The sequence below is a fragment of the Arthrobacter sp. NPDC090010 genome (genome assembly GCF_044748305.1).
Lineage (GTDB): Bacteria > Actinomycetota > Actinomycetes > Actinomycetales > Micrococcaceae > Arthrobacter_E.
This window is the reverse complement of record NZ_JBIVFT010000004.1, coordinates 114,025-171,695: the sequence shown is the minus strand read 5'-3', so window position 1 is coordinate 171,695 and position 57,671 is coordinate 114,025. Positions and strand designations below refer to the sequence as shown.

Genomic DNA, 57,671 nt, shown 5'->3' with positions numbered 1-57,671 from the left:
GCCGGGTGCGCCGCGTACTACGCTGGAGGGCATGGCTGATCGTGTAGTGCAGGGAGAAGGGCGAGTGGTCCTGGCGGCCACCCCGATCGGGAACCTGGGAGACGCATCGCCTCGCCTGTGCGAACTTCTGGAGAGCGCCGATGTGGTGGCGGCCGAGGACACCAGGCGCCTGCACCGCTTGGTTCAGGGATTGGGCCTCACCATCACCGGGCGGGTCATCAGCTATCACGAACACAATGAGCGCGAGCGGGCCGAGGAACTGCTGGAGCTGGTCCAGGAGGGGCAGACGATCCTGGTGGTCTCGGACGCGGGCATGCCGGCCGTCTCGGACCCGGGCTTCCGGCTCGTGTCCGCCGCCGTCGACGCCGGGGTGCTGGTCACCGCCGTCCCGGGTCCGTCCGCCGTTCTCACGGCTTTGGCGCTTTCCGGGCTCCCGACCGACCGGTTCACCTTCGAGGGATTCCTGCCGCGCAAGGCGGGGGAGCGGCTCTCCTCGCTACGGGACCTGTCCGCCGAGCGGCGCACCATGGTGTTTTTCGAGGCACCTCACCGCTTGGCGACCATGCTCGCTGCGCTTAGCGAGGTCTTCGGCGCGAACCGCCCGGCGGCCGTCTGCCGGGAGCTGACGAAGACCTATGAGGAAGTGATCCGCGGTGGTCTGGGCGAGCTCGTGGCCTGGGCCGAATCGGGTGAGGTCCGCGGGGAGATCGCTGTCGTGGTCGGGGGCGCGGGCGAGCCCGAGGCGAGCCGCCCCGAGGACCATGTCGACGCCGTGTCCGCCCTGACCGCGGGTGGCATGCGCCTGAAGGAGGCGGTCGCCGTCGTCGCCGAGACCCAGGGTTTGAGCAAGCGGGAGCTGTACCAGGCGGTCCTGTCCGCGCGGAGCTGACCCCTTTCCGGCTCGCGAGATGCCAGTTGAGCACAGTCCGGAGCCTGAGCACTGTGCTCAACTGGCATCTCGCGAGGAAGGGTGGCTGACGGCTCCGGGGTGCGTTGGGCATTTGCACAGTGAAACCGGGGATCGCTAGTGCACCTCTGCGTAGACGTGCGTCACAGTGCGGCGATAGCTTGGCAGGGAAGGGTCTTCTGGAAGGCCCGTTGGACCCCCGTACCCCAAGCACGAAGGAGTCACCCATGACTTCCGCGATCACCGCAGAGCGCGAGGCAGAGCTGCTCGCCAAGGTTCCCACCGGCCTGTTCATCAATGGCGAGTGGCGGGCCGCTTCGACCGGCAAGACGTTCGACGTCGAGGACCCGGCCACGGGCAAGGTGCTGCTGAGCATCGCCGACGGCACGAGCGAAGACGCCATGGCCGCCCTCGACGCCGCCGACGCCGTGCAGGCCGAGTGGGCTCGCACCGCTCCCCGTGAGCGTGCTGAGATCCTGCGCCGCGCCTTCGATCTGGTCACGGCCCGCGCCGATGACTTCGCGCTCCTCATGACCCTCGAGATGGGCAAGCCGCTCGCCGAGGCACGCGGAGAGGTCACCTACGGCGCCGAGTTCCTGCGCTGGTTCTCCGAGGAAACCGTGCGCGACTACGGCCGCTACCTCACCACTCCCGAGGGCAAGAACAAGATCCTCGTGCAGCGTAAGCCGGTCGGCCCCTGCCTGCTGATCACCCCCTGGAACTTCCCGCTGGCCATGGCCACCCGCAAGATCGCCCCGGCCATCGCCGCCGGCTGTACCATGGTGATCAAGCCCGCCAAGTTCACCCCGCTGACCACCCAGCTCTTCGTGGCGACCCTGGTCGAGGCCGGTGTCCCGGCCGGCGTCGTCAATGTCGTCTCCTCCTCCAGCGCCTCCTCCATCTCCGGCCCGATCATGAAGGACTCCCGCCTGCGCAAGGTCTCCTTCACCGGTTCCACCGCCGTGGGCAAGCGCCTGATCGCGGACGCCGCCAACAACGTGCTCCGCACCTCCATGGAACTCGGTGGCAACGCCCCGTTCCTGGTGTTCGAGGATGCCGATCTGGACAAGGCCGTGGAAGGCGCCATGGCGGCCAAGATGCGGAACATGGGCGAGGCCTGCACTGCGGCCAACCGCTTCCTGGTCCACGAGTCCGTGGCCGAGGAGTTCACCGCGAAGTTCTCCGCCGCCATGGCCGCCCTGAACACGGGCCGCGGCACCGAGACGGAGACCAACGTCGGCCCGCTGATCGACTCCGGCGCCCGTGACGACGTTCACGCGCTGGTCACCGCCGCTGTCGAGGCCGGCGCGACCGTGGCCACCGGTGGTGCCCCGGTCGAGGGTGAAGGCTACTTCTACGCTCCGACCGTGCTCAGCAACGTCCCGAACGACGCCGACATCCTCCTCAACGAGATCTTCGGCCCGGTCGCACCGGTCACCACTTTCTCCTCCGAGGAGCAGGCCATCAAGCTGGCGAACGCGAGCGAGTACGGCCTGGCGTCCTACGTCTACACCCGCGACTACGCCCGCATGTTCCGCGTGGCCGAGCAGATCGAGTTCGGCATGGTCGGCTTCAACGCCGGTGTCATCTCCAACGCCGCGGCCCCGTTCGGTGGCGTGAAGCAGTCCGGTCTGGGCCGCGAAGGCGGCGCCGAAGGCATCGCCGAGTACACCACGACGCAGTACATCGGCATCGCCGACCCGTACGCTGTCTGATCTGCGTTATCTGATCCGCGCTGTCTGACCCGCGCCGCCGGATCCCGGCGGTTCGAGCCGGGATTCCCCGGCTGACCCGAAGGGCCCCACTGCTGCCAGTGGGGCCCTTCGGGCTTGACGGACCGGACCGGTGGGCCTCAGCGTCGTCGTGAGCGGAACAACGACGGCGGCAGCCAGCGTGCGGCGAAGCGGGCGCCGGGACGCGCCTGCCCGCGCAGCTCCCGGTCCACGACGGCCAGCTGCTCGGCGGAGTGCCGAGCCTGCTCGCCGTCGTCGTCCGCCGTGTCGTCCGATGCACCGTAGCGGGTCAGCTCGTAGTCCCTGACCAACTCGGCGACGGCCGTCCGCCCGCCTGTGCTGAAGGGTTCCGCCAGCCGGGAACCGAAGGCGCGCGGAGTGTCCGGAGCCCGGGCGGCCGCTCCGTAGTCGGCGGCCGTGGCCAGCAACTCCTCCATCGCACCGATCCGGACCGCGCCCGGTGGCTGGGCCGCCGTGAGCCGCCGCCGTCGTTGCACGGTTCTCAGGATCCGCGGGGAGACCGCCAGAAGAATCAGCACGAGCCCTGCTCCGGCCCAGAATCCGATCTCCGGCCAATCGATGTCCTCTCCCCAGGCGGACGGCCGGACCGGGGCAGCCTGCGCACTGGGGGATGCCGTCGGCGAGGCGCTCGCGGTGGGCGCTGTGGCACTGGAGGTGGCACGCGGCCTCAGCTCGTCAGGCGTATCCAGCGCGGACCCGGCGGAGCTGGGATCGAAGGCGTAGTCCGGGACCACGCCGCGCGAGGGGGTCGGCTCGAACGGGACCCAGCCCGCACCCACGAGGTAGATCTCGGGCCAGGCATGCGCGTCCTCGGCCGAGACCGTGTACTCGCGCAGGGAGGGCCGGGCCGGATTGCCGTCACGGACCGCACCCGTGGGATGGCCGGGGGCGTATCCGACCGCCACCCGGCTGGGAAGCCCCAGCACCCGGGCCATCACGGCCATGGCTGTGGCGTAGTGGATGCAGTACCCGCTCTTCGCGGTCAGGAACTGGGCGAGGACGTTCATCCCCGTGCCGTCGTAGCCGTGATCCGCAGGGGCCGTCAGGGAGTAACTGAAATCGGCGCTCCTCAAGTACTTCTGGAGTGCCAGGGCCTTGTCGAATTCGGTCGAGGCCGAGCCGGCGACCTTCTGAGCCGTGTCCCGGATGATGGCCGGGACGTTTCCCGGCAGCTCCTGGAACCGGACCGGGACGCTCGGCCCCTCCGGATACAGGGCGCGCAGGCTTTCGGCGGTCCAGTTCGGGACGACCGAATGGGCGACGTACACCTCTCCTGCGCTGGTGCCGTCAGCGCGGTTCTTGATCGAGAGAGTGTCCGGATCGAAGCCCCAGTTGCCTTTGGCGCCGACCACGCTGACGGTGTCTTCGGGAACGGGCAGGTACGGACTGCTGAAATCGCGGGTGGTGACCTCGGTCAACGCCATCTCCGAGCGGGGGCCGAAGAAGGCGGCGGCGGTGGGGGACTGGAGCTGCAGGATGTCGTCCTGGAGCGACTTGTCGCGGTTCTCCGGACCCCAACGGTCCCCGCTGAAGGAGTCGATGGTGGTCAGCCGGAGATACGGTGCCGACTTCGCCGTCGTGAAGTAGCTGATCGCGGTTCCGTTGCCTCCCTGCCGCAGATTCGAGTTGAGTGTCAGGAGCGGGTTGAGGCCGTTGCTGCGGCCGAGGGAACCGAGACGCGAACCCTGTGGGAAGAGCCCCTCGGTGAAGCCCGGGATCGCAGTGGGGATCACCAGAGCGACGACGACGGCGGCCGCGCCGAGGATCACGGCCCGTCCCGGGCCGCGGGCGGCGATGCGGAAGGCGGGCCCCGGACCGGATGCCTCGGCGAGCCGGTCGGCGGTGCGCTGAGCCCGGCGGGTCCCGGCGAGTGTCATGGCGAAGAAGAACGCGGAGCCGGCGAACGGCCAGAGACCGACACTGGTGTAACTGAGGAGGGCCGGGACCAGCAGTACCGCCAGGAGCGGCAGGGCGACGGCCATGGGCGCCCGGGCGCGCACCGCCAGCCAGTCGGCGAGCAACGCCAGAAGGCCCAGGATGGACGCGCTGAGGAATGTGATCCCCGGCCGGGCATTGGCCGGGACGACCTCGTGCTGGAGAGTGTCCACCGCCTGCGCCATCAGCTCCCAGAACAGCCCCCAGCTCCGGGCGGTCGGGATGATTCCGAGGAACGTGGTCCCGGAGAAGAAGAACAGCAGCAGGGTCGCGCCCAGGGCCGCCAGACCGAGCAGGAAGGACGCCCACGGGCCGGAACTGATGAAGCGGCCGGCCGCTGTGGCGACCGTGACCGCCAGAAGGCAGCAGAGCACGGGCAGATACCAGGACCAACCGAAAAGCACCGATGACAGGCTGGCGGCCGCCGACGCGAGGGCGAGGCTCGAACTGACACCGACCGGAAGCCAGGCCATTGCGAGCCGCCCCCGCACATCGACGACCCTGCCCGCAGCCTCACTCACGGGTCCTCCTGGAAGAGGATGCGGACAGCGCCGTGACTCCCGGGGAGGTGCGTTCCAGGTGCCCCACGGGGGAGTCCGGACGGGCCCAGAGGACACTCCAGCCTCCGGCTTCCAGCATTTCCCGGACCGCCTGTGACGGAGCGGACGGCCAGCACGAGAGGACCGTGCCCCTGCCTTGGTGAACGCCGGTCTCCCAGGACGACTCCAGCCCCGGCCCGGAGAGCAGCACTGCCGCGAGTTCGCGGGCATCCGCCTCCAGTACCTTGCCGGTGAACACCGTCACCTGGCCGGCGGACGGTCCGGGATGAAGTCTCTCGCCGGCGTCGTCCAGTTCCACTGCCGCGAGGGGCCCGGGAAGCAGCTCACGGGCTTCCGGCGCCGCGAGCAGTTCCAGATGGGGATGGGGTGCGCTGCGTGAGTGGAGGAAGGCGGGGGATCCCGTGTGGTCCAGGACCCGCAATTCGTGGCCCTGTGAACTGAGTGCGGTGGCCAAGGAGAGGAAGGTCCTCACCTGCCACTCGAAAGTCACCGTGGTGTTCAGTCTCGAGGCGGCCGGGGGGACGGGGAACGGCGCCAGCTCGCCACCGCTGTGACAGCTCCTGCGACGGTCCAGGATCAAGGTGATCCTGGGGAGGGCGCCACCTTCCTCCTGCCGGACCATCAGTTCGCCGCGCCGGGCCGTCGATGGCCAGTGCACCCTTCGGAGGGCGTCACCCTGGCGATACTCCCGGACGGTCACGTCGTTCTCGCTGGCGCTTGCGAACCAGGTGGCTGAGCGGCTGGCTCCGGCGCCCGAGCCGCTCAGCCCCCGGAGCCGGTGGAGCAGCTCGGGGTCCGGTTCGGACAGCGCGGGCGCGACGGTCAGCTCCGTGCCGGGATCCACGCGATGCCTCTGCCAGGCGAGATTGAACGGGTCGCGGAACTCCGCGCTCACCCCGCCCAGCGTGAAAAGTCCGCGGTGTGGCGGACTCAGGACGTACTCGTAGCTGGAGACCGGTCCGCCGCGTGCGGCACGGGACGGGTAGTGGAACCGCGGTGCGCCGCCAAGCTCCGGCGGCAAGGCTTCCAGCATGGTCGATTCGGCGGACGATGCGGTCGAGTGTGCGAGCCGGGACAAGCTCCCCGCCCGTTCCGAGGCGATCTGCTCCACGTGCAGACGCACGGTGGTGCTGCCACCCTCACGGGCCGGGGCGGGGGTGGCATCCCTTGTCACGGTGAAGCGCGGATGACGGCTCCGGACGCCGACGACGGCGATCAGCGGAAGTGCGAGCAGGAAGACGGACAGGGTGAGCAGATCGCGTCGGCCCAGCAGCCAGGCTCCGCCGAGGCACAGGAGCCCGACCACGATGAACCCGAGACCGCGACGGGTCAGATATCGTGCAGGATTCAGACGCCCTGCGTTCACGGCACACCGGCCCGGTGATTCCAGGAGCCTGAGTCTTCCGGGCCGAGCTGAGCACGGCGCGCGGCCGACCGTCCGGAGGCCGGATCGGCAGGGAGTCGCTGCAATATCTCGGCGAGAATCGTGGCGGCGTCGCGCCCGCCCAGGGCCGCCCTGCGGTCGACCAGAAGACGGTGGGCGAGCACGCTCTCGGCGACCGCGACGACGTCGTCGGGCAGCACGTGATCCCGGCCGTCCAGCGCGGCGCGGGCCTTTGCCGCGCGCAGCACGTGCAGCAACGCGCGGGGGCTGGCCCCCAGATTGATCTCGGGATGCTCCCGGGTGCTGCGGCCGAGGTCCACGACGTACTCCCGCACCGGATCCGAGACGAAGACGCCGTGGACGGTCGCGATCATGCGGCGCAGCCGGGCCGTGTCCGTGACGGGCTCCAGCCGCTCCAGCGGCGAACGGTTCTGATGGCTGGAGAGCATGTCCAGTTCGGCGGCCCGATCCGGGTAGCCCATGGAGATCCGTGCCATGAACCGGTCCCGCTGGGCCTCGGGCAGGGGGAATGTCCCCTCCATCTCCACCGGGTTCTGCGTCGCGAGCACCATGAACGGCTCGCCCAGGGGATAGACGCGTCCGTCCACGCTCACCTGGCTCTCCTCCATGCACTCCAGGAGAGCCGACTGCGTCTTGGCGGAGGCCCGGTTGATCTCGTCGCCGATCACCAGATGGGCGAAGACCGGCCCGGGCCGGAACTCGAAGGACCCTGTTCCCTGGTTGTACATCGACACTCCGGTCACATCGGAGGGCAGGAGGTCCGGGGTGAACTGTATCCGCGAGACGGTGCCGTGCACGGCACGGGCAAGGGTTTTGGCCAGCATGGTCTTGCCGACGCCGGGGACGTCCTCCAGGAGCAGGTGCCCCTGTGCCAGAAGCACTGTCAGGGCGATCCCGGCGGTCTCCTCCTTGCCGTCGATCACGCTGTTGACGGCTGCGAGGATGGCTCTTGCCGTGACCGCGAAGTCCTCCAGGGGCAGCGGGCTCTCCTGCCCGGTCGCCGGCGCGGCCCCATTCGCTCCCGTACCTGTCACGTCATGACCTCCCACGCTTGACTGCGAGCCCCCAAACAGCGGCCGACGTCGTATGACGCAGCTCACTTTCACCTCAGCCTACTCACTGCTGTGCGCTCGTCATAGGGTGGATGCATGTGTGCTTCCGAGACTCCGTCCGCCTACCTTTCCGACGACGTCGACGGCGGTCCCACCGGGGGTGACGGTCAGGCGCGTTCGTCGAAGGACGAGTCCGGGCGCAAGCGCAAGCTCGAATATCCGCCGGCTCCGGAGCCTCTGGCCGTTCCGGTCATGGACAACCACACCCATCTGAATTTCCGGGACGGTCTGGTGGAGGTCTCCGTCAAGGACGCTCTGGACGCGGCTGCTGCCGTGGGAGTGCAGGGTGCGGTGCAGGTGGCTTGCGATCTGGAGTCCGCCCGGTTCACGGTCCGGGCGCTCGACGAGGATTCTCGCCTCCTCGGGGCCCTCGCCATCCATCCGAATGATGCTCCGCTGTATGCCGGGCGAGGAGAACTGGAAAGCGCGCTGGCCGAGATCGAGACCCTGGCCGCCCATCCGCGGGTCCGTGGAATCGGGGAGACCGGGCTGGACTATTTCCGCACCACCGGCGAGGAGGAGCAGAAGATCCAGCAGTACTCGTTCCGGCGTCACATCGACATCGCCCGGCGGCTGGGCCTGACCCTGCAGATCCATGACCGGGATGCCCATGATGACGTGGTACGGATTCTCTTGGAGGACGAGCAGCCGCCTCGGGTGGTGTTCCACTGCTTCTCCGGGGACGAGACCCTGGCCGCCATCTGCAACGAGCACGGCTGGTTCATGTCCTTCGCCGGGCCGGTGAGCTTCAAGGCCAACGACCATCTGCGGGCGGCCCTTCGGCTGGCGCGCCGGGACCTCATCCTGGTGGAGACCGACTCACCGTTCCTGACACCTCATCCCTTCCGGGGGAGGCCGAATGCGAGCTACATGATCCCGTACACCATGCGTGCCATGGCGGCCGCCGTGGATGTGGACCTCGACACATTGTGCGCCGCCGTCGCCCAGAACACGGTCGACGCCTACGGCAGCTGGGACTGATCCGCGATTCCCCGCGCTTCGGCGGCTGATCGGTGGCTGAACAGGGGAGACGGCCTGGATCGCGTCGTCGCCGCGCTGAATCAAGCGGGGAGAACGTCCGGTTTCCTTATCATGACCGTTCTTTTCCGGCGAATTTCAGGGCTTGGCTGATTTATAACGCTTCGGTTACAGTGGATGCCAGATAGCCGGGGTCGGGGAAGGCCTGCGGACGAAAACACTTCGTTGTGAACCATGGCGAGGAATGCGTTGCTGATGCACGCCCGCCATCAGGTCAAGCCTTTCGAGGCCCCGTTCCCCGTGCCCGGACGCACAAGTAGTTTGGGTAGTAGTGAACAGAATCTTCGCAACCGACGGCAAGTTCAGTCCCGTCAAGGTCGGTGTTCAGATTGCGGTCGTCCTGGCACTCGTCGGAGGTCTCCTGGCCTTCGTGGTGAACAACAAGACCGTGAAGATCAACCTCGACGGCCGTGTGAGCTCCGTCCAGACCTTCGGCGGAGACGTCGCACAGGTTGTGAAGAGCGCAAACATCGACGTCGCGTCCAAGGACCAGGTGATTCCCTCCCTGGAGAGCTCCGTTCAGGACGGCACCGAAGTCCGTATCAACCGCGCCAAGGCCGTGGATGTCACGCTGGACGGCTCCGCCCGTCAGGTCGACACGCATGAGAGCACCGTCGGTGGTCTCATCAAGCAGCTCGGCGTGAAGGACAGCTCGCGGGTCTCCCTGCCGGCCGATGCGACCCTGGACGTCCAGGGCACCACGCTGAACATCTCCACCCCGAAGCCTGTCACCCTGATCGTGCGCGGCAAGGGCAGCAAGCTGACCACCACCGCCGCCACCGTCGCGGATGTGCTGAAGGAAGCCAAGGTCACGCTCGGCAAGAACGACGTGTCCGCCCTTCCGGCCACCGCTCCGATCACCCCGAACATGACCATCAAGGTCAGCAACGTGGACAAGAGCCGGACCGCCGTGGTCAAGGACAGCATCCCCTTCGACGTCGTGAAGACGAATGCGCCCGATCTTGACAAGGGCACCGAGAAGGTCACCAAGGAAGGCGTGGCCGGCAGCGTCGAGAAGACGTACCGCCTCGTGATCGTGGACGGCAAGGAAGCCACGCGCACGCTGGTCACCAGCAAGGTCGTGGCTGAGCCTGTGGACCAGGAGGTCAAGGTGGGAACCAAGGAGGCTCCGGCCCCCACCCCCACTCCGGCAGCAGCGTCCGGCGGATCCAACACCGGTGCAGCAGCCCCCGCCGCGGTCAATTCAGGCATGTGGGACCGCATCGCTCAGTGCGAGTCCACCGGCAACTGGTCCATCAACACGGGCAACGGCTACTACGGTGGCCTGCAGTTCGACATCCAGACCTGGCTCGGTGCCGGTGGCGGCGCCTACGCCCCGAACGCCAGCCTGGCCACCCGCGAGCAGCAGATCGACATCGCCAACCGGGTCTACGCCGAGCGCGGCCTGTCCCCGTGGGGTTGTGGCTGGGCCGCCGGATAGGCAGCACAGAACTCTGACGACGACGGCGGCCGGCACCTCCCCACGGAGGCGCCGGCCGCCGTCGTCGTGCTGTGTGGAAGGCGAGATGGATTGCAGGCCGCCGCACCGGTCTCCCTGAGTCCGCTGCCGAGGGTGTGCTCCGTGAGTCCGCTACTGAGGCTGGTTTTACCTGGGCCCAGCTGGCCGAGTCCGCTACCGGGGGCGTGAGTCAGCTACCCCGGATAGCTGATTCACGCCCCGGATAGCGGACTCGGCGGTGTGGTTCGCCGAGTCCGCTACCGGCGTCGGTTTCTGGGCCGAGCCCGCTAGGCGCGTGCCATTTCGCGCACTGAACGAGCGAGGTGGCACGTAACCAGCGAGTTCGCGCCCCGGCGAGGCCAGGGGCCAGGCCCACTGGGGCGGAATCCACCGGGAGCGGACTCGGTAGGATTGGACGGTGACTGACGCAGCAGAGAGCCCCGAAACCGGACCCGCACCCAAGCCTTTGCTCGGGGCGGCGGACATCCGGCGCCTGGCGGGGGAGCTCGGCGTCCGTCCCACCAAGACCCTGGGCCAGAACTTCGTGATCGACGGCAACACCATCCGCAGGATCGTCGGCGCCGCTGAACTCGACCCCACCGAGACCGTGCTGGAAGTAGGCCCGGGGCTCGGCAGCCTTACGCTCGGCCTCCTGGACGCCGCCGCACACGTCGTCGCAGTCGAGATCGACCCGGTGCTCGCAGGCAAGCTCCCCAACACCGTGGAGGAATTCCGGCCCGGCGCAAGCGGACGATTCACCCTGATCAACCAGGACGCCCTCAAAGTCACCGAGCTGCCGCATCAGCCGACGGCGCTCGTGGCCAATCTGCCGTACAACGTCGCGGTTCCCGTGGTGCTCCACCTGCTGGAGCATTTCCCGTCCCTGCGTCACGGCCTGGTGATGGTCCAGGACGAGGTGGCCGACCGTCTTGCCGCCTCCCCGGGTTCCAAGATCTACGGCGTGCCGTCCGTCAAGGCCGCCTGGTACGGCACCATGCGCAAGGCGGGTGTGATCGGCATGAACGTCTTCTGGCCCGCCCCCAAGATCCATTCCGGGCTCGTGGCCTTCGAACGCCAGGAACAGCCGGAGACGCGAGCCAGCCGCGAAGAGGTCTTCACCGTCATCGATGCGGCTTTCGCCCAGCGCCGCAAGACACTTCGCGCCGCGCTGTCCTCCTGGGCGGGGAACGGGGCGGAGGCGGAGCGGCTGCTCCGTCTTGCCAACGTGGATCCGAGCGCCCGCGGTGAGGTCCTGGACATCGCCGCGTACATCAGGATCGCCGAAGCCCGGATCCCGATGCAGGCATGAGCACGGTGCCGCGGTCGGTCCTCGCCTCCGCCCCGGGGAAGATCAACGTCTCTCTTCACGTGGGACCGCTCCGCGAGGACGGTTATCACTCGCTGGCGAGCGTCTTCCTTGCGGTGTCCCTGCGCGAGGAGGTCCGGGCGTCCCTCCTGGAGGAACCCGGCATCGAGGTGGCCCTCGCGCCGGAGAGCGCGCTGGACGTGGATCCGGAGACCATCCCGTTGGACGGGAGGAATCTGGTCCATCAGGCCGCCGCCCTGCTGGCCTCGCACTGCGGGCTGGAACCGGCCGTGCGTCTGGAGATCGTCAAGCGGGTCCCGGTGGCCGGTGGCATGGCGGGCGGTTCCGCCGATGCGGCCGCGGCGCTGGTGGCCTGCAACGCCCTCTGGGAATGCGGCCTGAGCCGGGAGGAGCTGGCCACTCTGGGTGCCCGGCTCGGGGCGGACGTGCCGTTCTGCCTGCTCGGCGGTGCGGCGGTGGGTCTGGGGGTCGGCGACCGGCTCACCACGGCCCTGGTGCACGGTGAACTCCACTGGGTGGTGGTCCCCGCCGCGTTCGGCCTGTCCACCCCGGAGGTGTTCCGCCGCCTGGACACCCTCCGTGAGGCCGAGGGTTTCGACGCCCCGGAGCCGGACTCCGTGGATGCGGCGATCCTGGCCGCGCTGCGCACCCCGGACAGTCACGTGCTCTCCACGCTCATGGTCAATGATCTGCAACGGGCCGCCCTCGACCTGGCCCCCGGGCTGCGCGACGTGCTCGGGCTGGGGGAGTCGCTGGGCGCCCTCGCGGGGATCGTGTCCGGCTCCGGCCCCACGGTCGCGTTCCTCTGTGAGGATACGACGGCGGCCCGGGCCCTCGCGGACGGCTTCAGTCACCGCGGTCTGGACTCGTTCGTGCTCACCGCCCCCTCTCCGGGCGCCTACGTGCACTAGGCCTCCGTGCAGCAGGCCTGCGTGCATCAGGTCTACGGGCACTGAGCCTCGGCGCCGGGCCCGTCCGGGTCCCAGCCCTTCCAGAGCCGGGCGTAGGCGCCACCGAGGTCCAGCAGCTGCCGATGGGTGCCCTCTTCGACCACACGTCCGCCCTCCATCACGAGAATCCGGTCGGCCTCCCGTGCCTGGGAGAGACGGTGAGCGATCGTGATCGAGGACCGGCCGTCCAGCACGCGGCGGGCCGCGTGATCGAGCAGCCGCGCCGCATCGCTTCCGGCCTCGGCGGTCGCCTCGTCGAGGATGACGACCTCGGGGTCCAGCAGCAGGACGCGGGCCAGCGCGAGCTGCTGGCCGTGCGCGGGCGGCAGGGGACGGCCCCCGCCGCCCACCGTGGTGCCGAGACCTTGGGGGAGCGCCGCGATCCAGGTCTGGGCGCCGACGGCTTCCACCGCACGGAGCACATCGCTCTCCGTGGCGCCGGGCCTGGCCAGGAGGAGGTTCTCGGTGATGGTGCCGGTGAAGAGATGGCTCTCCTGCGAGAGCAGCGCGAGGCGGCGCTGGGGCAGTTCCAGGTCCGCGACGTCGGTGCCGTGGAACGTGACCGCGCCGGCCCGGGCGGGGCGGAGCCCGGTGAGGACGGAGGCGAGCGTGGACTTCCCGGAGCCGCTGGCCCCGACGATCGCAAGCTTCCGTCCCTGCTCCAGGCGCAGGCCGACGTCGTGCAGGACATCGGGCCCGCCGGAGTAGCCGGCCGAGAGCCCTTCCGCGGCCAGCAGAGTGGTCCGAGTGGCGCTCTGCGTCCCGGCCACGTTCTTCCGAGGGGCCGTGGGTTCAGCGGGGAGCGGGCCTCCGGGTTCCTTGCCGCCGATCCCCACCAGCCGGGCCAGCCCGGCCCCGGCGCGCTGGATGTCGTCGAAGACCCCCAGAACCGTGTTGAGGGGATCGAAGAGCGCCGCGAAGAACAGGGCCGCCGTGGTGGCCGCGCCCACCGTGGCCAGCCCCGCATGGACCAGGAGGAACGCGGTCAGCAGGATCGCGCCCAGACCGGTGAACTCGGCCAGGTTGAGGCGGCCGTAGAAGCGCGTGGCCGTGCGGGTCGCCTCGAATTCGCAGTCCATGGACTCCAACGAGGCTTCGGTGATGCGCCGGTGCTGCCGGCGGCCGAGGCGGAGCGTCCGGAGGGTGGGAAGCATGGTGAACCCGGTGAGAAGAGCCGCCGCGCGTCGGCCGTCGGCCGCGCGGCCCGCGGCGTAGACAGGGCCGGAGGCTCGCAGATACCAGCGGAGCGTGTGGATCTGGAGGGGCACGGCGGCCAGTCCCGCGACCGCGAACCTCCAGTCCAGCGCGGCCAGCCCGGCCAGGGTGGACAGGATGGCCAGCGCGGCGCCCACGAAGCTGCCGACGGCGCCCGTGGCGGCGTCGGTGACCAGCTCGGCGTCGCCCGAGACCCGCGAGACCAGGTCGCCCGTGCCGCCGGTCTCCACCGCGTCGATCGGCAGTTCCGAGGCCGCCGCGACCACGTCCTCCCTCAGCCGGGCCACGGCGGGAAGGATCAGACGGGCCAGGAGGACGGCTGAGGCCCAGCCGGCGACGGCCGCTCCCACCGCGGCCGCCCCCAGCAGCAGCACGGGTGCCCAGAGCCGGGTGAGGGGTCCATGCTCGGAGACGATCTGCGCGATCCAGCCGATGGCCACGGGGCCGGCCAGTCCGAACACGCTGTCGAGGATCATGACGGCCAGGGTGAGGCTCGTCAGGCGTGCCCGGCCGCGCAGCAGCGACCGGAGCCGGGCGCGGACCTCGGAGGGAGCTGCGACGGGCAGCAGGACGGGCGTCACCGGGCCACCGCTTCCCGGTAGGCGGCGTCGGATGCCAGGAGGTCACCATGGGTGCCTTCCCGGAGGGCGCCGTCGTGCAGGAACAGCACGTGCTCGCAGCGCGAGAGCCAGGCCGGACTGGTGGTGACCACCATGGTGGTATGTCCCGCCCGGAGCCATCGTACGCGCTCGGCGATGCCGTCCTCGGTGACCGGGTCCACGGCGGTGGTGGGGTCGTGAAGCACGAGTGCGGGGGACTCCGCCGCGAGCGCCCGGGCGAGGACGAGACGCTGCCGTTGCCCGCCGGAAAGCCGTTCACCGCGGTCCCCGACGGGCGATGCCGCTCCCTGGGGCACCACGTCCAGGAGCTGGTCGACGGCGGCGGCGCGGGAGGCCCGGCGGATGGCCTGCGGATCGAGGGTCAGCGCGCCGAGGTTCTCCCCGATGGTGCCGGGCAGCAGGGCCGCCTCATGCAGGGCGACCAGCAGGCCGTGGCCTCCTGCACCCGGCTCGCGGTCCCGGACGTCCACGCCGTCCAGGAGGACCGCTCCGTCACCGGCTTCCTCCTCCCGGGCGAGCAGGCCCGTCAGGCTTGTGGCCGTGATCGCGGATCCGCAGACGACGCCGGTGAAGCTCCCGGGCTCCAGGCGCACGTCCAGCAATGGCCCGCCCACCGGGTGAAGCCCGCGCAGGTCCAGCACGCCGGGCCCGGCCGGAGTGCCGGGGAGCCCGGGCGTGTCCCGCCCGGACGTTCCGGGTGCGAGGGTCAGGATCTCCTGGATGCGGGCTGCCGAGGCCAGAGCCCGGGCCTGGGCGGCATGCGCGGCGGACAGGACACCCAGCGGCCCCGCCAGGAACTGTGCCAGGCCCAGCGCGGAGATCAGGGCGCCCAGGCTGAGCTGCCCCTCGAGCGCCAGCATCCCTCCCAGCCCGGCGACCACCGAGAGGTAGAGGCCGGTGAAGAGTGCATGGAGTGAGGTGGGGAGGGCCCCGGCCGAGGCGGCGGAGAGCGCGGCCGTGGAGGCCTCCTGGCTCAGCCCTCGGTAGCGTGCGACGGCGGCACGCTGGGCTCCGATGCCCCTGAGCACCCGGAGCCCACGCACGATGTCCTCGGCGAAGCCGGTGGCCTGAGCCTGCCGGTCCTGTTCGACGGCGCTGCGGCGGCCCAGGAGGCGGGTCGCCAGCCTCTGGACGGCGAGCAGCGCGAGGGTGCCGAGGAGGATGACCGCTGCGAGCACGGGGGAGTAGCCGAACAGGAAGACCGAGGCCGCGATGAGCGCCACCACCGCTGCGATGGTGGAGGCGACGACGCCGGCGAAGGCGCCGACGCGGTTGGCGTCGCTGGAGGCACGGGTCAGCAGATCCCCCGGCTGGAAGCCGTCGCCGCAGGCTCCCCGGTGTGCGGAGCCGAGGACGATGCGCCCGGCGAGGGACAGCCGTGCCTGATGCGCGGCGTGCTGCTTGGACCGCATGCTCGCACGGGCCCCGAAGCGATAGGAGAAGGAGAGGAACACGAAGTCCGCCGCGAGCACGCCGAGCCAGAGGGCGATGGACAGGGGTGTTCCCGTGGGTCCGATCGCCTGGCTGATCGTGGCGCCGATGATCACGGGGACAAGGGCCTCGCCCAGCTGGTGGGTGCTGTACAGAACGGCCGCAGCGGCCAGGTCCCGGGGCCGGGAGAGAACGGTGCGCCAGAGCAAGGCCGCGCGGGAGGTCGCGGGGGGAGCCGACGGCGAGGAGGCCTGGGGAGACGAGCGCTCCGGGGCGGTCTGCAATCCGGGGTAAGAAACCACCCATCAAGGTTAGGATCACCTAAGATATGACGTAAAGACATTACTGAGTCAACATATGGCTCTTATCCGCCACCTCTTCCGGGTGGCGGCCCGCCCAGGGAAGAAGAGGGATGCCATGCGCTCCGAGACGTCGCCCAGCGCGATCGCTCTGGCGCGCTTCGAGATGTTCCGGGGCCAGGCCTTTGAGCGCCATGTCCATGAGGAGCAGCATCAACTGGCCTGGGCCAGCACCGGCGTGCTGATGGTCGATGTCGATGACCGGTGCTGGGTCCTGCCGCCCAATCTGGCCCTCTGGATCCCGGCCGGCACCTGGCATGTGACGCTGGCCCTGCGGGAGAGTGTCCTGGAAGGCGTTTACCTCGATCCCGGCTCGTTCCGGCTGTCCTGGGACGAGCCGGTGGTCCTGTCCGTCTCCGCCCTCGCCCGGGACCTGATCCAGTATCTGGCGGGGGAGCTGGACCCCTCCGCCCGTTCGCGGGCCGAGGCGGTCCTGGCGGACGTCCTCACCCCGGTCCGCCTGTCCAGCATCGAGCTTTCGCTGCCGCAGGATCCGCGGGCGCGCGAGGTGGCCGACCTCCTGCTGGCGGACCCGGGTGAGCACCGCAGTCTGGAACAGCTCGCCGTCGTCGTGCGGTCCAGTCCCCGCACCCTGCTGCGCGTCTTCCTCGCGGAGACCGGGATGACGTTCACCCAGTGGCGCACTCATGTGCGGCTCCAGGCCGCGATCGCTCACCTGGCAGAAGGGCATTCGGTGTCCCGGGTCGCCGGGCTGGTCGGTTATGCGACGGCGAGCGCGTTCGTCTCGGCCTTCCGCCGCGTGACCGGGCACACGCCCGCGGCGTACTTCAGCCGGATGGAGGCCGGGGTTTAGGGATCGGTCGGGGCTGTGGCCTCCCCTGGACGGCCTCGCTGGCGGTTGGGAGACATAACTTGACGGCTGACGTCCTTGTTAGGGTATCGAAGCTTTGTCTAATGTGATTAGGTAAGGCTTGCCATACTGATGCTGGCAAGTGTGTTCGTTCGTGAATCCTGACCGAGGAGCCAGATGGGTCATCCCCAGCCCGCCTGCCGCCACCATGACGCCGGTCCCCGGCGCGAGGCAAGGGAGTGAGCGCCCCCGCGCTGATCACCTCCCACCCCCTGAAGTCGCCCGAACCGGAACCGGTGCGGGCCAGTGTGATCGCCGCGCGCGTCGTCGGCCTCCTCGTGTGCGTGGGCGTCCTGATCCTGGTGGTCCTCACCAGTATTTCGGTCGGAGCCAAACCCATCCCTCTTCCAGACGTGGTCAACGCCCTCTTCGCGGGACAGGGCACCGCTGATGGAGTGGTGATCCTGGACCTCAGGGTGCCCCGGACACTCCTCGGCCTCGCGGTCGGTGCCGCGCTCGCCGTGGCCGGGGTGCTGATGCAGGCGCTGACCCGCAACCCCTTGGCCGACCCCGGAATCCTGGGCGTCAACATCGGCGCCTCGGTGGCGGTCGTCCTGGCCATTTGGCTCCTGAATCTCGGCTCCCTCAGCTCGTATGTGTGGTTCGCCTTCGTGGGTGCCGCTGCCGCCTCGGTGCTGGTCTACCTGCTGGGCTCCGCGGGCCGTGAAGGCGCGACGCCGGTCCGGCTGGCCCTGGCCGGCACCGCCATCAGCGCCGTGCTCGGCTCGGTGGTCTCCTTCGTGACCATCCTGAACCCGCAGGTCTTCGACCAGTTCCGCTTCTGGGGCGTCGGGGCGCTCGCCGGGGTGCAGCCGGAGATCTTCGGGCAGGTGCTCCCGTTCCTCCTCTTCGGGGTGCTGCTGGCCCTCGGGCTGTCCGGTGCCCTGAACGCCCTGGCCCTGGGCGATGACATGGCGCGTGCGCTCGGCAGCCGGATCGGCCTGACCCGCGTCCTCGGCGCCCTGGCCGTGACCCTCCTGTGCGGCGCCGCCACGGCGGCGGTGGGACCGATCGGATTCATCGGCCTGACCGTCCCGCACATGGCACGGCTCATCACCGGCCCGGACCATCGCTGGCTCATGCCCTACTCCCTGGTGCTCGGCCCCATCCTCCTGCTGGGCGCCGACATCCTGGGGCGTGTGGTCGCGCGGCCGGGTGAGATCCAGGCCGGCATCATCACCGCCGTGGTGGGAGCGCCCGTCTTCATCGCCCTGGTGCGGCGCCGGAGGATCGCAGAACTGTGAACAGCACCCGCACCACTCTGGACCGGCCGGTCGTCTCCGGCAGCGTGCTCCGCACCCGGGGGGACCGTCTCTCGCTCCGCTGGCAGCCACGCGCCGGCGTCGTCTGCGTCCTTCTGGCCCTCGCTGCCGCCGCGGTGGCGATCCTCGGCCTGACCACCGGCGACTACCCGGTGTCCCTGCCCTCCGTCCTGGCAACGCTCTCCGGGCAGGGTTCGGGAACGGACGCCTTCATCGTGGGGACGCTGCGTCTGCCCCGGGTCCTCTCCGCCCTGCTCATCGGAGCGGCGCTCGGCATGAGCGGCGCCGTGTTCCAGAGCCTCTCACGCAATCCGCTCGGCAGCCCGGACATCATCGGGTTCACCAGTGGGGCGGCGGTCGGCGCCGTGACGGAGATCCTCGTCTTCCGCGGCTCGCAGACCGCCATCGCCTTCGCCGCGATCGGTGGCGGACTCATCACGGCCGCCGTCGTCTACCTTCTCTCGGTCCGGCGCGGAAAGGTGGCCGGATACCGGCTCATCCTGATCGGCATCGGGGCCGGGGCCGTCCTGGAGTCGGTGACGGCCTACCTGCTGACGCGCGCCACCCTCTACGATGCCCAGAACGCCCAGATCTGGCTGATCGGCAGCCTCAACGCCGTCAGCTGGGAGGTTGTGGGGCCACTGGCCGGAGCGCTGCTCATCCTCACTCCCGTGGTGCTGTTCCTGGGCCGGGACCTCGGCTGGATGGAGTTGGGCGACGGCTCGGCGAAGGGGCTCGGCGTGCCCGTGGAACGCACGCGGCTCCTGCTGGTCATCACCGCCACGGCACTGTGCGCGGCGGCCACCGCCGCGGCGGGACCCATCGGCTTCGTGGCGCTGGCCGCCCCGCAGCTGTGCCGGAGGCTGGTCCGCGCCCCTGGAGCGCTCATCGGTCCGGCCGGATTCATGGGTGCGCTGCTGCTCTCCGCCAGCGACTTCGGCGCCCAGCGCATCGTGCCCACCACGTCCCTGCCGGTCGGCGTCATGACCGGCCTGCTCGGCGGCGCCTACCTGTGCTGGCTGCTCGCCCACCAATGGAAAGCCAGGAGATCATGACCACCACATCCTCGGTGACCGATCCGTCCGGACCCACCGCCACGCAGGACTCCGGGCGCCCGGCGGCCCGGCGTACCCCCGAGGCTGCAGGAGCGGAGCGGCCGGGCTCCTTCCGGCTCCACGGCGAGGGCCTCACCCTCGCCTATGACGAACGCGTCATCAGCGATGGCCTGGACGTCGTCATTCCGGACCGTTCCTTCACCGTGATCGTGGGCGGCAACGGCTGCGGCAAATCCACGCTGCTGCGCGCTCTGTCCCGCATGATCAAACCGGCCAAGGGCACCGCCTACCTGGACGGCAAGTCCATTCACAGCATGTCCTCGAAGGACCTGGCACGCCGGCTGGGTCTGCTTCCGCAGGCCCCCATCGCGCCGGACGGCATCAAGGTGGCGGATCTCGTGGCGCGCGGCCGCTACCCGCATCAGAAACTGCTGCGCCAGTGGTCCCGTGACGATGAACGGATCGTGACGGAGGCTCTGGATGCCACCGGGACCCGGGATCTGGCCGACCGCTACGTCGACGAGCTCTCCGGCGGACAGCGGCAGCGGGTCTGGGTGGCCATGGCCCTGGCACAGCAGACGGACATCCTGCTGCTGGACGAGCCGATCACCTATCTGGACATCGCCTATCAGCTGGACGTCCTGGAACTCTGCGCGGACCTGCACGAGGAGCAGGGTTACACCCTGGTGGCGGTGCTGCACGATCTGAACCACGCGTGCCGCTACGCGACGCACCTGATCGCCATGCGGGACGGGGCGATCGTGGCCCAGGGCGCTCCCGCGGACATCGTCACCGCCGAACTGGTGGAGGAGGTCTTCGGCCTGCCCTGCCAGATCATCACCGACCCGCAGAGCGGCACACCCCTGGTCATCCCGGTCCACCGGCGCGGCCGCGCCGGCACCCCCGCTGTGGCACCCCGCAGCACCCCCTGATCCGCCCTTCCCAGAAAGCCGAGCACATGAACACACCCACCTTGCTTCGTCCCGGCCTGCCCACCGTGGACGCCGATGTCGGCACCGCCTTCGCCAGGATCGTCAGTGAGCTGACCCGCCGCGGATTCCTGGCCGGGGGCCTGAGCGCCGCGGCGCTGGCGGGGCTGACCGCCTGCGGAACGGAGGGCGCAGCCCCCTCCGCCGGTACCCGGAAGGTGGAACACCTGCGGGGGACCACGGAGGTTCCCGCCGAGGTGAAGCGCGTCGTCACGGTGGGATTCAGCGATCAGGACGCCGTGCTGGCCCTCGGCTTCCAGCCTGTCGGAGTCACCGACTGGTATGGCGACTACCCCTACGCGGTGTGGCCCTGGGCTCAGGGCGCGCTGGGGGACGCCAAGCCCAAGGTGCTGAACAAGGGGTCCTTCACCGGCAAACCCGACTACCAGTACGAGCAGATCGCCGCTCTGAAGCCGGACCTGATCCTCGGCCTGTACACCTCCATGAGTGAGACCGAGTACCAGCGGCTGTCCCAGATCGCCCCGACCGTCGGCCCGCCCAAAGGGCACCCAGAGTTCGCCGCCCCCTGGCAGGCGGTCACCCGCCTGGCCGGCCAGGCGCTGGGACGCTCCGAACTGGCCGAGGAGAAGATCGCGGCGGTCCAGGCCAAGATCGATCAGACCCGCAAGGAACACCCCGAGTTCGAAGGGCTCACCGCGCTGGTGGCCGAACGCTTCGAGCAAGGTGCATCCTATGCGCGGTCCAAGGGAGACCCCCGCTCGCAGCTGCTCACCGGTCTGGGTTTCGTCATCCCCACGGACATCCCCGCGGTGGGCGGCAACACCGACGGCGCCCCGGTGAGTGATGAGCGGATGGAACTGCTGGACCGTGACGTCCTCATCTGGAACATCGGTTTCACCCCGGCTCTTCGCAAGACCATCGAGAAGCTGCCGCTGTACCCCACCCTCGACGTCGTGAAGAAGGGCCGGTCCGTCTTCGTCGACGACGCTCTCGTGAGCGGTGCCTGGACCTGGGGGACCGTGCTGAGCCTGCCGACCGTCATCGACGCGCTGGCCGCGCTGATCGCCCCGGCGCTGCGCGACTGACCATTCCCGACGACGGACGGGACCGGCCCCCGGGGCCGCGCCCGTCCGTCGTCGGCCCTCTCTGAAAGGACACGCCGTGCACCGTACGAAGCGTGCAGTCCCCGGTCCCGCGAGCACGACGGCGGGACCGTCGCCCAGCCGCAAGGACTTCCTGCTGGGCGGGCTTTCCGCAGCCGCCCTGCTCGGCCTGGCAGCCTGCGGGTCGCCCGCACCGGCGTCGAGTGGCGCGGCCGCGGCAGGCTTCCCCGCCGAGGTTAAACACAAGTTCGGCACCACCGTGGTGCCGTCCGCACCGCGACGGGTGGTCTCAGCCGGGAGCACCAGCCAGGACCACCTGCTGGCGCTCGGGGTCATCCCCGTGGGCATCACCGACTGGTACGGGGACCAGCCCGACGCGACCTGGCCGTGGGCTCACGCGCGCCTGGGGGACAGCCACCCCACTGTGCTGTCCGCGGCGGACGGCTACGCCTTCGAGAAGATCGCGGCACTGGCTCCGGACCTGATCGTCGCCGCCAATGACGGGATGAAGGAGTCGGACTACAAGAAGCTGTCCGCGATCGCCCCGACCATCGCGCAGTCCGGTGAGTTCGCCGACTACGCCGTGCCGTGGGATGTCCAGACCCTCTCCATCGGCCTGGCGCTCGGGAAGAAGGACGAGGCGCAGGCACTCGTGGACGGTATCAAGGCCCGTTTCACCGCCGAGAAGGGCAAGCACCCGGAGCTGGTGGGGAAGAAGGCCATCTTCCTGCAGAACGCCGTGTACGACGGCAGTGTGATCGCCTATCAGAACGGGCTGAGCACCGAGTTCCTCACCGAACTGGGCCTGGTGGTCCCGGCAGGTCTGGAGAAGTTCGCCAAGGACGCCCAGGCGTTCATCCCGCTGGAACAGCTCTCGGTGCTCAACCAGGCCGATGTGCTGATCTGGGCCACGGAGAAGGACTCCGATGAGACCGCACTCCACAAGGTCCCCGGATTCGACCAGCTCAATGCGGTCAAGGCGGGCCGTTCGCTCTACACCGGGGGAATCCTCTCCGGCGCGATCTACTTCACCAGTCCGCTCAGCCTGCCCTACGTCCTGGACCACCTGGTTCCGGAACTCTCCACTGCTCTGAAGTGACCCCGGCCGGCACCCTCCGCCGGTCACCGCGAACCGCGCCGTCCGGCGTCGTCGGCTTCCGGCCGGCCCGGTTCCGGGCAACACCCTCCCCTCATCCGAAAGGATCAGCAATGCCCCCCACCCTCACTCCGCCCGGACGCCGCACCATGCCGCGTTCCGCCTCACGTCTCAGCAGCCCGAGCCGCCGCGGCTTCCTGGCCGGCGGTCTCGGAGCCGCGGCCGCGCTCGGCCTGGCCGCCTGTGGACAGGGTGGCGCGCAACCGGCACAGAGCAGCCCGGCACGCACCCGGGTGGTGGACACCGTCAAGGGCAAGGTGACGGTGCCGGTGGATCCGCAGCGCATGGTGGTCATCAACCCGCAGGTCCGCAGCACGCTCTACGACTTGAACCTGGTGCCGCTGGGCGTCTACGACGAAGGCGCCCAGTACATTCCGCCCCGCTACCGGGAGCGGGCGGCCGCGGCCACGAAGATCGGCACGGGCGGGGAGATCGACCTGGAGAAGATCGCGGCGCTGAAGCCCGATCTGATCCTGGGCATCGACTACGAATGGAACACCAGCTCGTACGACAAGCTGACGGCGCTGGCACCGACGGTGATCGTCCCGGCGACGAGCTGGCAGGAGAGCGCGCGGGCCACCGCCGAAGCGGTGGGCCAGGGCGAGGCGCTCAGTGCCCTGGACAAGCGCTTCACGACGACGGCGGCAGAGCTGCGCTCCCGGTACGCCGCGGTGCTGGGGCGCTACCGCTGGGACATCCTCCAGGGCGGTTTCGACCAGGGCAAATTCTGGCTCTACGGCCCCAAGAGCGATGCGGGGGCGATCCTGGCAGCTGCCGGTGTGCGTTTCGCACCGGCCAGCACCGGGGTCACCGGACCCGAGAACAAGGCCGTCTCCTACGAGAACGTCGATCTCCTCGGCACGGCGGACGTCATCGGGTTCTACGCCAACTTCGACAACACCCCCAACAACAACGGCCCTCAGCTGTTCGCGCAGACGGGGTTCAAGGGGCTGCCCGCGGTGAAGGCCGGGCGCACCGTCGCTCTGCCGGACTTCCTGCCCGGAGGCTACGGGGATGCCCTGGCCCTGCTCGACGAACTCGAAGCCGGGCTCCGTGCCCTCGGAGGACAGTCATGACGCCCATCATCTCCGGAGAGACCATGACCCTGCCCGGCACCGTCACCGGCTTCCTTCCCGCCGAGGTGGACGCGGAGTTCGCCCGGATCGTCAGCGAGCTGACCCGGCGTGGCTTCCTGACCGGAGGTCTGGGCGCCGCCGCGCTGCTGGGCCTGTCCGCGTGCGGTGCCGGACAGCCCTCCCCGGACGGCACCGGAACGTCCGCGGCCGCCCGGGTGGTCACCACCACGGCAGGCAGCTTCACCGTCCCGGCCCACCCCGAGCGGGTCGTGTGCATCGACTACTTCACCGCGATCTTCCTCGTGGAACTGGGCCTCACACCCGCCGGGGGCATCGACTTCTCCTGGGTGGACGGGAACAGCATGTTCCCGGATTACGTGGCCGCCCTGAAGAAACTGCCGGGGATCGGGGAGATCACCTCGACCGACTATGAGAAGGTCACCGCCTTGCGGCCGGACCTGATCCTGGGACCGACCCCCGGAAGCCGTTACGACAACTCCAAGGGAGCCATGAAGACCCTGACCGCCGTCGCGCCGGTGGCCTCGGTCGACTTCGGCAAGACCGGTGACTGGCGTGGGCCCCTGGAACAGACCGCGGAGCTGGTGAACCGGAAGGCGCAGCTCGAGCCGCTGATCGCCTCCTACCGGGCGGCCGTGAACCGGGTCAAGGAGGCTCAGGCGCGGGTACTCTCCTCCGCCGTGGTCTCGGTGGTGGACTACAGCCAGGACGGCAACTTCGCCCTGGACCTCCCGCAGTCCACGGACGGTGTGGTGCTGGCCGATCTGGGCGTCCGCTTCGGACGGGCCAGCGTCGATGACGGGACCAGCACCCGGGAGATCTCCGTGGAACGGCTGGGAGAACTCGCGGATTCGGACATCATCCTGTTCCGCGCGGACGCCTCCGGAACCCCCGTCAACGGCGTGGAGAAGCTGGTGAAGCTTCAGACCTGGAAGGATCTGCCTGCCGTCAGAGCCGGCCATGCCTACCCGATCGGCTGGGCCGATGTGTGCACGTACCGCTGGGCGGAGAAAGCCATCGCGGACTTCTCCCGGATTCTGGAGAGCTACGGAAAGGACCAGCGATGAGGACGGCCGTGCCTGACGCGCCGCGCAGCGATTCCCTCACCCCGGGCGATGCCGACGCAGAGTTCCTGCGGATCATCGCCGCCCTCACCCGGCGGGGTTTCCTGAGCGGTGGACTCGGTGCCGCCGCGGTGCTGGGGCTGGCGGCGTGCGGCAATGCCACCCCGTCCGCGGTCACGTCCCAGGGGTCCCGGAGGGTCCGGACCTCGTCCGGAGAGGTGGAGGTCCCGGAGCATCCCGAGCGGGTGATCGCCGGCACCGCCTGGGCCGTCAACACCCTGCTGGATCTGGGCATCACGCCCGTCGGTTCGTTCCGGGGTGCCCGCAACGTGGTGCTGCCCGGCTTCCGGGAGAAGATGGGGCCGGTGGCGGACATCAGCGGGAGTGATGGCAATGGGGATGATCTGGAGAAGGTCGCTGCCCTGAAACCGGACCTCATCATCACCTTCGCCACGTCGGAGTCCCTTGCCGGGGCGCGCCAGATCGCGCCCGTGATCGGACAGGATTCGGTGCACGAAGGGTGGGAGGAACTCTGCGCCCAGGTGGCCGACGCCGTCAACAAGGCTCAGGAGCTGACCGCGCTGAAGGTCCGGTTCGAAGCCCGGCTGGAGAGCCTCCGGAAGGAGTATGCCGACGTCTTCTCCACGGTGAAGTGGTATGTGGTCCAGGCCGGTGACACGGCCAATCCGGCCACTCTCTACGCCCCGGCGAACACCGAGGCCGGAGTGATCATCAAGCGTCTGGGCGGCTCCTTCGGGTCTGCGGAGGAGGGGACGCATTATGGCGACGGCAACACCGTCGGCGAGCCCCTCTCCGGTGAACTGCTGCCGAAACTCGCCGACGGCGATGCCATCATCGTCTGGGACAACGGGGACGCCCCCTCTCCCGATGCCCGCAGCCTCTACGCACAGAAGTTCTGGAAAGAGCTGCCCGCGGTGAAGAACGGGGCGGTGTTCCGCACCAGCATGCCGGGCAGCTACGGCTCGGCATCGGGCTTCCTCGACCTGCTGGAAGAGGCGTGCAGGAAGCTCAGGCCGACCGGGAAGTGACGTTCCCCGGCGGCCCTCCCGGCAGCATCCGCACGGTCCACGCCCCGGCACCCGGGGCGTGGACCGTCGTCGTTCCGGCCCGTCCGGAGCGGCCGCGCGCGCACCCGGCCGCCGCTTTGCCTACGATGGTAAGGTTCAGCGATCCGTGGCGGGCGGTCTTCCGTGATCCCCGGAGCCCATGGCAGGTCCGCTGAATCCGGCACACCGACGAAAGCAGCACATGGCACATCTTCTGGGCGGCGAGAACCTCGCCGTGTCCTTCGGAACCCGCACCGTCCTGGACGGCGTCACGGTGGGACTGGAGGACGGGGACCGGATCGGCATCGTGGGCCGCAACGGCGACGGCAAGTCGACGCTGATGCGCTTCCTCGCCCAGCGCTCGGAACCGGACTCCGGACGGGTCACTCAGCGCCGGGACCTGCGCATCGGATACCTCGATCAGCAGGACGTGCTGGACGCCGATGCCACCGTCGGGCAGGCGATCGTCGGTGAACTGGCGGATCACGAGTGGGCCGCCGACCCGAAGATCCGCGAGATCATGGGCGGCCTGGTCGGCGACGTCGACTGGCACGCCAATGTCCACAGCCTTTCGGGTGGCCAGAAGCGCCGTGTCGCGCTGGCCAAGCTTCTCATCGGCGAGCACGACGTCATCATGCTCGACGAACCCACCAACCACTTGGACGTGGAAGGGGTAGCCTGGCTCGCCCGGCATCTCAAAGCGCGGTGGCGCGCGAACGAGGGCGCCTTCCTGGTGGTCACCCACGACCGCTGGTTCCTGGACGAGATCTGCACGAAGACCTGGGAGGTCCACGACGGCATCGTGGACCCCTTCGAGGGAGGCTATGCCGCCTACGTGCTGGCCCGGGCCGAGCGGGACCGGACCGCCGCCGTCGTCGAGGCCAAGCGCCAGCAGCTGGTCAAGAAGGAGCTGGCCTGGCTGCGTCGTGGGGCCCCGGCCCGGACGTCCAAGCCGAAGTTCCGCATCGAGGCGGCCAATGCGCTGATCGATGATGTTCCGGCCCCGCGCGACACGCTGGCTCTGAACAAGATGGCGACGGCGCGTCTGGGCAAGGACGTCATCGACCTTGAGGACGTCACACTGGACCGCAGGCCGGCCCCGGGCGAGGAGCCCGATGGGCGTCCCCTGTTCGACAAGGTCACGCTCCGTCTGGCGCCGGGGGAGCGGCTCGGTCTGGTGGGCGTGAACGGGGCGGGCAAGTCGACGCTTTTGCGACTGCTCTCCGGTGAGGTGAAGCCCACCAGCGGCAAGGTCAAGCGTGGTAAGACGGTGGTGCCGGCCGTGCTCAGCCAGGAGGTCCACGAGCTGGCCGAGGTGGACGATCTCCGCGTGGTCGAGCTGATCGAGCGGGAGAAGCGGTCCTTCCAGATCGGGGGCAAGGAACTCTCCGCGGGCCAGCTCGTGGAGCAGCTCGGCTTCACCAACTCCAAGCAGTGGACCCCGATCCGTGATCTCTCCGGTGGCGAACGGCGTCGTCTGCAATTGCTGCGGCTGCTGGTCGGTGAACCGAACGTCCTGATGCTGGACGAGCCCACCAACGATCTGGACACGGACACGCTGGCCGCCGTCGAGGACGTGCTGGACGGCTGGCCGGGCACGCTCGTGGTGGTCAGCCACGACCGCTATCTGCTGGAACGCGTCACTGACCATCAACTGGCTCTTCTGGGCGACGGCAAGCTGCGCGGCCTGCCTCGCGGCGTGGATCAGTACCTGGAACTGCGCGAGGCGATGCTGTCCGGCGGCGGCTCCGCGAAGGGGTCCCCGACGGCGGCGAGTGGCTCCGCGGCCGCTGCGAGCGGCGGTGCCGGCGCGGCGTCGTCGGGCGCGAGCGAGGCGGAGAAGCGCGAGGCGCGCAAGAACATCAACCGCATCGAGCGGCAGCTGGGCAAGCTGGCACAGCAGGAGGAGAAGCTGCACGCGCAGATGGCCACGGCCTCCGAGAAGGGCGACTTCGACGGGCTCGGCGGTCTGAACTCCCAGCTCAACGAGGTGCTGGAGGAGAAGGAGACCCTCGAGATGGAGTGGCTCGAGGCCGCCGAGGTGCTGGGGGAGTAGCGCCCGGGAGGGGCCGCGGCGTTCCTCTGCGGTGTCCGTGGTCCGCCGACGGAGCGAAGGCGTGCACACATGGTGGACGTAGGATGCCTCCTGGACGCATTCTGGGAGTGTTGAGAGCTACCGAGGAGGACCCGGGCGATGGTCGACAAACGAAGGAACGCCCAAGTTCCTTCGGCGTACGAGGTCTTGTCGGTTCTCGAATTCATTGGTACGCAGCTCGCACCTGTTCGGGCATCCACCATTGCACGCGAGCTGAATCTTCCCCGGTCGACGACGTATCACCTCCTGGCGGCCCTGGTCGACCAAGGTTTCGTCACTCATCTTCCGGAGGAACGGCGTTACGCTCTCGGTCCTGTTGCCCATGAACTGGGAACGGGATATGCCCGGCATGTCCCGCTCCAGCGTCTCGCCACACATCCCATGGCGGACTTGGTCAGGCGGTCCCGGAACACGGCTCATCTGACGGTCATGCGGGGCCGCGAGGTGATTTACATCATTGAACAGAGAGCCCCCCGCAAGCCTTCGCTTGTCACCCACGAGGATGTGCGCCTGCCTGCTCATCTCACGGCCAGTGGGCGGGCGATGTTGGCGTGGATGCCTGAATCGCAGGTGTCGGCCATCTATGCGGGAGAGAGGGAGCTTTCCCGGCGGACCGATGTGGGGCCGGCCACCGTTGATGAACTCCTGGAGATGCTGACGCACATGCGCCAGGCCGGGTATGCATGGGAGGCCGAAGAGGTGACTCTCGGACTCCTGTCTCTTGCTGCTCCGATTTTCGATCGGACGGGCCATCCCGTCGCCAGCGTGGCGCTCACCGTTTCCGCTGCCGACCTCACTCATGGATCGGCCGGAATAGCTGAGCCCGGTGTGCCGCAGGCTGTTGTTGGTGCCACCGCAGAAATCCGCGAGCTCGGCCTGAAGTACGCCCGGCAGATCAGGGGATGCGCAGGAGAGCTTACGCGTCGCCTAGGCGCGACGTCGGCCACAAACTGACATCGTCTCGTATCCGAGACGCCAAATTCGAGATAGCCCAGACATGGGGCGTTTTTCTCAGCTTCAATTGAGTATGTTCTACATCACATGGCCTCCGGGTGAGCGGAACAGGTGCACCCTGTTGAACACCATCCGCCCGTCGGACTCCAGTAAGCCGTCCGGTGGCCGGGCCCGATCTGTACTGCGTTGAGTGCAGTGCCGACAGGCCACTCCTTGAACCGAATTCCTGTCTCTTCAGGGAGGTCAAGGCGAAGCGATCTAAGGAAAACCAGAATGAAACAACCAGAACTGCTCGAGCGATCAAACACGCGAAGGGAAGTCTTGCACTGGGGCCTCTCGAATTGTGTCGGTTCGCAGAGGACCCGGGCTGAGGCCGGCATTGAGGCTGCCGCCGGATTGCTTGGCGATCAGTCGTGGATTCCGCGGATGCAGGTCTCTGCCCGGCCGGAATTGAGCCTGTGATGAAGGGCGGGTCAAAGACCGTCCTGGACGGCGCCGCACTGAGCATCGACCAGGTTCTGGAACTCGGTTCGCAGACCAGTCCGGCCATTGAGGTCGCTCCTGCAGCGCGTGCTCTAGTGGCATCGACATGGAAACTTGCCGAAGAGATCGCTTCGCGCAGGCCCATCTACGGACGTACCACTGGAGTCGGCGCCAATCGCGACACCGAGGTCATCCAGGACACGGCCACGGACCTTCGCCTTCTGCGCAGCCATGCCACGGGATCAGGTTCTCTCCTGCCGATCTCCACCGTTCGGATGGCACTGATCATCCGGCTCAACCAGCTCCTGCGCGGTGGGTCCGGGATTCATCCTGACGTTCTTGACGCGCTGACGGCAGCGGTGGTTGGAGATCGGATCCCCGACGTCCGCGGTACAGGCCCGATCGGTACAGGAGACCTGAGCAGCCTGGGAGAGATCGCCTTGTCTCTCGTGGAGAAGGGCGGCTGGAGGCTGCACGCAGGCGATGCTCTGCCGTTCTTGTCATCCAGTGCTGTCACTCTGGCGGGCGCGTGCGCCACGGCCGGACGGTTGCATCATTGGATTCGGATGCAGACGTTCGTCTCCGCCCTGTCATTCCTCGCCGTCCGGGCGTCACGCGAACCTCTTCAGCCTTCTGTGCAGAACGCTCATCCCCACCCGGGCCAGGCTGAGGCGGCGGCGGCTCTGCTCGCGTTGCTGGAGGAGTACCCGGTTGCCGCGCGTCGTGTGCAGGATTCCTTCGGTTTCCGCGCCTATCCGCAGGTCGTGGGGGCTCTCCTGGATGCAGCGTCTGCATTCGAGGGCACCATCGAAGTCGAGCTCGTCTCAGCCGCCGAGAATCCACTCATCGATCCTGCCGGAGCCGACATCTACCACAACGGCAACTTCCATGGCATAGCCCTGGCCTTGGCTGCGGAACGTGTCAAGCTGGCTCTCGCCTCGGCCGGCCAGCTGTCGGTAGCCCGCCTTACCGATATCTCCAACCCGGAGATGACCGGTCTCTCCTCGTTCCTCGCCGACACTCCTGGCGCGAGCGGAACGATGCTCCTGGAATACAACCAGGCGGCTGCGCAAGCCACGCTGCGACACAGCGCGCAAGCTGCAACGCTGGGCGCGATCGTGATCTCCCGAGGTGTGGAGAATCACTCAAGCTTCTCCAGTCAGGCGATCGAGCAACTGGGTCGGTGCCTGGAGTCAGCCACAGACATACTCGCCTGCGAGCTCCTCGCGGCGCTCCGGGCGATCGCGATGCACGGCGACCGCATCGAAGTCACTGGCCCGCTGGCGGACTTCATCGCTCGGGTCACCCCGCTGATCGGCGCCGGGCTGGAGGACCGTTCCCTCACGGAGGATTTGGCCGTGGTGCGCAGCTTCCTCGACTTCGCCTCGTAGATCGTCCGGTTCCACGCTATTCAACTTCTCTCCGAAGACGTAAAGGATCTCCCGATGAACCTCACCACAGACGCCGACGAAGCGTTGGAACCCGTTCCGGACGGTATGGTCGCTCTCGACCAGATCGCGTTCGGCCGGTTCCACCTCAAAGTCACGATGATGACCTTCGGCGCCAATTTCTCAGACGGCTATGCGCTTGGCATCATCGGCAGTGTTCTGCCCTTGATCACCAGCCAATGGAACGTCGACGGCTTCTGGCAGGGGATGCTTGCCAGCTCCGCCCTCATTGGGCTCTTCTTCGGATCGCTGATCCTGGGCCGGGTCAGCGACCGGATCGGCCGCCAGAAGGTCTATGTGCTCAACTTCGTACTGATCGCAGCCGCATCCTTGGCCCAATTCTGGGCCCCGAACGTTGAGACGATCTTCGTCTTGCGTCTCCTGATCGGCTTTGGCCTTGGGGCTGACTACGCTGTGGGCCCGACGCTGCTCTCAGAGTTCGCCCCGCGCAAATCCCGTGGTCTCATGCTGTCGTCTCTCACCGTTCTGTGGACCGTGGGGTACGTGCTTGCGAACGTGATCGGCGCTTATGTCGACCTCGGCCCGGACACCTGGCGATGGTTGCTTGCGTCCGGATTCATTCCGGCGCTTTTCGTGCTGTTGGTGAGGATCGGATCCCCTGAATCCCCCGGATGGCTCATCAGCAAGGGACGCGGAGAGGAAGCTCGCCAGATCGTGGCGAAATACCTCAAGACCGACAATGTGTTCATCCCCGCAGCACATCTGGAGGAGAAGAGCAGCTACGGTGAGCTCTTCAGCCCCCAGCTTCGCAAGGGGACATGGTTCGGAATCCTCTTCTACAGCGCTCAGGTACTGCCCTACTTCGCGATCTACACCTTCGTGTACACCATTCTGGAAGCGATGAAGGTCTCGGATGCCAATCTGCAGAACCTCCTGATCAACCTGTTCCTGCTCGCTGGCGGCGTGGCCGGGCTCTGGGCGATCGCCAAGTTCCCGCGGAAGGCATTCACGTTCTGGACCTTCGTGATCATGACTGTTGCCCTGGCGTTGCTCGGGCTTCTGGCCGATGCCTCGCCATGGTTGATGCTCGTTCCGTTCGTCGTCTACTCGTTCGTCATGTCCGGTGCCTCGAATATCACCCAGGTGTACCCGCCCGAGCTTTTCCCGACACATCTGCGTGGCAGTGGCGTGGGCCTGTTGAATGCAACGAGCCGCATCGCTTCGGCAATGGGAACCTTCCTGCTGCCCATCAGCCTGGAACAGTGGGGCGTGTCCGTTTCCATGTACTGGCTTGCGGCCGTACTGGCGCTCGGAGCGCTTGTCACGTGGTTCTGGGCTCCTAAGACGGAGGACCGGAAGCTCGTCTGAGACAGGTGCAGTGCGGCTTCGCGGAGCCGGACGGGGCGATGCCCGGCGGTGGTTGCCAACCGGGCATCGTCCTTTTTAGTGTGTTGGGCACCTCGGTCACGTCCACTCATCGGCTGCTCCGTGGTTGTCGTTTTGAGGCACCAAAACGACAACCACGGAGCAGTCGATCGTTAAAGGCCCTTGCCCCAACATACCCCCTAGGGGTATGTTGATCGAGAGATACCCCTAGGGGGTATGATTCTCTTGAGAGGGGAACCAGATGAGCAGCACGGCCACCGAGGTGGAACTCGACATCACGGGTATGACCTGCGCCTCCTGTGCCAACCGGATCGAGCGCAAGCTCAACAAGGTGGACGGGGTCGAGGCGACGGTGAACTACGCCACGGAGAAGGCCCGCGTCACCGCGCCCGGAGGGTTCGACGTCGCATTGCTCATCGGCACCGTCGAACAGGCGGGATACGGCGCTACGGTCCATCAGGAAGACCAGCCCGAGGACGAATCCGAGCTGCGTGGCCTGCGGCGGCGCCTTCAGGTCTCCGCGGTGCTCGCCGTGCCCGTGATTCTCCTGGCGATGGTGCCGGCCTTCCAGTTCACCGGCTGGCAGTGGGTCTCGCTTCTCCTCGCCTCACCGGTCATCCTCTGGGGTGCCTGGCCATTCCACCGGGCCGCCTGGACCAACCTCCGGCATGGGGCTGCGACGATGGACACCCTCGTCTCCGTCGGAACCCTGGCCGCCTACGCCTGGTCGCTCTACGCGCTCTTCTTCGGCACTGCCGGAATGCTCGGCATGCGGCATGGCTTCTCCCTGTCCATTGAGCCGTCCGATGGCGCAGGCAACATCTACCTCGAAGTCGCCGCCGGGGTGACCCTGTTCATCCTCGCCGGCCGGTACTTCGAGAAGCGCTCCAAGCGCCAGGCCGGTGCCGCGTTGCGTGCCCTCCTGGAACTGGGCGCCAAGGACGTTACCATGCTGCGCGACGGCGTCGAGCACCGGGTGCCCGTGGCCGAGCTGGCGGTAGGGGACAGCTTCCTCGTCCGGCCCGGTGAGAAGGTCGCCACCGACGGCATCGTGCTGGAAGGCCTCTCCGCGGTGGACGCCTCCATGATCAGCGGCGAGTCCGTGCCGGTCGATGTCGCGCCCGGCGACGCCGTGGTGGGCGCCACCGTCAACACCTCCGGCCGACTCGTGATCCAGGCTTCGCGCGTCGGCAAAGACACCCAGCTGGCCCGGATGGCGAGGCTCGTCGAAGAGGCGCAATCCGGCAAGGCCGAAGTGCAGCGCCTGGCGGACCGGGTCTCCGGAATCTTCGTCCCCGTGGTCATCGGCATCGCGCTGCTCACCCTCGCGGCCTGGCTGCTCCTCGGCCAGCCGGTCCCCGCGGCCTTCACCGCCGCCGTGGCCGTGCTGATCATCGCCTGCCCCTGCGCGCTCGGCCTCGCCACCCCGACGGCTCTCCTGGTCGGGACGGGGCGCGGCGCTCAGCTGGGCATTCTGATCAAGGGTCCGGAGGTTCTGGAGAGCACACGCCGCGTGGACACCGTCGTGCTGGACAAGACCGGCACGGTCACCTCGGGCAAGATGGAGCTCGACGGCGTGCTGCTGCCGGTCGCCGATCCTGCGGCGCGTGCCGAGCTGCTGTTCCGGGCGGGCGCCTTGGAACACGCCAGTGAGCATCCCATCGCCCGGGCGATCGTCCGGGGAGCGGAGGCTGAGTTCGGAGCGCTTCCGTCTGTGGCAGGTTTCCGCAACGAGCAAGGCCTGGGCGTGCGGGGCGTCGTCGACGGTGTGGAAGTCCTGGCGGGACGCCCGGCTTTCCTGGAGGCGGAAGGGCTGGGGTTCCCGGACGGGCTCCGGCGCGCGAAGGCGGATGCCGAAGCACAGGGCCGCACTGCCGTCGTCGTCGGCTGGGACGGTGAAGTCCGTGGTGTGCTGACGGTCGCCGACCGGCTCAAGCCCAGCAGCGCCGAGGCGGTCCGTCGGCTGCGTGAACTCGGCCTGGAACCGGTCCTGCTGACGGGGGACAACGACGCCGTGGCGCGGCGCATCGCCGCTGAGGTCGGAATCGACCGGGTCATCGCCGAGGTGCTGCCGCAGGACAAGGTGGACGTCGTGCGGTCTCTGCAGGCCGAGGGCCGGGTGGTGGCCATGGCCGGAGACGGTGTGAACGACGCCGCTGCTCTGGCGACGGCGGATCTGGGGCTGGCGATGGGTACCGGGACGGATGCGGCCATCGAGGCGTCGGATCTCACGCTGGTGCGCGGTGACCTGCTGGGTGCGGTGGATGCGATCCGGTTGTCCCGGGCGACCCTGCGGACCATCAAGACGAACCTGTTCTGGGCCTTCGCTTACAACGTCGCGGCAATTCCCCTGGCCGCGCTCGGCTTGCTGAACCCGATGATCGCAGGAGCGGCCATGGCGTTCTCCAGCGTGTTCGTGGTGGGCAACAGTCTGCGGCTGCGGCGGTTCGCCCCGGCTGCTTGAGCCTGCGGGCCGGGCTTCAGTCCCGCAGTCTCAGCTTTGGTGCGGGGGAGAGTCCGGTGAGGCCGTTCCACGCCAGGTTGACGATGTGTGCGGCCACATCGTCCTTGGCCGGCGCCTCCGGGTCCTGGGTCCGGGCGTCGAGCCACCACTGGCCCGTCGTCGCGACCATGCCGACGAGCATCTGGGCGTACAGGGCCGCGTCCCGTTCGGCGTAGCCCCTCTGAGCGAACTCGGCCGCGAGAATATGGGCGACGCGGCGCGTGATGGCTCCCAGGATGGTCGAATAGCGCCCTGCGGGGTCGGAGGGAGGCGCATCGCGGACCAGGATGCGGAAGCCCTGGGTGTGGCCCTCGATGTAGCCGAGCAGTGCAAGAGCCGCCCGTTCCAGCAGCACGCGGGCCGGGGCCGGCTCGGCGAGGGAGCCGGTGATGGCGTCCAGGAGTGCCGCGGACTCCACTTCGACCACGGCCGAGTAGAGCCGTTCCTTCGCGCCGAAGTGTTCGTACACCACGGGTTTGGAGACCCCGGCCACGGCCGCGATCTCCTCGATGCTGGTGGCGTCCAGGCCCTTCTCGGCGAAGAGGGAGCGCGCCACCTCGATCAGCTGGGCCCTGCGTCGTTCGGCGGGCATCCGCGTCCGCGCCGCCGTCCGGCGTTCCCCCGTGCTCAGCGCCACCCGTTCCTCCAGAAAGTCACTGATCCATCATGCCTTACCATGGCCGTCCGGGTGGCTCCCGAGTCGCACCCCGGGCCCGGTGCGTGGCAGAATAGGTGTCTGTGCCCGGGTGTGGACGAACCACAGGCCGGCACGGTCCGCTCTGGTGTAACGGCAGCACCCAGGCCTTTGGAGCCTTGGAGTATAGGTTCGAATCCTATGGGCGGAACGCAGTCCGGGAGCAGAGCATCCCGTTCGCACCGGGGTCGGCTGAAGCCGTCTCCCTCCCTGACACGTGGGTCAGATCCGCAGATGAGGAGCGCCATCCGTGAGCAACGCCGAGAATCAGGCCGCTGCAGTCATCGTCCTGGCGGCCGGAGCCGGCACCCGGATGAAATCCCGTACCCCCAAGATCCTGCACCGCATCGGCGGTCTTTCGATGGTCGGGCACGCCCTGAACGCCGCACGGGGCATCGCTCCTGAACGGCTCGCCGTCCTGGTCCGCCATCAGCGAGACCTGGTGGCCGGGCATCTGGCGGAGATCGCCCCGGATGCCCTGATCGTGGACCAGGACGAAGTTCCCGGCACCGGGCGCGCCGTCGAGCAGGGGCTTGCCGCCCTCGACGCCGGATCCGCCGTGGACGGCACCGTCATCGTCACCTACGGCGACGTTCCGCTGCTGACCCCGGCGATGCTTTCCGAGCTTCTGGCGGCCCACCAGGAGCAGGGCAACGCCGTCACGGTGCTCACCACCATCCTCGAGGACGCGTCCGGCTATGGCCGGATCCTGCGGGCGGAGGACGGCTCCGTGCTGGGCATCCGGGAGCACAAGGACGCCAGCGAGGACGAGCGGGCGATCCGCGAGATCAACTCCGGCATCTACGCCTTCGACGCGGCCACCCTGCGTGAAGCGCTCAAGGATGTCACCACCGACAATGCCCAGGGCGAGAAGTACCTCACCGATGTCCTGGCCATCGCCCGGAGCCGCGGTGGCCGGGTGGCCGCCGTCGTCACCGAGGACCGCTGGCAGGTGGAGGGTGCGAACGACCGCGTGCAGCTCGCCGAGCTCGGGGCGGAGCTGAACCGCCGGACGGTCGAGGCGTGGATGCGTGCCGGCGTGAGCATCGTGGATCCCGCCACCACCTGGATCGACGGCACCGTCACCCTCGAGGAGGACGTCACCATCCTGCCGGGCACCCAGCTGCACGGCACGACGCAGGTGGCGCGCGACGCCGTCGTCGGCCCGGACTCGACCCTCACGGATGTGATCATCGGCGAAGGCGCGACCGTGACACGTACGCACGGCTCCGGGTCCGAGATCAAGGCGGGCGCCTCCGTGGGGCCGTTCACCTACCTGCGCCCGGGCACCGTCCTGGGGGAGAAGGGCAAGATCGGCGCCTTCTACGAGACCAAGAACGTGACGATCGGCGCCGGTTCCAAGCTCTCCCATCTCGGCTACGCCGGCGATGCGGAGATCGGCGAGAACACCAACATCGGCTGCGGCAACATCACGGCCAACTACGACGGCGAGAAGAAGCACCGCACCGTCATCGGTTCGGGTGTGCGCACCGGGTCCAACACCGTCTTCGTCGCGCCGGTCACGGTGGGTGACGGCGCCTATTCCGGTGCCGGTGCCGTGATCCGCAAGGATGTCCCGGCCGGCGCGCTGACCATCAACGTCTCTCCCCAGCGCAATGCCCAGGAATGGGTGATTGCCAACCGTCCCGGTAGCATTTCCGCGCAACTTGCGCAGGCTTCGGTGGACGCCCAGACTTCCTCCCAGAGCGAACCCACGACAGAAGGCGAATGACAATGTCCGCAATCACCGCGAACGGCGAGAAGAAACTGGTCCTAGCGAGCGGACGGGCCCACCCCGAGCTGGCGGAGGAGATCGCCCGCGAACTCGGCACCTCCCTGCTCCCGTTGGACGCCTACGAGTTCGCCAATGGCGAGCTCTACGTGCGTCCCGGCGAGAGCGTGCGAGGCACTGACGTCTTCGTTCTCCAGTCCCACCCCGCGCCCATGAACAACTGGCTCATGGAGCAGCTGATCATGATCGACGCCATGAAACGGGCCTCCGCCAAGCGCATCACCGTCGTTTCGCCGTTCTACCCGTACGCCCGCCAGGACAAGAAGGGCCGTGGCCGCGAGCCGATCTCGGCACGCCTGGTGGCCGACCTCTACAAGACCGCCGGTGCGAACCGGGTCATGAGCGTGGACCTTCACACGAGCCAGATCCAGGGCTTCTTCGACGGCCCGGTTGACCACCTGATGGCGATCCCGCTGCTGGCCGATTACATCCGCACCAAGGTGTCCGCGGACAACATCACCGTCGTCTCCCCGGACACGGGCCGCGTCCGCGTCGCCGAGCAGTGGGCCGAACGCCTGGGCGGTGCCCCGCTGGCGTTCGTGCACAAGAGCCGCGACCTCACCGTGCCCAACCAGGCCGTCTCCAAGACGGTCGTGGGCCAGGTCGAGGGTCGCACCTGTGTGCTGATCGACGACATGATCGACACGGGTGGAACCATCTCCGGCGCTGTTCAGGTGCTCAAGAACGCCGGCGCCAAGGACGTCATCATCGCGTGCACCCACGCGGTGTTCTCCGGGCCCGCCGCCGAGCGCCTCGCTGAATCAGGCGCCCGTGAGGTCGTGGTCACGAACACCCTGCCGATCCCGGCTGAGAAGCGCTTCCCGAGCCTCACGGTGCTCTCCATCGCGCCGCTGATCGCCCGCGCCATCCGCGAAGTGTTCGACGACGGCTCGGTCACCAGCCTCTTCGACGGCAAGGCCTGACGCCTCGGGGCGGAGCAGGCCGGCCGCGCCTCCGGACCGGGTTTTGCTCCCTTGTTGGCAGAATGCGCCCCAATTGGGGCGCATTCTGCCAACAAGGGAGCAAAACCCGACGGGAAAGTGAGCACTGAAGGAAATCGGGTCACGTGGTTTCGGGGACGGGCTCAGGGGTCCTCGCCATTCTGCTAGGATGGAACGTCACCTTGGCGAGGGAACCGCTTCTGCGGTTCCGTTATCGACTGGGTCCTGGGCTCCCAGGCCGGCTTCACGGCCGCCGGGTGGCCGGACGAGTCCCGCCGCCCATCTGGCCCGACCGTCCCTCCCACTGGAGGAAGGCCGTCGGCCACCACAGGAGAGGAGCCTCAGATGTCTGAGACCAAGCTCGAAACTGAACTGCGCACCGAATTCGGCAAGGGCTACGCCCGTCGTGCCCGCGCCGCCGGCAAGATCCCCGCGGTCGTTTACGGCCACGGTGCAGAGCCGCTGCACGTCAACCTGCCCGGCCGTGCCACCACGCTGGCCGTCCGCGTCTCCAACGCCCTGCTCAACCTCGTCATCGACGGCGAAGAGCACCTGACCATCGTCAAGGACATCCAGCGCGATCCGATCAAGCAGATCATCGAGCACATCGATCTCCTGACCGTGAAGAAGGGCGAGAAGGTCGCCGTCGACGTGCCCGTGCACGTCACCGGTGAAGCCGTTGCCGGCGTCGTCGCCAACCAGGAGGCCACCACGGTGTCCCTGGAAGCCGAAGCCACCCACGTTCCGTCCGCCGTTGAATTCAACATCGACGGCCGTGAAGCCGGTGCGCACGTTCACGCTTCCGACCTCGTGCTGCCGAAGGGCACCGCCCTGCTGAGCGATCCGGAGACCCTGATCGTCAACCTCTCCGAGGCTCCCGCCGCGGCCGCCGCCGACACCGAGGAAGCCTCCGAGGAAGCCGCTCCCGCAGCCGAGTGATCCGGACCGGCCCCTGGAAACGGCGGGCCGGACAGGAGTGCCTCGGAAGTGGCCGGAACCCGTGCGGGTTCCGGCCACTTCTTTTTCCCTTTCCCCTTCTGATTCCTAGGATGAATCCATGACTGAAACATGGCTGGTGGTCGGCCTGGGCAACCCGGGAGCCCAGTACGCGGGCAATCGGCACAATGTAGGCCAGATGGTTCTGGACGAGCTCGCGCAGCGCATGAACGCCCGCTTCAGCGTGCACAAGACCCGGGCTCAGCTGGCGGAGGGGAGGTTGCGGATCGGAGGCCCGAAGATCCTGTTGGCCAAACCGATGAGCTATATGAACCTCTCCGGTGGCGCCACCTCCGGCCTGGCACGTTTCTTCGGTGTCGAGCCTGATCACGTGATCGCCGTGCATGACGAGATCGACATCCCGTTCAACACCATCAAGCTCAAGCTCGGCGGCGGCGAGGGCGGTCACAACGGCCTGAGGGACATCTCGAAAGCCCTGGCGACCAAGGATTACCTGCGCGTGCGGGTGGGTGTCGGGCGTCCGCCGGGCCGGATGGACACCGCCGACTACGTGCTCAAAGATTTTTCCAGCACGGAGCGGAAGGATCTCCCGTTCCTGATCGGTGATGCGGCAGACGCCGTCGAACACCTCATCGAATCCGGCCTGCAGGCCGCTCAGCAGCGCTACCATGCACCCGGCAGCTGAATCCCACTTAGCCAGGGATCGCTCCCAAGGGATCGCTTCCAGGAGCCTCCCGGGGTAGCCGGACGGGATCAGCTGGCGGCGGTGCTTCCTTCAGGACAAGGCGAGGACGATGAACCCGGTGAGGTGCAGCTCACAGGCGGCTGAGTTCTTTCCCCCGCAAGTAGTGAGAGAATAAGTGACGTTGATCTTTCCTATTCCGCAGGAGGAAGTGAATGGCCGAGTACCGTGAGCCGGGGCTGCCGCCCGAGGCATCGGCGCCCACGCCGGAGGCCCCCGCGCTGGACCTTGCCGAGGTCCTGCGGATCCGCAACGACTTCCCGCTCCTGGCCCACCCCGTCAACGGCCGGACGCTCGTCTACCTGGACTCCGGGGCCACCAGCCAGAACCCACAGAGCGTGCTGGAAGCAGAGCAGGAGTTCTACGAACAGCGGAACTCCGCCGTGCACCGTGGCGCCCACACGCTGGCCGCTCACGCGACCGTTGCGTTCGAAGACGCCCGTGCCGCGGTGGCGGGCTTCGTGGGCGCTCAGGAGGAGGAGATCGTCTGGACGGCCAATGCCACGGCCGGCCTGAATCTCCTCGCCTACGCGTTCTCCAATGCGAGTGTGGGGGAGGTCTCTGCGGAAGCCCGCCGCTTCGCGCTCGGCCCGGGCGATGAACTGGTCGTCACCGAGATGGAGCACCACGCCAATCTCGTGCCCTGGCAGGAGCTCTGCCGCCGCACCGGAGCGAGCCTGAAGTACATCCCGCTGACGGACGACGGCACCCTGGACCTCGAGGAGGCCACCCGGGTGATCGGCCCGAAGACCCGGGTGCTGGCGTTCACGCACGTCTCCAATGTGCTCGGCACCATCAACCCGGTGAGCACCCTGGTGGGCCTGGCCCGTGCGGTGGGAGCACTGGTGGTCCTGGATGCCTGCCAGTCCGCGCCGCACCTGCCCCTGGACGTGAAGGCACTCGACGTGGACTTCGCCGTGTTCTCGGGACACAAGATGCTCGGTCCCACGGGCATCGGAGCGCTGTACGGGCGCCAGGAGCTGCTGGACGCCCTGCCGCCGGTCACCACGGGAGGCTCCATGATCACCACGGTCACCATGGAGCGTTCGGGGTACCTCCCAGCCCCTCAGCGTTTCGAGGCCGGGACCCAGCCGGTGTCGCAGGCGATCGCCATGGCGGCGGCTGCGCGGTATCTGATGGAGACCGGCATGGACCGCATCCATGCCCGCGAGGGCGTGCTCGCCCAGCGCATGCTCGCCGGCCTGGCGGAGATCCCGGGCATCCGGGTCCTCGGCCCGGCCGCCGGTATCGAACGCGCCGCCTTGGTGGCGTTCGACGTCGACGGCGTGCACGCGCACGACGTCGGGCAGTACCTCGACGCTCAGGGCATCGCGGTACGGGTGGGCCACCATTGCGCGCAGCCGCTGCACCGACGCTACGGGCTCACGGCCACCACGCGCGCCAGCGCCTACCTGTACACCACCGAGGACGAGGTGGACGCTTTCCTTCAGGGCGTCGCCGGGGTCCGCGGATTCTTCGGAGTGAAGTGATGAGCGGTCTTGAATCCCTGTACCAGCAGACCATCCTGGAACATTCCAAGGCCCGGCACGGCGGGGGCCTGAGCGAGGTCGCAGCCTGTGAGACGTCCTGGCCTCACGGCACCGGACAGTGTCACCAGCTGAACCCGGTCTGCGGCGACGAGATCACCTTGCGGCTGTCCGTCACCGGGGCGGAAGGGGAGCGCCGTGTGGAGTCCCTGGAGTGGCTTGGCAATGGCTGCTCGATCTCCATGGCGTCGGCCTCCATGCTCAGCGACCTGGCCAAGGAGTCGAGCGTGGACGAGCTGGCCACGCTCATTGAGGAGTTCCGGGCGGTTCTGAGGTCGCGTGGCACCCTTGAGGCCGATCCTGAGGAGCTGGGGGACGCGGCGGCCCTGTCCGGCGTCTCCAAGTTCCCGGCCCGGGTCAAGTGCGCGATGCTCGCCTGGGTCGCCGCGGAGGATGCGCTGCGGCAGGCCGTGGCAACCGCCGCCTGAATACCCGTCCGGAGCCACTGCTTGCCTGAGCCCGCTTGCCCGGTGCGAAATCGTTCCCTTCAGGAGCGGGATCGCACCGGGCAAGCGGGCTCACGGCTTATGCGGCCTCGGCTCGCCTGCGGTGGTGACGGTTCCGCAGCCGGAGCACGACGGCGCCCAGGACCGCTGCGACGACCGAGGCTGCGAGGATCGCGACTTTGGCGTGATCGGCGTGCGGGGACGGCCCGTCGGCGCCTGCCGTGAAGGACAGCTCCGCCACGAGCAGGGACACCGTGAATCCGACTCCCGTGAGCAGGGCGAGCCCGGCCATGTCGAGCCAGCGAACGGCCGGGTCCAAGGCCAGACCCGGAAGTCTCGTCAGGGCGAAAGTGGTCCCCAGCACCCCTACGAACTTGCCGGCCACCAGTGCGAGCACGATGCCCAGAGCCACAGGGTCCTGGATCGCCGCGTGCACGCCGTCGAAGCCCCCGAGACTCACCCCGGCGGCGAAGAAGGCGAAGAGCGGAACGGCAAGCCCCGCGCTCACCGGACGCAGTGAGTGTTCCATCCGATCGGCGAGGGCGAGAGGATCGCTCTCCTGCGACGTCGTAGTCCGCCGGCTCTTGCGGCCGCGTCCCATGGGGACGGTGAAGGCCAGGAGCACGCCGGCCACGGTGGCGTGGATACCTGAAGAATGCACCAGGACCCAGGCGAGCACCGCGAGCGGGAGGAGCAGCCACCAACGAGCCCAGCGACCGCCCTGGATGCGGCACAGCACCGCAAATGCGATGATCGGCAGCGCCGCTGACACCAGCGGAACGATCTGAAGGGCTCCACCGTAGAACAGGGCGATGATGACGATCGCGATCAGATCGTCCACCACCGCGAGCGTCAGCAGGAAGGTGCGCAGCGCGCCCGGCAGATGTGAGCCCACGACGCCGAGCACGGCAAGGGCGAAAGCGATGTCGGTGGCGGTCGGGATCGCCCAGCCGGCCAGCGCCTCAGGATTCCCGGCATTGACCGCCACGTAGAACACCGCAGGGACCACGACGCCGCCGACCGCGGCGGCCACGGGCAGCAGGGCGCGGCGCGGATCCTTCAATTCACCGTGGAGCAGTTCGCGTTTGAGTTCCAGGCCGGCGAGGAAGAAGAACACCGCAAGCAGCCCGTCGGCGGCCCACGTGCCCAGACTGAGGTCCAAGTGCAGCGCGGACGGTCCGATCCTGGTATCACGCAGCGCGGCATAAGCCGGTCCCCAGGGCGAGTTCGCCCAGATCAGGGCAAGAACCGTGGCCGCGAGAAGCAGGAATCCGCCCGTGGTCTCGTTGCGGAGCAGGCGCGTGATGCGCAGTCTCTCGGGGATCCGGCGGAGGGTTGGGGTGTGGGCCATGGGTTCCTTATGGTCGGCTGAACAGAACCATCGCCCTCGCACCGTGACGGCCGAGCAACGATGAGCCGACCAGACTTCCCGGCACACCAGACTCCATTCTACCGTCCGCGGTGTCCGCCGTCGTCGTTCAGTCCGAGAGGTTCCGCACGGGGAAACCCTCGGCGCCCGGTCCGGCCAATTCGCCCGGGTCCACCGGCCGTCCGGAGACGGCCAGCAGAAGCGCGAGCGAGCTGCCCCGGACCGTGGGCCCGGACCCGTGCCGCAAGCCGCTATCGGTGGCTTCGAGCGACAATCCCTCCGCCCGCTCCCGGCCTCCTCCGAAGTCGGCGGTGGTGGACAGCTGGTAGCTCAGAGCTTCTCCGAGCTCGGGCAGCGGATACTCATGCGAGATCCCGAGGGGGCGCCGGATGTCCTCACCGTGAACGAAGAGCTCCACCAGGCGGGTCGGGAAGGGCGCGGGCGCGCCGGTGCTGCGGCCACTGACCGCACGGAAGACGTTGAGCGTGACTTTCGGGCTGGAGGATCGTTCCCTGGCGATACCCTGGGCGTTCATCCTGTCGAAGTCGAAACGGGCCCGGGCGAAATCCCAGGCGAAGCGGCCCCAAGTGGTTCTGGCGTCGTTGACCAGGTGGGCCAGGACATCATGCACGTCCCAGCCCGGGCAGAGCGATGGCGTCTCCCAGGCCTCGGAGGGGATCCCTGCCAGCTCGGAGACGAGGGCTTGGCGCTCTCGGTGGATCAGGTGCCACTTGTCCTTCATCACGGGCCTCCAGGAGGAACTCGTCGTCGGTCTGAGGAACGTCGAGGAGGTGGGCCGCGAAGCTCCTCCCTGCGGCAGACCCTAGCAGTGCACGGCGCCCAGCGGCAGGGGCGGAGGGGATTCGGGCTGTGGACTGGTACCCTTGAAAGGTGAAGAACTGACGCAGCCTGCTGACAGCTGGCACCACAAGCCCGTTGTCCCGCTGATGAATTCCGCGCCTGCCGCCCTCCGGACACTCCCGGTGGATGCTCTCAGGAACGGCGCGGTGGCTGCGTCTCACCATCCCTCTCCAGGTCTTTCCGAACGCCCTACTCCGGGCGTCGTCCTTGGCGATAACCGCCAGGGAGATCGCAGGACCATTCCTGGTGAGGCGAACGCGCAGCATGACCGGCGGGACTTTCGTTCTGACGGAAGGACTCTCATGCACGCCTCGACTCTTCAACACCTCGCGCTGGACGGCATCTCCCAGCGCTTCGCCGGACGCCGCATCCTCAGCGACATCACTTTCGCCGTCTCACCAGGACAGCGTGTGGGTCTCATCGGGGAGAACGGCTCGGGCAAATCCACCGTGCTGCGCATCGCCGCCGGTGCCCAGTACCCGGACTCGGGCCTGGTGCTCCGGCCGGACCGCTTGGGCTATTTCGCCCAGGAGCTCCAGGCGCCGCAGGGTGCGAGCGCCGGGGAGATCCTGGACCGCGCCCAGCGGCCCGTCCTCGATGCGCTGGCGGCTCTGGAAACCCAGGACGTGGAGGCCTACGCGCTGGCCCTCGACACCGCCGAACGTCTGGACGCGTGGAGCGCCCAGGCCCGGCGGGGAGAAGTCCTGGCCGGGCTGGGGCTTTCCGGCCTGGACGAGCGGACCCCGGTGGAAAGCCTCTCCGGAGGCCAGCGTTCCCGCCTCGCCCTCGCGGCCCTCCTGCTGGAGGAACCGGAGGCGCTGCTGCTGGACGAACCGAGCAACCATCTGGATGACGCCGCCGTGGCGTATCTGGAATCGGCACTGCGTGACTGGAAGGGCCCCGTGCTCTTCGCCAGCCACGACCGCACCTTCTTGGACCGGGTGGCCACCCGTATCGTGGACCTGGACCCCTTGCCGGTGCCCGCAGTCGTCCTGGCCGATGCCTCCTCCTCCGCCGTCCCGGATAGGCCGGGGGAGGGCGGGAGCGCTCCTGCCTGTCCTACTCCGGACGAGCAGGAGACCTCCGACAGCGGCAGCGGTTTCGGCGTGCGGCATTTCGGCGGGGACTATTCGAGCGCGCTCGGTGCCCGTCAGGAGCTGATGAGGCGATGGCGTGAGCGCTACGCCGCCGAACAGGCCGAACTGCAGGCGCTGCACCACGAGATCGACGTGGGTGCCCGTAACGTCAACAGCAGGAATGAGCCGCGGACCGAGGCCCGCGCGTCCCTGAAGTTCTACACCGACAAGGACGCGAAGGTCACCTCGCGCCGTGCACGGAACGCCCGCGTGCGCTTGGAAACACTCGAACGCGGGCGCGTCCGGCGCCCTCCGGTGCCCTTGCGCTTCGCCGGCTTCGAGGGCGGTGATGCGAGCGCTCAGGAGACGACGACGGCGGCTGGTGCGGCGCCGTCGTCCGCCCTCCCCGGAATGCCGCGGTCGGCCGATGAGACGGTTCTGCGTGTTGACCGGCTGACTGTGCCGGGCCGCCTGGAACCGGTCTCCTTCAGCCTGCGACGGAACGGGCGGCTGCTGCTCACAGGAGCCAATGGGAGCGGGAAGTCGACTCTGTTGAAGGCGCTGGCCGGAGCGGTCGAACACGGCGGAGGCGTTGACTGGGCTGAGGATGCCCCGGTCGGATACCTGGCGCAGGACACCGTGTTCGAGGACCCGGGGCAGAGCGCGGCCGAGTGGTACGCACGTGCTGTCGGGTTCGATCGCGCGGAACGGACACCGCTTGCCGGCCTCGGTCTGCTTGCGGCGCGGGACACTGGCCGCAGTCTCGGGGAGCTCAGTGTGGGTCAGCAGAGGAGGGTGGCTCTCGCCGCCCTGGTCGTGGATCCACCGCGCGTGCTGCTGCTGGACGAACCGAGCAACCATCTCTCCTTGGCACTGGTGGAGGAGCTGGAGGAGGCACTGGAGTCCTTTGCCGGTGCCGTCGTCATCGCCACGCACGACCGTTGGCTGCGTGCCCGGTGGCGTGAGAAGGACGTGCCCGAAATCGCGCTGAGCTCCCACAGCTAGAGGCTCGCAATCTGCCTCAGGTGGATTCCGCCGTCGAGGATCCTGGCTGCCAGACCGCCGGCGCGGTCCCCAGCAGCGTCGGGGCCCCGGGTGTCGGTGTCCGATGGCCCGAGAAGGTGAGTGGAATGACAGGCTCGGTCATGGTGCCGAGCGGACCGGTCACGGTGTACGAGGAGATGGTTGGCGGCGGCATCGGTATCTGCGACACGTGACCGACAGGGTACGTCCCTTGGGCTCTGACCCACATGCAGACCCGCGCCAGGTTGACCCGTACGCGCCAGGATCCCCCTTCGCGTGCGCGACGCCGCAACGCCGCAACCACTCCCGTGCCGACCAGATAGGCCGCGAGGTAGTCGTTGAGCAGATGTGTCGGGGGCAAGGCCGGCCGCCCGGCCTCATCGCCACGTGCCAGGCCTTCATCGAAGGAGAAACCTGTTGCCGCGCATGCGAGCTGATCGAATCCGCCGCGCTGTGCCCACGGCCCGTCAGGACCCCAGCAATGCAGCTCAGCCGCGATGATCCCGGGGTGCCGCTCGGCTAGTTGCATCGGGTCGAAGCCATACTGGGTCAAGTTGCGGTAGGAGTTGACGACCACGTCCGCAGAAGCGGACAGCCGTTCGAACGAAGCCCGGCCCTCCTCGGTCCGCAGGTCCGCGTAGGCGTTGCGCTTGCCTCCGCCGGTGACGGCGAGCATGCCGATCGGGTCCGGGCTGTCGGGGCGCGAGGTGTGGATGACCTCCGAGCCGAAGGCCGCCAGAAGCCGGGCTGCCACCGGCCCCGCGATGACATGGGTGTTGTCGACGACCCGGATCCCGGACAGTGGCGCCCACCGGTCTGTCAGCTCGTCCGTGTGCACCATGGCTGGCAAGGGACGTACCGGACCGTCTCCGATCCGTTCCAGCTCGATCACCGGACGCGGAGCGAGATACCGGCCGACGGGGTGGCCGGCCCATTCCTCACTCGTGCGTGCGGCGACTGCGACCCCGCCGGCTGCGACGACGGCTTCTTCCAGCGCGATAGCAGTCCAACCGCGGGCAGAAGCCGAAATGGCGTCGGCTGATGGTGGACAGCCCAGCACCTCGCATACGGCCCGACGAAGATGCGGGTACGTCGAAAGAAGGAATACCCAGCCATCGCTGGTCTGATAGAAGTCATTGAGCCCAAGCAGGCTCTGGTCGTCCGTCAATATGTGCGGCAGGACCTGGTTGATCGTGGCGAGGAAGGGCGCCCTGAGCTGATCCAGCGCTTCGCTCGCGTCGACCGTCACGTGGTCTATGGCCGCGCCGCGGTCACCGTCGAGGCCGGCGATTTGGTGGCCGAAAGCGGCGATCGCTGCCGCGGACGTATCCGCGAGCCGATGCGGCGACGGCGAGACGGGGTCCCCTCCCACAATGGTCACCCCGGAGTCGCCCACGGGATGGCCGCCATACAGGGTGCTCAGCAGTTCATCGATCATCTGACGGGTTGTTGGGAATCTTGGTTGTTCACTCACGAATTCGAGTCTGCGACCACGTCCTGCCGCTTCCCACTACATCCGCATATCCGGAATTGATGGCGAACCCACTCCGAATCTGCGTGCCCGGTGTCCTTCAACTCAGCCGTCGGGCAGTTCAGTCACCCCAGGTGCCGAGCAGTTCAGCGGCGGCCTTTTCGAGGGTCAGTTGGGCAAGCGAGGCGGAACGATGTGAGAGGCGCGGTCCCAGGAGGACGACGGCGGCGGTCACCGAACCGTGTTCGTACACCGGCAAGGCGAGGGCTCGGACACCCGGATCGGCGAGACCGTCGCTACGGGCGATCCTGGTACGCCGGATCGTCGGCATCTCACGAATGAAGGCTTCGACGGACTCCAGGTCGGTTTCGCGGATTGCGCGAAGCACATGATCGCGCTGCTTGTCGTCGGCGAATGTCAGCAAGAGCCGGCCGGCCGCGGTGCGCAGCGCCGGACGAGGGCGGAGATCGTCTGAGATGCTTCGCAGTCGCTGAGGGGCTTGGCGCCCGGCCGTGTCGAGATAGAGAACCTCCTCACCGACAAGTGCTGCGAGAGCAAGGGGAGTCTTCGCGATCCGGCTGAGTTCCTCCAGGCGGGCGTGATCGATCGGCGTCGGAGGCGGGAGCTTGGCGATCAAGGTGAGTATCTGCATGCGTCCGCCAAGCCGGTAGGTGTTCGCCGATCGCTGCAGATACCCTGCCCGTCTGAGATCATCCACCAGATCGGCCACGGTGCTCCGGGGGAGCCCCGTGCCGTTGACGATGTCGGTGAGCCGTGGCGGGACAGGCGCGCGGGCAACACACTCGAGGATGCGGTCGATGCGCTCGACCCCCTGATTCCCTTGGCCACGCACAGCGTAATCGTAGCTCCGTGAGGGTGACCATTGTGTTCGTGCCTCGTGGTCTCGATCCGTCTCACCAGTCCGTCCGCGGTTGCGCCCGGCTGTCGGACCGGCGAGCACCTCGATCGTGCCCGACGACTGTGAAGCAGTTGAGTCCCAAGGCATCCATCGTCTCCACTTGGTCGGCTGCGAGACTGCGCGTGGAGTGCAAACGCGGAATCGTTGCCGTGTGGGTGGAGAGAATCCTGAAGCTCCATGGTCGCGGAGGATCAGTGTCGACGACGGTGAGACGATCGATGAGGCGCGGTGCGAGGTGATTCCGCCTCCGGTGGGTCTGCGGGATTCCAGGCAACAGCAGGACCGCAGGACCACAGTCACCGGCTCAACCGTCACACCCCGCAACGGGACCGGCGACTGCGCGGGCCGAGTCCGCTGGGCGGGGCGTTGGCCTTGGGCGAACTCGCTAGGTGGGTGCCACACCGCTCACAAAGGGGACGATGTCGCACGGAACTCGCGAGTTCACCGGAAGCTCACCGTGTCAGCGAGGCCGGATCAGCGGCTTTCGAGCCAGGACTGAACCTGCTGGGCCTGAAGGTTCAGGGCCTTGCCGACCATGGGCTCGGCCGCGCCGGCGATCTTACCGCCGAGGAACGGGATGGACGAGGTGACTTCGCCGTCAACGTCGATACGGGTCTGACCGTCCACGGGCACGAGCTTCTGCACGGCCGTGGCGCTGACCGGGGCACCGGCGATGGATACCTGGATGTCGGCCTGGCGGCTTCCATCGGCCTGCGGGGCGGTCCACGCTTCCTTCTGGGTCACCGTGAGGGACTCTCCGACCACCTTCCGGGCGATCTCCGGCAGGCGTGTGGTGGGTACCGTGCGGACGATCGTGGCCGTGAAGACCGAAGAGGTGTCGCCTTCCACAGTGAACTCCTGGAGGCTGCCTCCGACGAGTTCGCTGACGTGGCGGACGAAGTCTTCGTTCACCAGGACGGCGGCCACGTCAGGCAGGCCGAAGGGGACGGTGGTGGAAGCGTTCAGGGCCATGGATCCTCCAGATGTCTGATGGGCTGCCGCGGAGTGCGGGACCACCCACCATGGTAGTGGGGGAGATCCGCCGACGCGGCCGCACAGCAGATTCACAGGCGCAGAAAGTTGGAGTCTTCCCTCGGATGCCCTAATCTAGATAAAGGTTTGATAACGAACCTCGCCGCCAGTGGCCATTTCCTGAGCGGTGCAGTGACCAATGATCGTCATTGGCCCGATATGCCGGGTACTGCCATCCACCGACCGCCGTCGTCTGTGCAGTGACCACGTCCTGACCTCAATCGTCAGGGGCCGGCGGCGTACGAGGATTTCCGGGGACGGAATGAGTACCGGTGGAGCCCCGTGCATCTAAAATTCATGACGAAGAACACCTTCTCCCTGCTTTCCCGCCGTTCCCTCTCCGTGCTCGCCGCTTCCGGCGCGCTGCTCGGAGGCGCGGCTCTTGCCGCACCGGCGGCCAACGCCGCCGACAACTCCACCTGGGATTCCCTCGCACAGTGCGAGTCCGGTGGCAACTGGGGCATCAACACCGGCAACGGCTACTACGGTGGCCTCCAGTTCGATCAGAGCACCTGGCAGGCCTACGGCGGAACCGGCTCGGCGAGCCAGGCCTCCAAGGCCCAGCAGATCGCCATCGCCGAAAAGGTCCAGGCGAACCAGGGCTGGGGCGCCTGGCCGTCCTGCTCCGCGCAGCTGGGACTCTCCGGCACCGGTGGCGGAGCGTCCGTCGCCGCTCAGAGCACGCAGACGCAGGCTCAGACTCCCGTTCAGCAGGCGCCCGTCCAGCAGGCTCCTGTTCAGCAGATGCCCGCCGAGCAGGCCCCGGTTGAGCAGGCCCCTGCTCCTGTGCAGGCCCAGCCCCAGCACCTCGCCCAGGTGGCGCTCTCGGGCAAGACCTACACGGTCAAGGCCGGCGACACCCTCAACACCATCGCTCAGAAGCTGGGCATCAAGAGCGGCTGGGAGCTTCTGGCCGACGCCAATGCCAGCACCATCTCCGATCCGAACCTGATCTTCCCCGGTCAGGTGCTGCAGCTCCCCGCGGAGTAAGCAGCGTCCCCCGCAACGCGGGGTCACTGAGGGCCCATGTTCAGCCGGAACATGGGCCCTCAGTGACCCCGCGTTGCGGATTACACTGAGAACACCCGGTACTTTTCGAAGTCCCGGGTGTTCGTGTTGCCCGGGGTCCCCGGCGGCACCTCCCATGAATCCCGCCAGGAAAGCAGCACGCCAGCATGAGTCCTCGCACCGCATCCGCCAGCACCCCCGTGGAACACCAGGCCCGTCTGGCCGGTGTGCGCACCGTTCTCTCGGAGGACCCCGCCTTCGGCAATCTGCGGGTCTCTGCGGCCCAGGGGACGCGCCGCAGCGACGATTTCCACCTGGGAGCACCCAGCGGACTGAATCCGGTGATCATCGCCGAACTGGTGGACGGCCTGCGAGAGCTGGAATCCGACGACACGACCGCACCGCCGCAGGATGGCACGACGACGGCGCCCGCCGTCGTACTCGCCGTGACGGCCACCGGACGCGAGGCGGAGGATCTGGCCGCGGCACTGCGCGCCTATCTCCCCGAGGAGGAGGTCGCGGAGTTCCCCAGCTGGGAGACCCTGCCCCATGAACGGCTCTCGCCCCGCTCCGACACCGTGGGCCGCCGCCTGACCGTACTGCGCCGACTGGCCCACCCCGAGGCGTTCCCCACGCCCCTGCGCGTGGTCGTGGCGCCGGTGCGCGCCGTCGTGCAGCCGCTCGTGACCGGGCTCGGAGACCTGGAGCCCGTGCTGGTGCGGGTCGGCACCCAGGAGCCTTTCGAGGACCTGGTGAGGCGCCTCGCCGCCGCGGCGTACTCGCGGGTGGACATGGTCACGCACCGGGGTGAATTCGCCGTGCGCGGCGGCATCCTGGACGTCTTCCCGCCCACCGAGGACCACCCGATCCGCATCGAATTCTTCGGCGACGAGGTGGAACAGATGCGCTACTTCGCCGTCGCGGATCAGCGTTCCCTGAGTCTGCACGACGGAGCCGTGCACCCGACCTCCCTATGGGCCCCACCCTGCCGTGAGTTGCTCATCACCCCGTCGGTCATGTCCCGGGCGGCGAAGCTCGGCAAGAGCATGCCGGGCGCGGCGGACATGCTGGAGAAGATCGCCGGCGGCGTCGCCGTGGAGGGCATGGAATCACTCGCGCCGGTCCTGGTCGATTCGATGTCCCCGTTCGTCTCGGTGCTTCCACAGGGTTCCATCGCGCTCATGATCGAGCCGGAGAAGGTCCGGCTGCGAGCCCACGATCTGATCGCCACCAACGAGGAGTTCCTGGCCGCGGCCTGGTCCACGGCGTCCGACGGCGGTGCGGCCCCGCTGGACCTCGGCCTGGACCCGGAGGCCCTCCTGCACGAGGCGAGCTTCCGTTCCATCGGGGACACGCGAGGCGATGCTCACGCGGCCGGGGTCTCCTGGTGGGACGTCTCCACCCTGGGAGTGGATGAGGAACTCGAACACGACGTCGACGTGCTGGCTTTGCGGGCCCGCGAACCCCGGGGGTACCGCGGCGACGTGGGGGAGATGCTGGACTTCATCGGCTCCCGGATCAAGGATTCCTGGCGTCTGGTGGTCGTCACCGACGGTCCAGGCCCTGCCCAGCGCCTCGCAGAGCTCTTCCACGACGCCGACGTGCCCTGTGCCCGCGTGGACGGCCTCTCCGATTCCCCTGCGCCGGGCATCATCGAGATCACGACGGCGGAGGCGGGCCACGGCTTCGTGCTGGACGGACTGAAGTTCGGGCTCCTGACCGAGGCCGATCTGCTGGGCCGGTCCAGTGCCCGTGGCGGCACCAAGGACATGCGGAAGATGCCGTCCCGGCGCCGCAACGCCGTCGACCCTCTCTCCCTGCACGCGGGCGACTTCGTCGTGCATGAACAGCACGGCATCGGCAAGTTCGTGGAACTCGTCCAGCGCAAGACGGCCGGCGCCGACGGCGTGCGTGAGTATCTGGTCCTGGAGTACGCGCCGTCCAAGCGCGGAGCACCCGGGGACCGGCTCTTCGTCCCCACGGACCAGCTGGACCAGGTGACCCGTTACGTCGGCGGGGACACTCCGACGCTCAGCAAGATGGGCGGCTCCGACTGGGCCTCGACCAAATCGAAGGCGCGGCGCGCGGTCAAGGAGATCGCCGGGGAGCTCATCAGGCTCTACTCGGCGCGCATGGCGTCCCGGGGACACTCCTTCGGGCCGGACACCCCGTGGCAGCGGGAGCTGGAGCAGGCGTTCCCCTATGTGGAGACTCCGGATCAGCTGACCACCATCAACGAGGTCAAGGCCGACATGGAGAAGGAGATCCCCATGGACCGCCTGGTCTCCGGCGACGTCGGCTACGGCAAGACCGAGATCGCCGTGCGTGCCGCATTCAAGGCCATTCAGGACGGCAAACAGGTGGCGGTCCTGGTGCCGACCACACTGCTGGCCCAGCAGCACTTCGAGACGTTCAGTGAACGTTTCTCCGGCTTCCCGGTGCGTGTCCGGGTGCTGTCCCGCTTCCAGACGGCCAAGGAGTCCAAGGACACCATGGAGGGCGTGAAGAACGGCAGCGTCGATCTCGTGATCGGCACGCACCGCATCCTGTCCAAGGAGGTCCAGTTCAGGGATCTGGGCCTGGTGATCATCGATGAGGAGCAGCGGTTCGGCGTCGAGCACAAGGAAGCGCTGAAGAAGATGCGCACCAACGTGGACGTGCTGGCCATGTCCGCCACGCCGATCCCGCGCACCCTCGAAATGTCCCTGACGGGCATCCGGGAGACGTCCACACTGGCCACGCCGCCGGAGGAGCGGCACCCCGTGCTGACGTACGTCGGGCCCTACACGGACAAGCAGGTCTCGGCGGCCGTGCGCCGTGAGCTCATGCGTGAGGGCCAGGTGTTCTTCGTGCACAACCGGGTCGCCTCGATCGAGCGCGTGGCAGCCTCCATCCGGGAGCTGGTCCCGGAAGCCCGGGTCGAGGTGGCGCACGGACAGATGAGCGAGTCCCGGCTGGAGCAGATCATCGTGGACTTCTGGGAGAAGCGTTTCGACGTCCTGGTCTGCACCACCATCATCGAAACCGGGCTGGACATCTCCAACGCGAACACGCTCATCGTCGACGGCGCCAACAACTACGGCCTCTCGCAGCTGCACCAGCTCCGCGGTCGCGTGGGCCGTGGTCGCGAACGCGCCTACGCCTACTTCCTGTACCCGTCGGAGAAGCCGCTCGGCGAGGTGGCGCTGGAGCGGCTGAAAGCCGTGGCCGCGCACAACGAACTCGGTGCGGGCATGCAGCTGGCCATGAAGGACCTGGAGATCCGCGGCGCGGGCAACCTCCTGGGCGGAGAGCAGTCCGGGCACATCCAGGGCGTGGGCTTCGACCTCTACATCCGGCTGGTCGGCGAGGCCGTGGCCGAGTACCGGGGGGACAAGGAGGAGGCGACGGCCGAGATGAAGATCGAGCTGCCGATCAACGCCCACCTTCCGCACGACTACGTGCCGGGGGAGCGGCTCCGTCTAGAGGCCTATCGCAAGCTCGCCGCGGCCCACACGGAGGAGGCCATCGAGGAGGTCCGCGCCGAATTGGTGGACCGCTACGGCGAGCCGCCGGCCCCGGTGGTGAACCTCCTGGACGTGGCCCGCTTCCGGGTGGCGGCACGCGCCGTCGGACTCAGCGACGTCGCCACGCAGGGCAACTTCATCAAGTTCGCTCCAGCTGCGCTTCCCGAGTCCAAGATCATGCGTCTGAACCGCATGTACCCCGGCTCGCAGCTGAAGCCGGCCATGAACAACGCCATCCTGATCCCGAAGCCCAAGACGGCCCGGGTGGGCGGTCGCGACCTGGCGGACGCCCAGGTCCTGGAGTGGGCGAGGAACGTGCTCAACGCCCTGTTCGAGGGCTAGCAGCCTCTCGCGAGAAGCCAGTTGAGCACAGTCCTGCGGGGCAACACTGTGCTCAAGTGGCGACTCGTGGAAGGGCGAGGGCGCCGAGGCGGGGAAACGACGAAGGCCCCCGGAGGTCGAACCTCCGGGGGCCTTCGTCGATGTCTGGGAGCCGCTGGGGACTACTTGTTCTCCTGCTTCACGCGCTCCAGCTCGGCAAGGGTGTCCGAGCGGCCCAGCACGTGCTGCGGGATCGCGAACGCGAGGGCGAAGAGGACCAGGGTGATGGCGGCCGGCCAGGCGTTGTCCAGGCTCAGGAAGGACAGCGAGTACACCGCGCCACAGAAGAGCGCGAAGCAGATGATGAACAGCACCAGGGACTGCACGGTGTTGTTCTCTTTGCCGATCGGACGGGACATGGTCTCCCAACTTTCTTTGTCTCTACGCCTCACGGCGTCCTTCGTCGTCCGCAGGAGGCCACCGGACGCGATGGACCTCCGCGAGGAGCGGACGGGTTCTCAGTAGTCGCTCTGACCCTGTTCGCCCTTGACGATCGCGATGCCGGAACTGGCCCCGATACGGGTGGCACCAGCAGCAATCATAGCCTGTGCGTCGGCCAGGGACCGCACGCCGCCGGAGGCCTTGACGCCCAGCTCGGGCCCGACCGTGGCCCGCATGAGCTTCACATCCTCAACCGTCGCACCCCCGCCGTTGAACCCTGTGGAGGTCTTGACGAAGTCGGCACCGGCCTCCACGGACGCCTGGCAGGCCAGGACCTTCTGCTCGTCACTGAGCAGCGCGGTCTCGATGATGACCTTCAACAGCGCCTCACCCTCGTGCACTGCGGCGGCCACCGCGGCGATATCCGTGACGAGAGCCTCGGACTCCCCGGCCTTGGCGGCGGCGATGTTGATGACCATGTCGATCTCTTCCGCCCCGTCCTCCACGGCGCCCTGGGCCTCGAAGACCTTCACGTCGGTGGGCGTGGCCCCCAGGGGGAATCCGACCACGGCGCAGCACAGCACCGGCGTGCCCTTGAGCGCCTGGACCGCGGTCTTCACCCAGACAGGGTTCACGCAGACCGACTTGAAACCGTACTCGACGGCCTCCGCGCAGATCCGCAGGACGTCCTCCCGGCCGGCATCCGGCTTCAACAGGGTGTGGTCGATGTAGGAAGCGATGTTCGCGCTCATGGTGTGCTGAGCTCCTCGTCAGTCGTTGTGGGATTCGGGTGTGGTGATGTTCAATGCGCCGTGCAGGCCCCCCAGCACGGAATCCAGGCGGCGTCGTGCCTCCTGCTTGGCCTCGGGAAGTGCTTCGGCGCCCGCGACCGGGACGACGACCTCCAGATAGCACTTGAGCTTGGGCTCGGTGCCACTGGGCCGCACGATCACCCGGGTGCCGTCTTCGCTGAGGTACTTCAGACCGTCAGTGCCGGGAAGCTCGTCACTGCCCTCCGCCAGATCGACGGCGGCCACGATGGCGGATTCGCCCAGCAGCTGTGGCGGCGTGGCACGCAGCCCGGCCATCATGGTGCCGAGCAGGGCCAGATCGGCGACGCGGACGCTCAACTGATCACTGGCGTGCAGGCCGTGTTCAAGGGCCAGCCCGTCCAGGAGATCGAACAGCGTGCGGCCGTGGGCCTTCGCGTCGGCGGCGAGCTCGGCAAGCAGCAGGGCGGCTGAGATCCCGTCCTTGTCCCTGGCCAATTCCGGTGCCACACAGTAGCCCAGGGCCTCCTCGTAGCCGTAGACGAGCCCCGGCACGCGTGAGATCCACTTGAACCCTGTCAGGGTCTCCTGGTGGCGGTATCCCGCAGAGGAGGCGATCCGGGCGAGGAGCCGGGAAGAGACGATCGAGTTCGCGAACAGGCCGCTGGTATCGCCGTCGAGCCGACGCACCATGTGGGCGCCCAGCAGGGCGCCCACCTCGTCGCCGCGCAGCATCCGCCAGCCGCCCGCGCCTTCGGCCGCGGAGGGATCGAACGCGGCCACGGCGGCCCGGTCGGCGTCGGGGTCGTTGGCCAGGACGAGGTCTGCCCCGCGCTCGGCGGCGAGGGCGAGTGCGAGGTCCAGCGCTCCCGGCTCCTCCGGGTTGGGGAAGCTGACCGTGGGGAAGTCCGGATCCGGCTGTGCCTGCTCGGACACCTGTGTGACCTGGCCGAAACCGGCCTCCCGGAGGACCGCCTCGGTGGTCCGGCCGCCGACCCCGTGCATCGGTGTCAGCACGATGTCCAGTTCACGGGCCGGGAAGCGGCCGGGCTGTGCGAGTGCGACCACGGCATTGCGGTACTCGGCCTCGATCGTTTCCGGGAGGACCTCCCAGCCGGCCTCGGCCAGCACGATGTCCTCGGAGGGACCGACAGCGGCGATGGCCGCAGCGATCCTGGCATCGTACGGCTCCACGATCTGTGAGCCGCGGGCGCCCTCGGGGACGGCCCGGCCTCCGAGATACACCTTGTAGCCGTTGTCCTGGGGCGGGTTGTGGCTCGCGGTCACCATGACGCCGCCGTCCGCGTTCAGCGCCCGCACAGCGTAGGCCAGCAGGGGAGTGGGCAGCGCGGACGGCATGAGGAAGACCTCGAGGCCGGCCGCGGTGAACACCGCCGCCGAGTCGCGCGCGAACACGTCGGAGTTGTGCCGGGCGTCGAAGCCGACGACGACGCGCGGGCGGCTGCCCTGTCCGAGGGCTTCGCTGAGGAAAGCGGCGAAGCCTGCGGCGGCACGGCGCACCACCACACGGTTCATGCGCATGGGGCCCGGGCCGAGTGCGGCGCGGAGTCCCGCGGTGCCGAACTGGAGCGTCCCGGAGAAGGCGTCCTGCACTTCGGCACGCGCCTCGGCGGATCCACGCTCCGCCTCGTCCAGGAGTTCCAGGAGTCGCGCGGCCGTGGCCTGATCGGGGTCGCCGGCCGCCCAGGCCCGCGCCTGACGCGCAAGTTCAGCGGACAGCGGGGGTACGGATGCGTCGTCGTGCGCCGTGCTGTTTGCCGTCATGGTTCAGAGCTTGCCGATGATCTCGGCGAGCAGCGCGGAGATGCGCGGCCCGGCCGCCTGGCCGGCTTCCAGCACCTCGGCGTGGCTGAGGGGTTCCGGGCTGATCCCGGCGGCGAGGTTGGTGACCAGGGAGATGCCGAAGACCTCCATGCCTGCCTGACGGCCGGCGATGGCCTCCAGCGCGGTGGACATGCCCACGAGGCTGGCGCCGACGATCTTGGCCATCTGAACTTCGGCGGGGGTCTCGTAGTGCGGCCCGGTGAACTGGGCGTAGACGCCTTCGTCCAGGCTCGGATCCACTTCGCGGGCGAGGCCGCGGATGCGGGAGGAGTACAGGTCCGTGAGGTCCACGAAGGTGGCGCCCTCCAGCGGGGAGGCGGCCGTGAGATTGATGTGGTCGCTGATCAGGACGGGTGTGCCCGGCTTCCAGTTCTCGTTGAGACCAC

44 protein-coding genes and 1 tRNA gene (1 of these 45 running past the window's edge) are annotated in these 57,671 nt (G+C 68.3%); 30 read left to right on the top strand and 15 right to left on the bottom strand.

Annotation, left to right across the window (positions count from 1 at the left end):
• Positions 1-31 precede the first annotated feature (31 nt).
• Positions 32-889 carry a 16S rRNA (cytidine(1402)-2'-O)-methyltransferase gene (gene rsmI, locus ACIPXZ_RS08395; protein WP_400592324.1) on the top strand — a complete coding sequence of 286 codons (858 nt, stop codon included), beginning with the start codon at positions 32-34 and terminating at the stop codon, positions 887-889.
• Between the two features lie 245 nt (positions 890-1,134).
• Positions 1,135-2,622: an NAD-dependent succinate-semialdehyde dehydrogenase gene (locus ACIPXZ_RS08390; protein WP_400592322.1), complete on the top strand. Its 1,488-nt coding sequence runs from the start codon at positions 1,135-1,137 to the stop codon at positions 2,620-2,622.
• Positions 2,623-2,759: 137 nt separating this feature from the next.
• Here ACIPXZ_RS08390 and ACIPXZ_RS08385 read toward each other — a convergent pair whose 3' ends face one another.
• Genes ACIPXZ_RS08385 through ACIPXZ_RS08375 form a run of 3 tightly spaced genes read right to left on the bottom strand, consistent with a single transcriptional unit; the run spans position 2,760 to position 7,595 of the window.
• On the bottom strand, positions 2,760-5,117 hold the full coding sequence (locus tag ACIPXZ_RS08385; RefSeq protein ID WP_400592319.1) for a transglutaminaseTgpA domain-containing protein: 2,358 nt from the start codon (positions 5,115-5,117) through the stop codon (positions 2,760-2,762).
• Positions 5,110-6,522 carry a DUF58 domain-containing protein gene (locus tag ACIPXZ_RS08380; RefSeq protein WP_400592316.1) on the bottom strand — a complete coding sequence of 471 codons (1,413 nt, stop codon included), beginning with the start codon at positions 6,520-6,522 and terminating at the stop codon, positions 5,110-5,112. Before ACIPXZ_RS08380 ends, ACIPXZ_RS08385 begins: the two co-directional genes overlap by 8 nt.
• The gene (locus tag ACIPXZ_RS08375; RefSeq protein ID WP_400592314.1) at positions 6,519-7,595 is read right to left on the bottom strand and encodes an AAA family ATPase; all 1,077 of its coding nucleotides are present in this window, start codon (positions 7,593-7,595) and stop codon (positions 6,519-6,521) included. Before ACIPXZ_RS08375 ends, ACIPXZ_RS08380 begins: the two co-directional genes overlap by 4 nt.
• A 114-nt stretch (positions 7,596-7,709) precedes the next feature.
• Between ACIPXZ_RS08375 and ACIPXZ_RS08370 the strand changes: the two genes are divergently transcribed.
• From ACIPXZ_RS08370 to ACIPXZ_RS08355, 4 genes are all read left to right on the top strand, one after another.
• Entirely contained in the window at positions 7,710-8,654 is a 945-nt protein-coding gene (locus ACIPXZ_RS08370; protein WP_400592311.1) for a TatD family hydrolase, read from the top strand.
• A 328-nt stretch (positions 8,655-8,982) separates the two neighbouring features.
• On the top strand, positions 8,983-10,152 hold the full coding sequence (locus tag ACIPXZ_RS08365; protein WP_400592308.1) for a transglycosylase family protein: 1,170 nt from the start codon (positions 8,983-8,985) through the stop codon (positions 10,150-10,152).
• Positions 10,153-10,588: 436 nt separating this feature from the next.
• The gene (gene rsmA / locus ACIPXZ_RS08360) at positions 10,589-11,479 is read left to right on the top strand and encodes a 16S rRNA (adenine(1518)-N(6)/adenine(1519)-N(6))-dimethyltransferase RsmA (RefSeq protein WP_400592305.1); all 891 of its coding nucleotides are present in this window, start codon (positions 10,589-10,591) and stop codon (positions 11,477-11,479) included.
• Positions 11,476-12,408 carry a 4-(cytidine 5'-diphospho)-2-C-methyl-D-erythritol kinase gene (locus tag ACIPXZ_RS08355; protein WP_400592302.1) on the top strand — a complete coding sequence of 311 codons (933 nt, stop codon included), beginning with the start codon at positions 11,476-11,478 and terminating at the stop codon, positions 12,406-12,408. The genes rsmA and ACIPXZ_RS08355 overlap by 4 nt, the downstream gene beginning before the upstream one ends.
• A gap of 32 nt (positions 12,409-12,440) precedes the next feature.
• On the opposite strand, the gene ACIPXZ_RS08350 is transcribed toward ACIPXZ_RS08355, so the two are convergent.
• Positions 12,441-14,243, bottom strand: coding sequence for an ABC transporter ATP-binding protein (locus ACIPXZ_RS08350; protein ID WP_400592299.1), 1,803 nt, complete (start codon positions 14,241-14,243; stop codon positions 12,441-12,443).
• Positions 14,240-16,015 carry an ABC transporter transmembrane domain-containing protein gene (locus ACIPXZ_RS08345; RefSeq protein WP_400592296.1) on the bottom strand — a complete coding sequence of 592 codons (1,776 nt, stop codon included), beginning with the start codon at positions 16,013-16,015 and terminating at the stop codon, positions 14,240-14,242. The genes ACIPXZ_RS08350 and ACIPXZ_RS08345 overlap by 4 nt, the downstream gene beginning before the upstream one ends.
• A gap of 55 nt (positions 16,016-16,070) precedes the next feature.
• Here ACIPXZ_RS08345 and ACIPXZ_RS08340 point away from each other — a divergent pair, with 55 nt between their 5' ends.
• From ACIPXZ_RS08340 to ACIPXZ_RS08275, 14 genes are all read left to right on the top strand, one after another.
• Positions 16,071-16,886, top strand: a complete 816-nt coding sequence (locus ACIPXZ_RS08340; RefSeq protein WP_400592293.1) for a helix-turn-helix domain-containing protein — start codon at positions 16,071-16,073, stop codon at positions 16,884-16,886.
• A gap of 236 nt (positions 16,887-17,122) precedes the next feature.
• Positions 17,123-18,187: a FecCD family ABC transporter permease gene (locus tag ACIPXZ_RS08335; protein ID WP_400592290.1), complete on the top strand. Its 1,065-nt coding sequence runs from the start codon at positions 17,123-17,125 to the stop codon at positions 18,185-18,187.
• A complete protein-coding gene (locus ACIPXZ_RS08330; protein ID WP_400592287.1) occupies positions 18,184-19,260 on the top strand; it encodes a FecCD family ABC transporter permease in 1,077 nt (358 codons plus the stop codon). The genes ACIPXZ_RS08335 and ACIPXZ_RS08330 overlap by 4 nt, the downstream gene beginning before the upstream one ends.
• The gene (locus tag ACIPXZ_RS08325; RefSeq protein WP_400592284.1) at positions 19,257-20,192 is read left to right on the top strand and encodes an ABC transporter ATP-binding protein; all 936 of its coding nucleotides are present in this window, start codon (positions 19,257-19,259) and stop codon (positions 20,190-20,192) included. Before ACIPXZ_RS08330 ends, ACIPXZ_RS08325 begins: the two co-directional genes overlap by 4 nt.
• Positions 20,193-20,218: 26 nt before the next feature.
• Complete coding sequence (locus ACIPXZ_RS08320; protein WP_400592282.1) at positions 20,219-21,295, top strand: iron-siderophore ABC transporter substrate-binding protein; 1,077 nt, start codon at positions 20,219-20,221, stop codon at positions 21,293-21,295.
• A 76-nt stretch (positions 21,296-21,371) separates the two neighbouring features.
• On the top strand, positions 21,372-22,412 hold the full coding sequence (locus ACIPXZ_RS08315) for an ABC transporter substrate-binding protein (RefSeq protein WP_400592279.1): 1,041 nt from the start codon (positions 21,372-21,374) through the stop codon (positions 22,410-22,412).
• A 110-nt stretch (positions 22,413-22,522) separates the two neighbouring features.
• The gene (locus ACIPXZ_RS08310; protein ID WP_400592276.1) at positions 22,523-23,545 is read left to right on the top strand and encodes an ABC transporter substrate-binding protein; all 1,023 of its coding nucleotides are present in this window, start codon (positions 22,523-22,525) and stop codon (positions 23,543-23,545) included.
• Positions 23,542-24,630 carry an ABC transporter substrate-binding protein gene (locus tag ACIPXZ_RS08305; protein WP_400592274.1) on the top strand — a complete coding sequence of 363 codons (1,089 nt, stop codon included), beginning with the start codon at positions 23,542-23,544 and terminating at the stop codon, positions 24,628-24,630. Before ACIPXZ_RS08310 ends, ACIPXZ_RS08305 begins: the two co-directional genes overlap by 4 nt.
• Positions 24,627-25,676: an ABC transporter substrate-binding protein gene (locus tag ACIPXZ_RS08300; protein ID WP_400592271.1), complete on the top strand. Its 1,050-nt coding sequence runs from the start codon at positions 24,627-24,629 to the stop codon at positions 25,674-25,676. The genes ACIPXZ_RS08305 and ACIPXZ_RS08300 overlap by 4 nt, the downstream gene beginning before the upstream one ends.
• A gap of 220 nt (positions 25,677-25,896) precedes the next feature.
• Complete coding sequence (locus ACIPXZ_RS08295) at positions 25,897-27,750, top strand: ABC-F family ATP-binding cassette domain-containing protein (protein WP_400592268.1); 1,854 nt, start codon at positions 25,897-25,899, stop codon at positions 27,748-27,750.
• Between the two features lie 138 nt (positions 27,751-27,888).
• A complete protein-coding gene (locus ACIPXZ_RS08290) occupies positions 27,889-28,743 on the top strand; it encodes an IclR family transcriptional regulator (RefSeq protein ID WP_400592266.1) in 855 nt (284 codons plus the stop codon).
• A 461-nt stretch (positions 28,744-29,204) separates the two neighbouring features.
• Positions 29,205-30,617, top strand: coding sequence for an aromatic amino acid lyase (locus ACIPXZ_RS08285; RefSeq protein ID WP_400592263.1), 1,413 nt, complete (start codon positions 29,205-29,207; stop codon positions 30,615-30,617).
• Positions 30,618-30,671: 54 nt separating this feature from the next.
• Positions 30,672-32,003 carry an MFS transporter gene (locus ACIPXZ_RS08280; RefSeq protein ID WP_400592260.1) on the top strand — a complete coding sequence of 444 codons (1,332 nt, stop codon included), beginning with the start codon at positions 30,672-30,674 and terminating at the stop codon, positions 32,001-32,003.
• A gap of 259 nt (positions 32,004-32,262) precedes the next feature.
• Positions 32,263-34,485, top strand: coding sequence for a heavy metal translocating P-type ATPase (locus tag ACIPXZ_RS08275; protein ID WP_400592257.1), 2,223 nt, complete (start codon positions 32,263-32,265; stop codon positions 34,483-34,485).
• A gap of 16 nt (positions 34,486-34,501) precedes the next feature.
• On the opposite strand, the gene ACIPXZ_RS08270 is transcribed toward ACIPXZ_RS08275, so the two are convergent.
• Entirely contained in the window at positions 34,502-35,116 is a 615-nt protein-coding gene (locus tag ACIPXZ_RS08270) for a TetR/AcrR family transcriptional regulator (protein ID WP_400592728.1), read from the bottom strand.
• Positions 35,117-35,297: 181 nt separating this feature from the next.
• Between ACIPXZ_RS08270 and ACIPXZ_RS08265 the strand changes: the two genes are divergently transcribed.
• The 7 genes from ACIPXZ_RS08265 to sufU all read left to right on the top strand — a co-directional run bounded on the left by ACIPXZ_RS08265 (position 35,298) and on the right by sufU (position 41,625).
• Positions 35,298-35,369, top strand: a tRNA-Gln gene (locus ACIPXZ_RS08265).
• Between the two features lie 99 nt (positions 35,370-35,468).
• Positions 35,469-36,950, top strand: a complete 1,482-nt coding sequence (gene glmU / locus ACIPXZ_RS08260; protein ID WP_400592254.1) for a bifunctional UDP-N-acetylglucosamine diphosphorylase/glucosamine-1-phosphate N-acetyltransferase GlmU — start codon at positions 35,469-35,471, stop codon at positions 36,948-36,950.
• A 2-nt stretch (positions 36,951-36,952) separates the two neighbouring features.
• Positions 36,953-37,933, top strand: a complete 981-nt coding sequence (locus tag ACIPXZ_RS08255; protein WP_400592251.1) for a ribose-phosphate diphosphokinase — start codon at positions 36,953-36,955, stop codon at positions 37,931-37,933.
• Between the two features lie 363 nt (positions 37,934-38,296).
• The gene (locus ACIPXZ_RS08250) at positions 38,297-38,890 is read left to right on the top strand and encodes a 50S ribosomal protein L25/general stress protein Ctc (RefSeq protein ID WP_400592248.1); all 594 of its coding nucleotides are present in this window, start codon (positions 38,297-38,299) and stop codon (positions 38,888-38,890) included.
• A 118-nt stretch (positions 38,891-39,008) separates the two neighbouring features.
• Positions 39,009-39,593, top strand: a complete 585-nt coding sequence (pth, locus tag ACIPXZ_RS08245; protein ID WP_400592246.1) for an aminoacyl-tRNA hydrolase — start codon at positions 39,009-39,011, stop codon at positions 39,591-39,593.
• Between the two features lie 212 nt (positions 39,594-39,805).
• Positions 39,806-41,140 (top strand): SufS family cysteine desulfurase, encoded by a 1,335-nt coding sequence (locus tag ACIPXZ_RS08240; protein ID WP_400592243.1) that lies wholly within the window; start codon positions 39,806-39,808, stop codon positions 41,138-41,140.
• A complete protein-coding gene (sufU, locus tag ACIPXZ_RS08235; protein ID WP_400592240.1) occupies positions 41,140-41,625 on the top strand; it encodes a Fe-S cluster assembly sulfur transfer protein SufU in 486 nt (161 codons plus the stop codon). Before ACIPXZ_RS08240 ends, sufU begins: the two co-directional genes overlap by 1 nt.
• 97 nt (positions 41,626-41,722) lie before the next feature.
• On the opposite strand, the gene nhaA is transcribed toward sufU, so the two are convergent.
• Positions 41,723-42,994, bottom strand: coding sequence for a Na+/H+ antiporter NhaA (nhaA, locus tag ACIPXZ_RS08230; RefSeq protein WP_400592238.1), 1,272 nt, complete (start codon positions 42,992-42,994; stop codon positions 41,723-41,725).
• Between the two features lie 127 nt (positions 42,995-43,121).
• Complete coding sequence (locus ACIPXZ_RS08225) at positions 43,122-43,754, bottom strand: maleylpyruvate isomerase family mycothiol-dependent enzyme (protein WP_400592235.1); 633 nt, start codon at positions 43,752-43,754, stop codon at positions 43,122-43,124.
• A gap of 421 nt (positions 43,755-44,175) precedes the next feature.
• Between ACIPXZ_RS08225 and ACIPXZ_RS08220 the strand changes: the two genes are divergently transcribed.
• Positions 44,176-45,954 carry an ATP-binding cassette domain-containing protein gene (locus ACIPXZ_RS08220; protein WP_400592232.1) on the top strand — a complete coding sequence of 593 codons (1,779 nt, stop codon included), beginning with the start codon at positions 44,176-44,178 and terminating at the stop codon, positions 45,952-45,954.
• A gap of 16 nt (positions 45,955-45,970) precedes the next feature.
• On the opposite strand, the gene ACIPXZ_RS08215 is transcribed toward ACIPXZ_RS08220, so the two are convergent.
• The 3 genes from ACIPXZ_RS08215 to ACIPXZ_RS08205 form a co-directional block, all read right to left on the bottom strand.
• Positions 45,971-47,446 (bottom strand): CoA transferase, encoded by a 1,476-nt coding sequence (locus ACIPXZ_RS08215; RefSeq protein ID WP_400592229.1) that lies wholly within the window; start codon positions 47,444-47,446, stop codon positions 45,971-45,973.
• A 118-nt stretch (positions 47,447-47,564) separates the two neighbouring features.
• Positions 47,565-48,296, bottom strand: coding sequence for an IclR family transcriptional regulator (locus ACIPXZ_RS08210; RefSeq protein ID WP_400592226.1), 732 nt, complete (start codon positions 48,294-48,296; stop codon positions 47,565-47,567).
• Positions 48,297-48,836: 540 nt separating this feature from the next.
• A complete protein-coding gene (locus ACIPXZ_RS08205; RefSeq protein ID WP_400592223.1) occupies positions 48,837-49,334 on the bottom strand; it encodes a DUF2505 domain-containing protein in 498 nt (165 codons plus the stop codon).
• Between the two features lie 357 nt (positions 49,335-49,691).
• Here ACIPXZ_RS08205 and ACIPXZ_RS08200 point away from each other — a divergent pair, with 357 nt between their 5' ends.
• Both ACIPXZ_RS08200 and mfd read left to right on the top strand, forming a co-directional pair.
• Positions 49,692-50,384: a transglycosylase family protein gene (locus tag ACIPXZ_RS08200; RefSeq protein ID WP_400592220.1), complete on the top strand. Its 693-nt coding sequence runs from the start codon at positions 49,692-49,694 to the stop codon at positions 50,382-50,384.
• Between the two features lie 185 nt (positions 50,385-50,569).
• Positions 50,570-54,250: a transcription-repair coupling factor gene (gene mfd / locus ACIPXZ_RS08195; RefSeq protein ID WP_400592217.1), complete on the top strand. Its 3,681-nt coding sequence runs from the start codon at positions 50,570-50,572 to the stop codon at positions 54,248-54,250.
• 161 nt (positions 54,251-54,411) lie between these two features.
• Here mfd and ACIPXZ_RS08190 read toward each other — a convergent pair whose 3' ends face one another.
• The 4 genes from ACIPXZ_RS08190 to ACIPXZ_RS08175 all read right to left on the bottom strand — a co-directional run.
• Positions 54,412-54,648, bottom strand: coding sequence for a hypothetical protein (locus tag ACIPXZ_RS08190; protein ID WP_400592214.1), 237 nt, complete (start codon positions 54,646-54,648; stop codon positions 54,412-54,414).
• A gap of 99 nt (positions 54,649-54,747) precedes the next feature.
• The gene (gene deoC, locus ACIPXZ_RS08185) at positions 54,748-55,422 is read right to left on the bottom strand and encodes a deoxyribose-phosphate aldolase (RefSeq protein ID WP_400592212.1); all 675 of its coding nucleotides are present in this window, start codon (positions 55,420-55,422) and stop codon (positions 54,748-54,750) included.
• An 18-nt stretch (positions 55,423-55,440) separates the two neighbouring features.
• On the bottom strand, positions 55,441-57,225 hold the full coding sequence (locus ACIPXZ_RS08180) for a phospho-sugar mutase (protein WP_400592209.1): 1,785 nt from the start codon (positions 57,223-57,225) through the stop codon (positions 55,441-55,443).
• 3 nt (positions 57,226-57,228) lie between these two features.
• Positions 57,229-57,671, bottom strand: the 3' portion of a protein-coding gene (locus ACIPXZ_RS08175) for a purine-nucleoside phosphorylase (protein ID WP_400592725.1). It continues 352 nt past the right edge of the window; only the last 443 of its 795 coding nucleotides appear in the window; its start codon lies off the right edge, out of view; the stop codon is at positions 57,229-57,231.

Bases quoted from the DNA above. Each gene is read 5' to 3' on its own strand.
- ACIPXZ_RS08295 (WP_400592268.1), top strand. From the start codon at position 25,897: ATGGCACATCTTCTGGGCGGCGAGAACCTCGCCGTGTCCTTCGGAACC.
- ACIPXZ_RS08305 (WP_400592274.1), top strand. From the start codon at position 23,542: ATGACGCCCATCATCTCCGGAGAGACCATGACCCTGCCCGGCACCGTC.
- ACIPXZ_RS08270 (WP_400592728.1), bottom strand. From the start codon at position 35,116: ATGCCCGCCGAACGACGCAGGGCCCAGCTGATCGAGGTGGCGCGCTCC.
- ACIPXZ_RS08300 (WP_400592271.1), top strand. From the start codon at position 24,627: ATGAGGACGGCCGTGCCTGACGCGCCGCGCAGCGATTCCCTCACCCCG.
- deoC (WP_400592212.1), bottom strand. From the start codon at position 55,422: ATGAGCGCGAACATCGCTTCCTACATCGACCACACCCTGTTGAAGCCG.
- mfd (WP_400592217.1), top strand. From the start codon at position 50,570: ATGAGTCCTCGCACCGCATCCGCCAGCACCCCCGTGGAACACCAGGCC.
- ACIPXZ_RS08200 (WP_400592220.1), top strand. From the start codon at position 49,692: ATGACGAAGAACACCTTCTCCCTGCTTTCCCGCCGTTCCCTCTCCGTG.
- ACIPXZ_RS08290 (WP_400592266.1), top strand. From the start codon at position 27,889: ATGGTCGACAAACGAAGGAACGCCCAAGTTCCTTCGGCGTACGAGGTC.
- nhaA (WP_400592238.1), bottom strand. From the start codon at position 42,994: ATGGCCCACACCCCAACCCTCCGCCGGATCCCCGAGAGACTGCGCATC.
- ACIPXZ_RS08190 (WP_400592214.1), bottom strand. From the start codon at position 54,648: ATGTCCCGTCCGATCGGCAAAGAGAACAACACCGTGCAGTCCCTGGTG.
- ACIPXZ_RS08275 (WP_400592257.1), top strand. From the start codon at position 32,263: ATGAGCAGCACGGCCACCGAGGTGGAACTCGACATCACGGGTATGACC.
- ACIPXZ_RS08180 (WP_400592209.1), bottom strand. From the start codon at position 57,225: ATGACGGCAAACAGCACGGCGCACGACGACGCATCCGTACCCCCGCTG.
- ACIPXZ_RS08250 (WP_400592248.1), top strand. From the start codon at position 38,297: ATGTCTGAGACCAAGCTCGAAACTGAACTGCGCACCGAATTCGGCAAG.
- rsmI (WP_400592324.1), top strand. From the start codon at position 32: ATGGCTGATCGTGTAGTGCAGGGAGAAGGGCGAGTGGTCCTGGCGGCC.
- ACIPXZ_RS08280 (WP_400592260.1), top strand. From the start codon at position 30,672: ATGAACCTCACCACAGACGCCGACGAAGCGTTGGAACCCGTTCCGGAC.
- ACIPXZ_RS08325 (WP_400592284.1), top strand. From the start codon at position 19,257: ATGACCACCACATCCTCGGTGACCGATCCGTCCGGACCCACCGCCACG.
- ACIPXZ_RS08370 (WP_400592311.1), top strand. From the start codon at position 7,710: ATGTGTGCTTCCGAGACTCCGTCCGCCTACCTTTCCGACGACGTCGAC.
- ACIPXZ_RS08225 (WP_400592235.1), bottom strand. From the start codon at position 43,754: ATGAAGGACAAGTGGCACCTGATCCACCGAGAGCGCCAAGCCCTCGTC.
- ACIPXZ_RS08255 (WP_400592251.1), top strand. From the start codon at position 36,953: ATGTCCGCAATCACCGCGAACGGCGAGAAGAAACTGGTCCTAGCGAGC.
- pth (WP_400592246.1), top strand. From the start codon at position 39,009: ATGACTGAAACATGGCTGGTGGTCGGCCTGGGCAACCCGGGAGCCCAG.
- ACIPXZ_RS08390 (WP_400592322.1), top strand. From the start codon at position 1,135: ATGACTTCCGCGATCACCGCAGAGCGCGAGGCAGAGCTGCTCGCCAAG.
- ACIPXZ_RS08205 (WP_400592223.1), bottom strand. From the start codon at position 49,334: ATGGCCCTGAACGCTTCCACCACCGTCCCCTTCGGCCTGCCTGACGTG.
- ACIPXZ_RS08310 (WP_400592276.1), top strand. From the start codon at position 22,523: ATGCCCCCCACCCTCACTCCGCCCGGACGCCGCACCATGCCGCGTTCC.
- ACIPXZ_RS08355 (WP_400592302.1), top strand. From the start codon at position 11,476: ATGAGCACGGTGCCGCGGTCGGTCCTCGCCTCCGCCCCGGGGAAGATC.
- ACIPXZ_RS08340 (WP_400592293.1), top strand. From the start codon at position 16,071: ATGGCTCTTATCCGCCACCTCTTCCGGGTGGCGGCCCGCCCAGGGAAG.
- ACIPXZ_RS08220 (WP_400592232.1), top strand. From the start codon at position 44,176: ATGCACGCCTCGACTCTTCAACACCTCGCGCTGGACGGCATCTCCCAG.
- sufU (WP_400592240.1), top strand. From the start codon at position 41,140: ATGAGCGGTCTTGAATCCCTGTACCAGCAGACCATCCTGGAACATTCC.
- ACIPXZ_RS08240 (WP_400592243.1), top strand. From the start codon at position 39,806: ATGGCCGAGTACCGTGAGCCGGGGCTGCCGCCCGAGGCATCGGCGCCC.
- ACIPXZ_RS08320 (WP_400592282.1), top strand. From the start codon at position 20,219: ATGAACACACCCACCTTGCTTCGTCCCGGCCTGCCCACCGTGGACGCC.
- ACIPXZ_RS08285 (WP_400592263.1), top strand. From the start codon at position 29,205: ATGAAGGGCGGGTCAAAGACCGTCCTGGACGGCGCCGCACTGAGCATC.